48 protein-coding genes and 5 tRNA genes (1 of these 53 running past the window's edge) are annotated in these 57671 nt (G+C 52.9%); 21 read left to right on the top strand and 32 right to left on the bottom strand.

Going from position 1 to position 57671, the window contains the following annotated elements; translation table 11 throughout:
* Both ACSF8W_RS22275 and ACSF8W_RS22270 read right to left on the bottom strand, forming a co-directional pair.
* Window positions 1-2 carry a 2-nt sliver of a class I SAM-dependent methyltransferase gene (locus ACSF8W_RS22275; RefSeq protein WP_500849290.1) on the bottom strand. 637 nt of this gene lie to the left of the window's left edge, so a 2-nt sliver of its 639-nt coding sequence is all that appears in the window; its start codon straddles the left edge of the window (only 2 of its three bases are visible, at window positions 1-2); its stop codon lies beyond the left edge, outside the window.
* Window positions 3-187: 185 nt separating this feature from the next.
* Complete coding sequence (locus tag ACSF8W_RS22270) at window positions 188-805, bottom strand: c-type cytochrome (RefSeq protein WP_500849289.1); 618 nt, start codon at window positions 803-805, stop codon at window positions 188-190.
* A gap of 158 nt (window positions 806-963) precedes the next feature.
* Here ACSF8W_RS22270 and yihA point away from each other — a divergent pair, with 158 nt between their 5' ends.
* Window positions 964-1617 carry a ribosome biogenesis GTP-binding protein YihA/YsxC gene (yihA, locus tag ACSF8W_RS22265; RefSeq protein ID WP_500849288.1) on the top strand — a complete coding sequence of 218 codons (654 nt, stop codon included), beginning with the start codon at window positions 964-966 and terminating at the stop codon, window positions 1615-1617.
* A 743-nt stretch (window positions 1618-2360) separates the two neighbouring features.
* On the opposite strand, the gene spfP is transcribed toward yihA, so the two are convergent.
* The 6 genes from spfP to recQ form a co-directional block, all read right to left on the bottom strand.
* Window positions 2361-2408: a small protein SpfP gene (gene spfP / locus ACSF8W_RS22260; RefSeq protein WP_438616993.1), complete on the bottom strand. Its 48-nt coding sequence runs from the start codon at window positions 2406-2408 to the stop codon at window positions 2361-2363.
* 191 nt (window positions 2409-2599) lie between these two features.
* Complete coding sequence (gene polA, locus ACSF8W_RS22255; protein ID WP_500849287.1) at window positions 2600-5398, bottom strand: DNA polymerase I; 2799 nt, start codon at window positions 5396-5398, stop codon at window positions 2600-2602.
* Between the two features lie 885 nt (window positions 5399-6283).
* Window positions 6284-6730 (bottom strand): GNAT family N-acetyltransferase, encoded by a 447-nt coding sequence (locus ACSF8W_RS22250; protein WP_500849286.1) that lies wholly within the window; start codon window positions 6728-6730, stop codon window positions 6284-6286.
* A gap of 120 nt (window positions 6731-6850) precedes the next feature.
* Window positions 6851-7543 carry a 7-cyano-7-deazaguanine/7-aminomethyl-7-deazaguanine transporter gene (locus ACSF8W_RS22245; protein WP_500849285.1) on the bottom strand — a complete coding sequence of 231 codons (693 nt, stop codon included), beginning with the start codon at window positions 7541-7543 and terminating at the stop codon, window positions 6851-6853.
* Window positions 7544-7650: 107 nt separating this feature from the next.
* On the bottom strand, window positions 7651-7962 hold the full coding sequence (locus ACSF8W_RS22240; RefSeq protein WP_500849284.1) for a DUF3630 family protein: 312 nt from the start codon (window positions 7960-7962) through the stop codon (window positions 7651-7653).
* Window positions 7963-7991: 29 nt separating this feature from the next.
* Window positions 7992-9848 (bottom strand): ATP-dependent DNA helicase RecQ, encoded by a 1857-nt coding sequence (gene recQ, locus ACSF8W_RS22235; protein ID WP_500849283.1) that lies wholly within the window; start codon window positions 9846-9848, stop codon window positions 7992-7994.
* 263 nt (window positions 9849-10111) lie between these two features.
* Here recQ and rarD point away from each other — a divergent pair, with 263 nt between their 5' ends.
* The 4 genes from rarD (at window position 10112) to ggt (ending at window position 14762) form a co-directional block, all read left to right on the top strand.
* The gene (rarD, locus tag ACSF8W_RS22230) at window positions 10112-11035 is read left to right on the top strand and encodes an EamA family transporter RarD (RefSeq protein WP_500849282.1); all 924 of its coding nucleotides are present in this window, start codon (window positions 10112-10114) and stop codon (window positions 11033-11035) included.
* A 141-nt stretch (window positions 11036-11176) separates the two neighbouring features.
* Entirely contained in the window at window positions 11177-11971 is a 795-nt protein-coding gene (locus ACSF8W_RS22225) for a helix-turn-helix domain-containing protein (protein ID WP_500849281.1), read from the top strand.
* Window positions 11972-12163: 192 nt separating this feature from the next.
* Window positions 12164-12823, top strand: a complete 660-nt coding sequence (locus ACSF8W_RS22220) for a LysE family translocator (RefSeq protein WP_500849325.1) — start codon at window positions 12164-12166, stop codon at window positions 12821-12823.
* A 115-nt stretch (window positions 12824-12938) separates the two neighbouring features.
* Entirely contained in the window at window positions 12939-14762 is a 1824-nt protein-coding gene (ggt, locus tag ACSF8W_RS22215) for a gamma-glutamyltransferase (RefSeq protein ID WP_500849280.1), read from the top strand.
* Window positions 14763-14893: 131 nt separating this feature from the next.
* Here the strand turns inward: ggt and uvrD are convergent, their stop codons facing one another.
* Window positions 14894-17065, bottom strand: coding sequence for a DNA helicase II (gene uvrD / locus ACSF8W_RS22210; RefSeq protein WP_500849279.1), 2172 nt, complete (start codon window positions 17063-17065; stop codon window positions 14894-14896).
* A gap of 404 nt (window positions 17066-17469) precedes the next feature.
* Between uvrD and ACSF8W_RS22205 the strand changes: the two genes are divergently transcribed.
* Genes ACSF8W_RS22205 through ACSF8W_RS22190 form a run of 4 tightly spaced genes read left to right on the top strand, consistent with a single transcriptional unit; the run spans window position 17470 to window position 19870 of the window.
* Window positions 17470-17736 carry a BufA1 family periplasmic bufferin-type metallophore gene (locus ACSF8W_RS22205; RefSeq protein WP_500849278.1) on the top strand — a complete coding sequence of 89 codons (267 nt, stop codon included), beginning with the start codon at window positions 17470-17472 and terminating at the stop codon, window positions 17734-17736.
* A 25-nt stretch (window positions 17737-17761) separates the two neighbouring features.
* On the top strand, window positions 17762-18607 hold the full coding sequence (bufB, locus tag ACSF8W_RS22200) for an MNIO family bufferin maturase (protein WP_500849324.1): 846 nt from the start codon (window positions 17762-17764) through the stop codon (window positions 18605-18607).
* Window positions 18588-19412 carry an HvfC/BufC family peptide modification chaperone gene (locus ACSF8W_RS22195; protein ID WP_500849277.1) on the top strand — a complete coding sequence of 275 codons (825 nt, stop codon included), beginning with the start codon at window positions 18588-18590 and terminating at the stop codon, window positions 19410-19412. Before bufB ends, ACSF8W_RS22195 begins: the two co-directional genes overlap by 20 nt.
* 2 nt (window positions 19413-19414) lie before the next feature.
* Window positions 19415-19870, top strand: a complete 456-nt coding sequence (locus ACSF8W_RS22190; protein WP_500849276.1) for a DoxX family protein — start codon at window positions 19415-19417, stop codon at window positions 19868-19870.
* A 77-nt stretch (window positions 19871-19947) separates the two neighbouring features.
* On the opposite strand, the gene ACSF8W_RS22185 is transcribed toward ACSF8W_RS22190, so the two are convergent.
* From ACSF8W_RS22185 to lptM, 6 genes are read right to left on the bottom strand one after another with little or no spacing between them, the layout of a single operon-like run.
* A complete protein-coding gene (locus ACSF8W_RS22185) occupies window positions 19948-20715 on the bottom strand; it encodes an HAD-IA family hydrolase (RefSeq protein ID WP_500849275.1) in 768 nt (255 codons plus the stop codon).
* A gap of 31 nt (window positions 20716-20746) precedes the next feature.
* A complete protein-coding gene (xerC, locus tag ACSF8W_RS22180; RefSeq protein WP_500849274.1) occupies window positions 20747-21658 on the bottom strand; it encodes a tyrosine recombinase XerC in 912 nt (303 codons plus the stop codon).
* The gene (locus ACSF8W_RS22175; RefSeq protein ID WP_500849273.1) at window positions 21655-22350 is read right to left on the bottom strand and encodes a DUF484 family protein; all 696 of its coding nucleotides are present in this window, start codon (window positions 22348-22350) and stop codon (window positions 21655-21657) included. The genes xerC and ACSF8W_RS22175 overlap by 4 nt, the downstream gene beginning before the upstream one ends.
* Window positions 22347-23177, bottom strand: a complete 831-nt coding sequence (dapF, locus tag ACSF8W_RS22170; RefSeq protein ID WP_500849272.1) for a diaminopimelate epimerase — start codon at window positions 23175-23177, stop codon at window positions 22347-22349. Before dapF ends, ACSF8W_RS22175 begins: the two co-directional genes overlap by 4 nt.
* Before the next feature lie 15 nt (window positions 23178-23192).
* Window positions 23193-24446: a diaminopimelate decarboxylase gene (gene lysA, locus ACSF8W_RS22165; RefSeq protein WP_500849271.1), complete on the bottom strand. Its 1254-nt coding sequence runs from the start codon at window positions 24444-24446 to the stop codon at window positions 23193-23195.
* 25 nt (window positions 24447-24471) lie between these two features.
* Window positions 24472-24585, bottom strand: a complete 114-nt coding sequence (lptM, locus tag ACSF8W_RS22160) for an LPS translocon maturation chaperone LptM (RefSeq protein ID WP_428477560.1) — start codon at window positions 24583-24585, stop codon at window positions 24472-24474.
* A gap of 78 nt (window positions 24586-24663) precedes the next feature.
* Between lptM and cyaY the strand changes: the two genes are divergently transcribed.
* Complete coding sequence (cyaY, locus tag ACSF8W_RS22155) at window positions 24664-24975, top strand: iron donor protein CyaY (protein ID WP_500849270.1); 312 nt, start codon at window positions 24664-24666, stop codon at window positions 24973-24975.
* A gap of 104 nt (window positions 24976-25079) precedes the next feature.
* Here the strand turns inward: cyaY and ACSF8W_RS22150 are convergent, their stop codons facing one another.
* Window positions 25080-27638, bottom strand: coding sequence for a class I adenylate cyclase (locus ACSF8W_RS22150; RefSeq protein WP_500849269.1), 2559 nt, complete (start codon window positions 27636-27638; stop codon window positions 25080-25082).
* A 414-nt stretch (window positions 27639-28052) separates the two neighbouring features.
* Between ACSF8W_RS22150 and hemC the strand changes: the two genes are divergently transcribed.
* Genes hemC through ACSF8W_RS22130 form a run of 4 tightly spaced genes read left to right on the top strand, consistent with a single transcriptional unit; the run spans window position 28053 to window position 32122 of the window.
* Window positions 28053-28985 (top strand): hydroxymethylbilane synthase, encoded by a 933-nt coding sequence (gene hemC / locus ACSF8W_RS22145; protein ID WP_500849268.1) that lies wholly within the window; start codon window positions 28053-28055, stop codon window positions 28983-28985.
* Window positions 28985-29752: a uroporphyrinogen-III synthase gene (locus ACSF8W_RS22140; protein WP_500849267.1), complete on the top strand. Its 768-nt coding sequence runs from the start codon at window positions 28985-28987 to the stop codon at window positions 29750-29752. Before hemC ends, ACSF8W_RS22140 begins: the two co-directional genes overlap by 1 nt.
* Window positions 29745-30935 (top strand): uroporphyrinogen-III C-methyltransferase, encoded by a 1191-nt coding sequence (locus ACSF8W_RS22135; protein ID WP_500849266.1) that lies wholly within the window; start codon window positions 29745-29747, stop codon window positions 30933-30935. Before ACSF8W_RS22140 ends, ACSF8W_RS22135 begins: the two co-directional genes overlap by 8 nt.
* Complete coding sequence (locus tag ACSF8W_RS22130; RefSeq protein ID WP_500849265.1) at window positions 30932-32122, top strand: heme biosynthesis HemY N-terminal domain-containing protein; 1191 nt, start codon at window positions 30932-30934, stop codon at window positions 32120-32122. The genes ACSF8W_RS22135 and ACSF8W_RS22130 overlap by 4 nt, the downstream gene beginning before the upstream one ends.
* Before the next feature lie 381 nt (window positions 32123-32503).
* Here ACSF8W_RS22130 and ACSF8W_RS22125 read toward each other — a convergent pair whose 3' ends face one another.
* The 3 genes from ACSF8W_RS22125 to ACSF8W_RS22115 all read right to left on the bottom strand — a co-directional run bounded on the left by ACSF8W_RS22125 (window position 32504) and on the right by ACSF8W_RS22115 (window position 37046).
* A complete protein-coding gene (locus ACSF8W_RS22125) occupies window positions 32504-32968 on the bottom strand; it encodes a hypothetical protein (RefSeq protein ID WP_500849264.1) in 465 nt (154 codons plus the stop codon).
* 97 nt (window positions 32969-33065) lie between these two features.
* The gene (locus ACSF8W_RS22120; protein ID WP_500849263.1) at window positions 33066-33836 is read right to left on the bottom strand and encodes a class I SAM-dependent methyltransferase; all 771 of its coding nucleotides are present in this window, start codon (window positions 33834-33836) and stop codon (window positions 33066-33068) included.
* Window positions 33837-33887: 51 nt separating this feature from the next.
* On the bottom strand, window positions 33888-37046 hold the full coding sequence (locus ACSF8W_RS22115; RefSeq protein WP_500849262.1) for an ABC transporter substrate binding protein: 3159 nt from the start codon (window positions 37044-37046) through the stop codon (window positions 33888-33890).
* A gap of 172 nt (window positions 37047-37218) precedes the next feature.
* Here ACSF8W_RS22115 and asnC point away from each other — a divergent pair, with 172 nt between their 5' ends.
* Window positions 37219-37680 carry a transcriptional regulator AsnC gene (asnC, locus tag ACSF8W_RS22110; protein ID WP_500849261.1) on the top strand — a complete coding sequence of 154 codons (462 nt, stop codon included), beginning with the start codon at window positions 37219-37221 and terminating at the stop codon, window positions 37678-37680.
* 81 nt (window positions 37681-37761) lie between these two features.
* On the opposite strand, the gene hemB is transcribed toward asnC, so the two are convergent.
* The 11 genes from hemB to ACSF8W_RS22055 all read right to left on the bottom strand — a co-directional run bounded on the left by hemB (window position 37762) and on the right by ACSF8W_RS22055 (window position 46514).
* Window positions 37762-38784 (bottom strand): porphobilinogen synthase, encoded by a 1023-nt coding sequence (gene hemB, locus ACSF8W_RS22105; protein WP_500849260.1) that lies wholly within the window; start codon window positions 38782-38784, stop codon window positions 37762-37764.
* A gap of 52 nt (window positions 38785-38836) precedes the next feature.
* On the bottom strand, window positions 38837-39631 hold the full coding sequence (tatD, locus tag ACSF8W_RS22100; RefSeq protein WP_500849259.1) for a 3'-5' ssDNA/RNA exonuclease TatD: 795 nt from the start codon (window positions 39629-39631) through the stop codon (window positions 38837-38839).
* A 121-nt stretch (window positions 39632-39752) separates the two neighbouring features.
* Window positions 39753-40691: an ABC transporter permease gene (locus ACSF8W_RS22095; protein WP_500849258.1), complete on the bottom strand. Its 939-nt coding sequence runs from the start codon at window positions 40689-40691 to the stop codon at window positions 39753-39755.
* A gap of 3 nt (window positions 40692-40694) precedes the next feature.
* Window positions 40695-41672 carry an ABC transporter permease gene (locus ACSF8W_RS22090; protein WP_500849257.1) on the bottom strand — a complete coding sequence of 326 codons (978 nt, stop codon included), beginning with the start codon at window positions 41670-41672 and terminating at the stop codon, window positions 40695-40697.
* Between the two features lie 70 nt (window positions 41673-41742).
* Window positions 41743-43296: an ABC transporter substrate-binding protein gene (locus ACSF8W_RS22085; protein ID WP_500849256.1), complete on the bottom strand. Its 1554-nt coding sequence runs from the start codon at window positions 43294-43296 to the stop codon at window positions 41743-41745.
* Between the two features lie 122 nt (window positions 43297-43418).
* Window positions 43419-45137, bottom strand: a complete 1719-nt coding sequence (locus ACSF8W_RS22080; RefSeq protein ID WP_500849255.1) for a dipeptide ABC transporter ATP-binding protein — start codon at window positions 45135-45137, stop codon at window positions 43419-43421.
* Between the two features lie 851 nt (window positions 45138-45988).
* Window positions 45989-46065, bottom strand: a tRNA-Pro gene (locus ACSF8W_RS22075).
* A 32-nt stretch (window positions 46066-46097) separates the two neighbouring features.
* Window positions 46098-46173 (bottom strand) — tRNA-His (locus ACSF8W_RS22070).
* A gap of 9 nt (window positions 46174-46182) precedes the next feature.
* Window positions 46183-46259: transfer RNA gene (locus ACSF8W_RS22065), tRNA-Pro, on the bottom strand.
* Between the two features lie 62 nt (window positions 46260-46321).
* A tRNA-His gene (locus ACSF8W_RS22060) sits at window positions 46322-46397 on the bottom strand.
* Between the two features lie 40 nt (window positions 46398-46437).
* Window positions 46438-46514, bottom strand: a tRNA-Arg gene (locus ACSF8W_RS22055).
* Between the two features lie 298 nt (window positions 46515-46812).
* Between ACSF8W_RS22055 and ACSF8W_RS22050 the strand changes: the two genes are divergently transcribed.
* Complete coding sequence (locus ACSF8W_RS22050; protein WP_500849254.1) at window positions 46813-47223, top strand: c-type cytochrome; 411 nt, start codon at window positions 46813-46815, stop codon at window positions 47221-47223.
* Window positions 47224-47341: 118 nt separating this feature from the next.
* Here the strand turns inward: ACSF8W_RS22050 and rep are convergent, their stop codons facing one another.
* Entirely contained in the window at window positions 47342-49357 is a 2016-nt protein-coding gene (rep, locus tag ACSF8W_RS22045; RefSeq protein ID WP_500849253.1) for a DNA helicase Rep, read from the bottom strand.
* 177 nt (window positions 49358-49534) lie between these two features.
* Here rep and ACSF8W_RS22040 point away from each other — a divergent pair, with 177 nt between their 5' ends.
* The 4 genes from ACSF8W_RS22040 to ubiK all read left to right on the top strand — a co-directional run bounded on the left by ACSF8W_RS22040 (window position 49535) and on the right by ubiK (window position 54767).
* The gene (locus tag ACSF8W_RS22040) at window positions 49535-50101 is read left to right on the top strand and encodes a TetR/AcrR family transcriptional regulator (RefSeq protein WP_500849252.1); all 567 of its coding nucleotides are present in this window, start codon (window positions 49535-49537) and stop codon (window positions 50099-50101) included.
* A gap of 26 nt (window positions 50102-50127) precedes the next feature.
* Window positions 50128-51234 carry an efflux RND transporter periplasmic adaptor subunit gene (locus ACSF8W_RS22035; protein ID WP_500849251.1) on the top strand — a complete coding sequence of 369 codons (1107 nt, stop codon included), beginning with the start codon at window positions 50128-50130 and terminating at the stop codon, window positions 51232-51234.
* 12 nt (window positions 51235-51246) lie between these two features.
* Window positions 51247-54366, top strand: coding sequence for a multidrug efflux RND transporter permease subunit (locus ACSF8W_RS22030; protein ID WP_500849250.1), 3120 nt, complete (start codon window positions 51247-51249; stop codon window positions 54364-54366).
* 131 nt (window positions 54367-54497) lie between these two features.
* On the top strand, window positions 54498-54767 hold the full coding sequence (gene ubiK / locus ACSF8W_RS22025; RefSeq protein ID WP_500849249.1) for a ubiquinone biosynthesis accessory factor UbiK: 270 nt from the start codon (window positions 54498-54500) through the stop codon (window positions 54765-54767).
* 101 nt (window positions 54768-54868) lie between these two features.
* On the opposite strand, the gene ilvC is transcribed toward ubiK, so the two are convergent.
* Complete coding sequence (ilvC, locus tag ACSF8W_RS22020; protein ID WP_500849248.1) at window positions 54869-56353, bottom strand: ketol-acid reductoisomerase; 1485 nt, start codon at window positions 56351-56353, stop codon at window positions 54869-54871.
* A 137-nt stretch (window positions 56354-56490) separates the two neighbouring features.
* Between ilvC and ilvY the strand changes: the two genes are divergently transcribed.
* Window positions 56491-57375 (top strand): HTH-type transcriptional activator IlvY, encoded by an 885-nt coding sequence (ilvY, locus tag ACSF8W_RS22015; RefSeq protein ID WP_500849247.1) that lies wholly within the window; start codon window positions 56491-56493, stop codon window positions 57373-57375.
* The last annotated feature ends 296 nt before the right edge of the window (window positions 57376-57671 follow it).

The following is a 57671-nucleotide window of genomic DNA, read 5'->3' as shown; positions in this document are numbered from 1 at the left end:
ATGGCAGCTCTCCTGTAAAGGCATTTACCGTGGCAGTACCACGGCATTTTATGAAGCGGCGTATAATAGCAGATTTGATTGAGAAATGTGCACTCCCTGCGCGACGCTAAACCGCGAGGCACAAAAAAAGGCAGCGACGCTGCCTTTTTTCCTCAGACTTGGCTGACCGTTTGGTCATCAAGCGGGATCAGTGCAAGCCGCCCACATACTGTGACAGCGCAGAAATTTCTTTATCTGTCAGCTTCGTAGCAACCGCACGCATCATGGCATTCATGTCGTTGCCACGCTGTCCGTCACGGAATTTTTCCAACTGCAGTTTGACGTACTCGGCATTTTGACCAGAGATTTTCGGGAAGCCGGACAGGCTGGTACCGTTACCGCGCGGACCGTGGCAGGCCGTACAAGCGGTAATACCTCGCTCGGGATCACCGGCACGGTAAAGGGTTTGACCCACTTCGACGGAGGATTCCGGCGTCGTGTTATCGGAAATAGGCAGTGAGGCATAATAAGCCGCCAAATCCGCCATGTCTTGTTCGGTCAATGGCATCGCCATTCCGCCCATGACGGCATCTTGTCGTCCTTGTTGCCCACCCGTTGACATGGCTAGCTTGAAATCTTTCAGCTGTTTTTCTAAATAGCCGGCATGCTGGCCTGCAATTTTCGGATATTGGGCCATAATTCCATTGCCGTCTGCACCATGACAGGCGGCGCATGTTGCTGCTTTCATCTTGCCAGCGTCTGCATCACCCTGAGCCCAGGCTGAGCAACTGGCCAGAAGGGTCAATATCAGTGCTAATCTCTTCATGACATTCCATTTATAATTATTGAGCTTCCAGTACCACAAGTAATGCTCAGTGACATGGTATACAATGCGACCACTAACCGAGCTCGGTTTTCTTATATTTTACACAATTTCACATAAAAGTAATCAGTCGACTACATGAAGACTTGACGGAGTTAACAGTGAATCAACCTCTCAACTATAGAAACACCAAATTTATCACAAGTGCGCCCTCAATCCGTCAACTTCCGACGGACGCAGGCGTTGAGATTGCATTTGCTGGCCGCTCCAACGCAGGTAAGTCAAGCGCGTTAAACCGTATTACCGATCAAAAAAACCTGGCACGTACCTCAAAAACACCGGGTCGTACCCAGCTGATCAACATGTTTGAAGTGGTACCGGGCTGTAACCTGATCGACTTACCAGGCTATGGCTTTGCGCAGGTTCCATTGGAAATGAAGCTAAAGTGGCAGGAGTCACTGGGTGAATACCTGCAAAAGCGTGAGTGTTTGCAGGGCTTAGTGGTATTGATGGACATCCGTCATCCACTGAAAGATTTGGATCAGCAGATGATCATGTGGGCGATTGAGAGCCGCCTGTCTGTGCTTGTTCTACTGACCAAAGCCGACAAATTAAAGAGCGGTGCACGCAAGCAACAGTTGATGAAAGTGCGTGAAACCGTGGCCACCTTCGGCGGTGATGTTCAGGCAGAAGTCTTCTCGTCACTGAAAGGTATCGGTGTGGATCAAGTGCGCCGCCAGCTCGATGCATGGTGTGCCCCTGAGCTAGAGCGCCAGCGTGCCATCATGGAAGAAGATGACGGTGACGACGCGTAATTAACCGCGTTTCATCCCCCAAACACCTTAAAAGGCGCCGCAAGGCGCCTTTTTTCTGTCTCGAATTTGGCGCGTTCTCCCCCTCGTATGCGGGGCATAAAAATACCCCACCAGTATCGTGGGGCAATGGGAGAGAAATAGGAGTTTTTTAGTTTTTGTGTGGAAAGCATCATGGATTTACCCGCCTAAATCAAGCGCTTTATCCCGTTTGACTTCACCTTTTACAACATAAAAACCGAGCAATCATAACCTTCCATCAACCTTCAGGCTGACTTTTAGCGGTTTCATCGGGCTTTTACCGTGAAGTTGTTTTTTTCAGAAAAATAAGAGGAAGAGAACAGCGAAGCATGACAGCTTGAGTGGAATAAAATTACATTTCACCATCAACAGGCGAAAAAAAAGCCACCGTCAATGTGAGGGTGGCCATTTCATGGATGTGTTGGCTAGCCGGCAAATAGCCCGCTACCAAAAACAAATATGAACAAGAAGCGACCGTCATTATACCCGTCCCATGTTCAACATTAAAGTAAATGCTCTAATTTTAATGCCAAATAAAGGAAAGATCGACGCGCGGTGTCTGACGCCAATAAAAACGGCATACGATAAGAGAATAGTGGAAAAAAAAGGCAATCAGTCACGGGATCGCAGGGGGATTCAAACGTATGAAGGGAGAAATGTGTCAGAAAGGCCGTTTGGGTTAGCACAATAAAAAACGCCCTGGCCAAATGGCCAGGGCGGCTGAATCAGCCAAATCCAATAACGTGAAACAAAAGGTCTGAAAGATAGAACATCTTACCTCTGTACCCTACGTCATTAACTGTATATCAATTGCTCAGAGTTGGAAAGCGCTTTTGTAGTTTTTTTTCAACAATTCGTAAGTAATTTCTACAATCAGTAACTTTTTTGTATGTTTATTTTTTATAAAAAAATAGTCAGCAAAAGCTGACTATTCTCTCAACAATTGGGGTGATATCGCTGTTTTTTAGTGCGCCTGATCCCAGTTATCGCCCATACCGGCTTCTGCAATCAAAGGCACATCAAGCGCTGCCGCCGATGCCATGAGACGCTGAACCTCGGCAGAAACGTTCTCTACTTCCGACTCTTGTACTTCAAATACAAGTTCATCGTGTACTTGCATTAATAGACGTACTCGATCGGCGGGTTGCTCCGCAATCCATGTGTCCACCAGCAACATGGCTTTCTTGATAATATCCGCCGCGGTGCCCTGCATCGGGGCATTGATCGCAGCACGTTCGGCGGCTTTACGGCGCATACCGTTACGCGATTGAATTTCGGGCAAGTAAAGACGACGGCCAAAGATAGTTTCAACATACCCTTGTGCCGACGCGGCACTGCGGGTGTCTTCCATGTACTGCATCACACCGGGATAACGCTCAAAGTAGGTATCCATGTACACCTGCGCTTCGCCCCGTGGAATGCCAAGTTGCTTGGCCAAACCAAACGCACTCATGCCGTAAATCAACCCAAAGTTAACGGCTTTAGCACGACGGCGTTGCTCGCTAGAGACGTGTTCAATGTCGACGCCCATGATTTCAGCCGCGGTGGCAGCGTGAATGTCTTTGCCGTGACGGAACGCATCCAATAGCGCTTGGTCACCGGAAAGGTGCGCCATAATACGCAATTCAATTTGCGAGTAATCGACCGCGAGGATCTTATAGCCCGCCGGTGCGACGAAAGCTTGGCGAATACGACGTCCTTCTTCGTTACGCACAGGGATGTTCTGCAAGTTTGGATCGGTGGATGACAAACGCCCTGTGGCAGTGACCCCTTGATGATAAGACGTATGCACGCGGCCCGTTGATGGGTTGATCATCTTCGGTAGTTTGTCGGTGTAGGTCGATTTCAGTTTCGCCAGACCACGGTATTCCAAAATCAGCTTCGGTAACGGGTAGTCCAGCGCCAATTCTTGCAACACTTCTTCATTGGTCGACGGGGTGCCTGATGGGGTCTTCTTGATCACCGGCAGCGCCATTTTTTCAAACAGGATCGCTTGCAGCTGTTTCGGCGAATTCATGTTGAATTCTTGCTCAGCGATCTCGTAGGCTTGCTGCTCAAGCGCTTCAAGACGCGCGGCAATTTCAACCGACTGCGCGCTCAGCTTCATGTCATCAATCAGCACACCAGTACGTTCAATACGCGATAGTACCGGCACAAGCGGCATTTCAATGTTCTCGTACACAGATTTGAGTTTTTCATCTTGCTCAATGTACGTCGACAAACGGTTGTGTAGACGCAACGTGACGTCCGCATCTTCTGCCGCATAAGGCGCCGCTTGCTCCAGATCGATCTGGTTAAAGGTCAGTTGATTTTTGCCTTTCCCGGCAATTTGCTCAAACGAAATGCAGCTATGTTGCAGGAAGCGCAAGGCCAAGCTGTCCATGTCGTGTTTACCGCCGACACTGTTGTACACGTAAGACGCCAGCATGGTGTCATGCTTAATGCCTTTCATTTCGATGCCGTAACGGGCCAACACAGAGGCATCGTATTTCAGGTTCTGACCCACTTTCGCCTGCGCATCATCTTCTAAAATCGGCTTCAGTTGTGCCAAGACCCAATCACGGTCTAGCTGCTCAGGGGCATCCAGATAGTCGTGCGCCACGGGCACATAAGCCGCCACGCCTTCTTCGGTCGCAAATGACACGCCGACCAGGTTAGCGACCATGTAATCCAAGCTGTCCGTTTCCGTATCAAACGCAAACAGCTCAGCCGCTTTTAACTTGTCGAGCCACACGTTGAACGTGGCTTCATCCAATATCGTTTCGTATTGGCTGCGGTCAATGTTCACCGCCGAGGTATCGATCTCAGTCTGCGCCGCTGTAGACGCTGACGCACCGCGAGCTGAACCGGTTGATTCATCCGCTTCCACCACACCAGTGCCCCCTTCAAGCAAATCGTTCAGCCACGATTTGAAGGTCAGCTGTCCAAACAGTTTAACCAGTGCATCAATGCTTGGCTCTGTTTTCAGAAGTGACGCTGGCGTTTCTTCCAGCTCAACATCCAGTTTGATGGTCGCCAACTCATACGACAGCATGGCGTTGTCTTTATTATCAATCAGCTTCTTCGCCATGGTTTTCGAACCACGGAAGCCCAGCGCGGCAATGTCATCGAGATTGTCGTACAGTGCGGACAAGCCGCCGATCCCTTGCAGCAAGGCGGTGGCCGTTTTTTCACCCACGCCCGGCACGCCAGGAATGTTATCCACTTTATCGCCCATCAAGGCTAAATAGTCGATGATCAGTTCTGGTGGGATACCAAACTTCTCAATCACACCCTCGCGATCCATCACCACATTCGTCATGGTATTGATCAAGGTAACGTTATCATCAACCAGCTGCGCCATGTCTTTATCGCCGGTACTGATCAAAACAGGCATGCCTTGTTGTGAGGCTTGGTACGCCAACGTACCAATGACGTCATCCGCTTCTACGCCCGGGATACAGATCAAAGGCAGCCCCATCGCACGAATCACGTTATGCAGCGGTTCAATTTGGCAACGAAGATCATCCGGCATCGGTGGGCGGTTCGCCTTATAGTCCGGATACATATCGTCACGAAAGGTTTTACCCTTCGCATCAAACACCACTGCGATACGATCAGACGCAAATTGACGCATCATACTGCGCAACATGTTCACGACACCATAAACGGCGTTGGTCGGGATCTCACCGTTGCTCATGGTACCTGGGTAAGCATGAAAAGCGCGGTACAGATAAGAGGATCCATCAATCAAAATGAGGGGATTTTCAGGGATAGTCGCCATAAAGAGATTCTTATATCCGGGGGATGAAAGAGATAGTTCACTAGGATGCCATGACTACCGGCAACTGTTAACTGCTGATTTCCCTTCCTCGTCAGTCATCTGTGGATAAGTTTGTTAGTATTTCAATTTAACCCATTGATCAATTTTTCAAAAAAACTTAAGTTTTTTATAAAAACAACCAAAAAACAACAAGATAAAACATAACCATCAAAAGGATCTTCGATCGTGTGATGATCATCTCTTGTGGAAAAAGTTAACAGACCGATCAGAAATATGCTAAATCACGCGGAAAACCCAGCGATTCTGAACATAAAGGGAGCCATTATGAAAAAGATCGCTGCCATTTTGAGCGGTTCAGCCCTCTTTAACGGCACGGAACCCCATGATACCACCTTGTTACGCTAGGCCCTTGAGCAAGCAGGCGCTCGCTAGCCCGGTTTTATGCCGACGATCTTCCCCATCTCTGTTATTTCCCCTCGCACAGAAGGAAAAAGGGCAGACACACGGCCTATTTTGATCGAAGCCGCACACGAAAGCGCGATCAGTAAGGATCCTGACACCGGATAGACCGCCTGAGGGGTCGATCAAAAACAGCATGGCAATGGCTGAAGAAAGAAAGAAAGAAAGAAGGCAAGCAGAAAGCGACAAAGATAAACAGGCAGAAAAGAAAAAAGCGGCGCTACATTCTCGCGAATAGGACGGAGACGGTAGCTGCCGCTTAGCATAAGAGGTTGCCATTTTTAGCCCTACACTAAAAAACTAACCCTAGCTAAAGTACACTGGAAGCAATGTGAGCAATGTCGTGCCTTCAGACGAGCAGTGTTGTGTTTCCCTCCTCGCTGAGTGCAAGTTAATAATAACCATTCTCATTTGAGATGCAAGCACTTATTGAGAATTATTTTCATTTAATTGCTTTACAAAGTGCAGCCGGAAGTCCTGGATCCCCTCTTTCTTCTCCATGTCTTCAATCTGGTAGCCGTTCCGTAACAGCAGGCGCAGCATGGCCGCAAAGCGATTACGCGACTTCACACGCAGCGTGTCATAGCCCTGCGCAATCGCCCACGCTTCTTGCGCATCTAATAAGGCTTGTGCCACCCCTTGCTGGCGCCCCGCCGGAGCCACGCCGCCGAGCCAACTATAAAAACACTGCGATGATAAGGGGTAACCGATCTTCACACCAACCGCCTCACCGGCCACTTCAGCAATCAAAATCAGGGTACCCGATGCAGGCAAACGGGCCGTTAACGCGGCGGCATCCGCAGGATGCGCAAACTCTTCAATGCGGCACAACACGGCAACCGCTTCGGCAATACTGGCTTCTCGAATATGCATGTCTTTTCCTTTTCTCTGCCCACGCGCCGTCACCCCCAGTGACGAGGCCGGGATATAAAAAAGGCCAGCAAACGCTGACCTCAAATAAAACTCACAAGTTGATTGCCCCACGCAACAGATCTACATCTGCAGCGTTTTGGCCTCATCGTTGCCAGACTGACGAGCCGGTGACAAGGTGGTCAGATGCTTGATCAGCATATTGAGTAACACCCCGTACATCGGCACAAACAAGCCCAAACTGATGATCAACTTAAAGCTGTAATCCACTAACGCGATCTCTATCCAGTTCGCCGCCATGAACGGATCCGGGCTGTTGTAGAACGCGATAGTGAAAAATGCGAGCGTATCCAGCGCATTCCCAAGCAATGTGGAGCACGTCGGTGCCACCCACCATTGTTGGGTTTGACGTAAACGATTGAAGACCGAGACATCCATGATCTGACCTAACAGGTACGCCATGAAACTCGCCATCGAAATACGTGCGACAAACAGATTAAACTCCCCCAGATGGGACAGCCCCTGATATTCCCCTTGATAGAACAGGACCGACAAGCCATAGGAAATCGCCAGCGCGGGCACCATTACCCGTAAGATGATCTTACGCGCCATGCCCGCCCCGAAGATCCGTACGGTCAGATCGGTAGCCAGAAAAATAAAGGGAAACGTAAAGGCACCCCAAGTGGTATGAAAACCGAACACGGTAAACGGTAACTGCACAAGGTAGTTACTCGATGCGATGATCAGTAAATGGAATAACACAAGGAATGAAAGGGCTTTGCGCTGCTGCGCAGGAGAAAATTGAGACGTCGTCATTTAAGACCTTTTTGTCATTGGGGGAGAGGGAACCCAAAACACTGCCGCCGATCTCACTCGGTAGCAGCAACCGAAGGCGGCGATTATACAGAAACCGCAGCGGTTGCCTAGCAGATCATCACTTCGGCTAATTGTGAGGCTAAAAACACCAATGTTTCCTCACTGTCGGCCAGACCTTCCAACCATAATTGGCCGCTGTAATGTTCCCCTTTCAGCAGTAGCTGACAGCCTTCAAAATCCACCAGCCACACATGCAGATCGGCATTCACCTCTTGCTGCATCACGGTCATGCCCAACAGCGTCACCAACGGGGCGGCGACCGTGGCAAAGTTATCAAAATCAAACGCGGGCGCGTCAATCTCCACCACGCGCCCCACAAGATCAACCCGTCGACACCCATATTCCATACGTACTGCCATGTTGTTTTCTCCCTTGAGCGTTCTCACGCTTAATACCCGTTGTCGTCACCGGCTGTCAGGTGGTTTTCAATCACCGATAAAAACACGTTGCCGTATTTTTCCAGCTTACGTTGCCCCACGCCGTTCACGGCCAGCATTTCACCGGCAGACGTCGGTAACCGCTCCGCCATTTCCATCAAACTGGCATCATTGAACACCACATATGGCGGTAAATCTTCTTCATCCGCAATGGCTTTACGCACTTTACGCAGTTTGGCAAACAGCTTTTTGTCATACTGACGGTTCGCCAATTTATCGCTTTTAGCACTGCGGGCGGCAATGTCTAAACGCGGCACCGCCAACGACAATGTGACCTCACTGCGCAACACCGCTCGGGCTTTTTCCGTCAACTGCAAGGTCGAACTGCGCAACATGTTCTGCACCAAAAAGCCGCGGTGTATCAGCTGACGCAAAATGCTGACCCAAAACTCATGGCTGTGCTCACGGCCGATCCCATAGGTACTGATTTTCTCGTGGCCGTGCTCGCGGATCCGCTGGTTTTGCATACCACGCAGCACTTCCACCACATGATTAATACCAAAACTTTGGTTCACACGGTACACACAAGAGAGGGCTTTTTGCGCCACTTCCCGTGCATCAAAATGCTTGGGCGGATCCAGACAAATATCGCAGTTGCCACACGGTGTTTCGCGTTCTTCCCCAAAATAGTTCAGCAACACCTGACGGCGGCAGGTTTGCGCTTCCGCAAAGGCGCCCATGGCATTGAGCTTGTGGCTTTCCACCAGCTTTTGCGCGCCCTCGGGTTTGTCATCCACACAGCGGCGTAACCACGTCAAATCGGACGGATCATAGAACATCACCGCTTCTGCAGGGAGGCCATCACGGCCGGCGCGACCGGTTTCCTGATAGTAAGATTCAATGTTACGCGGAATGTCATAGTGCACCACGAAGCGAACGTTGGGTTTGTTGATCCCCATCCCGAACGCAACCGTCGCCACCACCACCTGCAAATCATCACGCTGAAACGCATCTTGTACCCGCACCCGCTCATCGTGTTCTAAACCGGCATGGTAAGCGGCCACGCGCAGTCCTTGATCACGCAACTTGTCGCTGATCTGCTCCACCCGTTTACGGCTGTTGCAGTAGATGATCCCACTTTGCCCGCGAACATCCGCCAAATAACGCGTCAACTGCGCCATCGGCTTGTACTTTTCTTGCAAGGTATAGCGAATATTGGGGCGGTCAAAACTGCCCAGATAGATATGGGGATCCTGCAGGGCCAAGCGCGCTAGAATGTCTTGGCGTGTGGCTTCGTCAGCCGTGGCGGTCAACGCCATCACCGGTAAGGCAGGAAAGCACTGACGCACCCGACCTAGCTCGGCGTATTCCGGCCGGAAGTCATGCCCCCACTGAGAAATACAGTGCGCTTCATCCACCGCCAGCAACGACAACGGCATGGCCTGTAAACGTTCCATAAACTCACGGCTCAGCATCCGCTCAGGGGCGACATACACCAGCTTGAGTTCCCCGTTTTCCATCGCACGAAACGTCGCTTGCATCGCCTCGCGAGATTGGGTGGAGTTAATGCAGGCGGCCGCTACGCCGTTAGCCTGTAGCTGGTCGACCTGATCTTTCATCAAAGAAATCAACGGGGAAATCACCACCGTTAACCCGTCGAGTAGCAAGGCAGGGATTTGATAACACAACGATTTACCGCCACCGGTGGGCATAATCACCACACTGTCTTGACCGGCGAGCGCGGCGTCAATCACGGCCTGCTGACCGGCACGGAAGGTTTGGTAGCCAAACACCGCTTGCAAAACATGTTCACTGGATGCGGGGCTGTCGGTCTGATAAGCCAGATTGGATGACAGGTTTAATGACATAATTCCACTCGTTGCGGGTGATCGTTGTGCATGTCATCGCCGCCTCGTTTGACGCGTCGATAACCCATAAGACCGGCTATTCTATACCATTCAGATCGGCGATGGGAGCAAGGCACCCAAAAGCCCGTGTCACCACAGCGCACTCGCACGCAGAGTATTAACATAGTATTGCCCTGAGACTCGCTTTATACTGCCCTCCATTCGACCACTCAGACGGATCTGATGGCATTGCCCCCCGCTCTGACTCACTGTGTTAGGACACCATGGACGCGCAGCAAAACACAACCCAACGCGGGATCCTCCTTGCGTTAGCCGCTTATACCATGTGGGGGATAGCCCCCATTTATTTCAAATCATTACACCATGTCGGGGCGCTGGAAATTCTCAGCCACCGCGTGATTTGGTCGGTACTCTTTCTCGCCGGATTGTTAGCCGTCAGTCGCGGCTGGCACCGTGTTCGCGCCCTGTTGCAACAACCCAAGCAACTGCTCATGTTAACCGTCACCGCGTTATTCATCGGCACCAACTGGCTGATTTTCATCTGGGCGGTCAACAACAATTACATGCTCAACGCCAGCTTAGGCTATTACATCAACCCGCTGATCAATGTGGTGTTGGGGATGGTGTTTCTGGGGGAACGGTTACGGCCTTTGCAATGGTTCGCCGTGGCGCTGGCAGGCGGCGGGGTCATGGTACAGTTGATCCAATTTGGCTCCTTACCGTGGATCGCCTTGGCACTGGCCACCAGCTTTGGCTGCTATGGCCTGCTGCGCAAAAAAATCAATGTTGATGCTGCTACGGGCCTGTTTCTGGAAACCATCATCTTGCTGCCGTTGGCGTTGTTTTATGTGCTGGTTGTCGCTGATAGCCCCACGGCAGACTGGGGCGACAATCCCCTGTCGACCAATCTGCTGTTGGTCGCGGCGGGTATTGTGACCACCTTGCCGTTGTTGTGCTTTACGGGCGCGGCGACCAAACTGAAACTCTCGACACTGGGTTTTTTCCAGTACATTGGCCCAAGCTTGATGTTTTTACTCGCCATCAACCTGTACGGGGAGCAGTTTACTGCCGATAAAGGCTACACTTTTGCCTTCATCTGGGGCGCTCTGCTGGTGTTCATTGCCGATGCCCTGCGCCATCATCGCCGTGTCGGGCGTGGGCAAACAACGCCGCCCCCTGCCGCCTAACGGCACGGGCACCGTGAAATGCCGATGTAAAACCCCGAGGCCGCATATTTTTTACAAGCGGCCTCGTCATGTTTATGGTGTACTGCAACGTCACGCGTCAGTACAAACCTCTGGCTATCACACATCGACAGGAACGGGGCCATGAATACAATCCGTCATCGCAAAAGCCCCATTGCTGACATTAACCTCATCGATGCCCATTACCACGACTTTGCGTTTAAGCGTCACTACCACCTGGATTACCACGTGGGGCTGATCACGCAAGGGCAGCAGCAATATTTCTACAAAGGCAGCAAGCACCTCGCGGGCGCCGGGCAATTGGTGATCATGCCCCCGGACGAAATCCACGACGGGCAGCCGAAAGAAGCCTCCGGTTATCAGGTGAAGGTGTTTAGCATTGCGCCCGATTGGCTTAGTCAACAGGCCGACGCCGTGGCGGGGAAAAACCATTTCGGCTTCCCCCAACACAATATCGCCGATCAGCGGCTGTTCCAGCAGTTAGCGCAGCTGCATCAACACCTTGATGATCCGCAGATCTCACAACTCGCCAAAGACAGCTTACCGATAGAGACCTTTTCTTATCTCTTGACCCATTACGGCCAGGTCAAAGCCCCCATTGTTCCGCCGTTAGGCAGCAAGGATTTGCACCAATTGCGCGATTTCGTCATGGCCCATTTGGATCAAAAAATCGGCTTAGACCAATTGGCCATCTTGTGCGATCTCAGCCCGTCCCAACTGTTACGGCAATTCAAAAAAGCCACCGCCATGACCCCCTATGCCTGGTTGGCGCGGTTACGGTTGGAGCAGGCCATGGCGTTACTCAAAGCCGGATACAGCAGCACCGACGTAACCTACTTGGTGGGGTTTTATGATCAGGCCCATTTTGCCCGGGCATTCAAACACACCTTCGGCGTCGCCCCTTCCCACATCAAATAACCCGCGTCCTTCACGCCCTCTCACACCACCAACGCACAATACAAACAACACCGACGAACAACATCGACGAACAACACCGAAAAGTGATGCACCGCGTGTCACTTTTTTACAAGCATCCCATCCGTAACTGCGGCATCCTACGCCTCGCTGGGCATGTCGCCCTGCGGTTTACAGGATGCACGACACACCATGATCAACGAAGCTACTACCCTCGCCACCCTTGTCACCGTCCACATTGTGGCCTTAATGAGCCCGGGGCCTGACTTTGCCCTTGTAGTACAAAATGCCGGCCGCTATGGCCGCCAAACCGGCGTGATGATCGCGCTGGGATTATCACTGGGCATTTTGCTCCACTCGCTGCTCAGTCTGACGGGGGCCAGTTTGCTGATCCACCAACACCCGATGCTGTTTAACGCCTTGCAAGGGGCAGGCGGCGCTTACCTGTTATGGCTAGGCTATGGCGCCCTAAAAGCCACATGGCAACATTGGCAGCACCGCCATGATCACAGCGTGACAACAGCCAGCACGACGCCAACGCGCGTGATCACCAACCGTCGTCAGGCATTGGCCAAAGGGTTCACCACCAGCATTTTAAACCCGAAAGCCTTGGTGTTTTTCCTGAGCTTGCTCTCGACCTTGGTACCGGCAGACATGTCGTGGATGGGCAAAACTACCGCGTTAGGCCTGTTGTGGTTCACCTCCTTTTTATGGTTTGGCGTACTGGCGTGGTTACTGACCGGCGCGCGTTTACAACAAAAACTGCAACACTGGACCCCGATCATTGATGGGATCTGTGGCCTGCTGTTTGCCGTGATCGGTAGCCTGATCTGGCTGAATTTGCTACTGGACTAACGGCAAACGTCCCCACCGTTGACCCACAGCACAAAACCCTCCCCTGCACATAGACAACCCCCTTACTCACCTTTAGGCTTTTGACCATGCCGCAATGTGAGTAAGGATTCCTCCCATGACTTGGACCGCCCGTGATGTGCTTGGCAGTACGTTGACTGCCGCTATGTTGTTACTCGCTTCACCGATCAATGCCACGCCGTCGTCACAAGCCACGGATCACCATGCGCCGGAAGCGGCCACGTCCACACCCTCGGCACCGCCGCCGAACAACAGTGAGATGCCCGCCACCGTACAAACAGGGAAAGACTGGATGGTCGCTACGGCGAATCCGTACGCCAGTGATGCCGGGGCCGCGATATTGCGCCAAGGCGGCAATGCGATAGATGCAATGATTGCCACTCAGCTTGTCCTCGGTCTGACTGAGCCGCAATCATCCGGGATCGGCGGCGGCGCATTCTTAGTGTATTGGGATGACGAAGAAGAGACGTTACGCACGTTTGATGGCCGAGAAACCGCGCCATTAGCCGTCACGCCCGTCTTATTTCAGGATAAACACGGCCAACCGTTAACCTTCATGGATGCGGTGGTGGGCGGACGTTCGGTCGGCACGCCGGGCACAGTCAAGTTGCTGTGGTATACCCATCAGCGACACGGCAAACTCGCGTGGCACAAACTGTTTAAACCGGCCGTCGACTTGGCCCGTAAAGGCTTTGTTGTCAGCCCGCGCTTAGCGGCTCTGATCCGTCACAATGCCGAATCACTCCAGCGCTTTGACGCCACCCGCGCGTATTTTTTTGATGCCGATGGCCAGCCGTTAGCCGCCGGCAGCACACGGACCAACCCCGAGTATGCCAAGACCCTGACCCACATCGCAGAGCGCGGCGCCAGTGCGTTTTACACCGGCGCCATAGCCAAAGACATCATCCACACGGTGCGTGAAGGGTCGGATAATCCCGGCGTACTCAGTGCGATGGATTTGGCCACTTACCAAGTGAAAGAGCGTGAGCCGTTGTGCGCTCCGTACCGTCAGTTTGAGCTGTGTGGCATGGGGCCGCCGAGCTCCGGCGCCCTGACATTGGGACAAATCATGGGGATGGTGAGTCACTACCCCTTAACCACATGGGGGGCGGATAACCCGCATAGCTGGCGGGTACTGGGGGATGCCTCGCGCTTGGCCTTTGCCGATCGGGGGCGCTACATGGCTGACAGCGATTACGTGCCGATGCCCACTCAAGGCCTGTTAGCAAATGATTACGTGCAACAACGCGCCGCCTTGCTCAACCGCGACACGGCACTGACTGACGTGACAGCCGGCACACCGCCATGGGATCACGCCCAACACTACGCCATGGATACATCGCTGGAGCTGCCGTCCACCAGCCACTTTGCTATTGTCGATAAAGACCGCAACGTGGTGTCGATGACCTCCACCATTGAGAACGGCTTTGGATCCCGCCTGATGGTGCGCGGATTTCTGCTCAACAATGAACTGACCGACTTTTCCTTCCGTAGCCACAATGAGGGTCAGCCGATCGCTAACCGCGTCGAACCGGGCAAACGCCCACGCTCTTCCATGGCCCCGACCATCGTGATGAAAGACGGTGAACCCTATTTGGCCATTGGCTCGCCGGGCGGCAGCCAGATCATCGGCTATGTGGCCAAAACCCTGATTGGACACCTCGATTGGAAGATGGATATTCAACAAGCCATCAATCTGCCGAACATGAATAACCGCTTTGGCCCATTTGAACTTGAACAAGGCACCGCCGCCGAGCAATGGGCACCTACGCTGGAAAAACTGGGATTTGAGACTCAAATCAAACCGTTGACCTCGGGGGTACAGGCGATCCAACTAATGCCTCGCCAATTGATCGGCGCCGCCGATCCGCGCCGGGAAGGCACGGTGATCAGCGATACCTCAACCACAACCGCTCGCTAGTTCATTCCGTACCCGTTAATGTCTGCACGCCACACCAAATAACAGACAAATAAAAAGCCCGTCAGTAAACACTGACGGGCTTTTCGGTCTAGCTAATCATTCAGCACGGTGTCGAGCCGATCACCATTGCCTTACATCGGGTCAAGCTTGGCGTACTGCGTTACCAGCCACTTGATCCCTTCACCATTAAAGGCCACCTGCACACGACTTTGCGCGCCGCTGCCTTCAAAGTTGATGATGGTACCTTCCCCAAAGGTCGGGTGGCGTACTCGCTGACCCAAACTGAAACCGGTCTGATTAAAGTTGTCATTCACCTGTGTTTGGCTGAAACGGCCACTGCTGGCCGGACGCGACACTTTTGCCTTCATGCGCACTTCTTCAATGTGCACTTCTGGGATCTCGCGAATAAAACGCGACGGCTTGTGGAAGTTATCCTTGCCATACAAACGGCGCATCTCGGCATAGGAGATGTACAACTTCTGCATCGCACGGGTCATCCCCACGTAGCACAAGCGACGCTCTTCCTCGAGACGACCCACTTCTTCCGTGGTGCGCGAACTCGGGAACATGCCTTCTTCGACCCCGACCATAAAGACCACCGGGAACTCCAAGCCTTTGGCACTGTGCATGGTCATCAGCTGAACCGCATCATCAAACTCGTCCGCCTGCCCTTCACCCGCTTCCAAGGCCGCGTGGGACAAAAACGCCGACAACGGGCTCATGGCTTCCGCTTCTTCCGGCACTTCAAACTGACGGGTTGCGGTGACCAATTCTTCCAAGTTTTCAATACGGGCTTGGGCTTTCTCGCCTTTCTCTTGCTCGTACATCACGCGCAAACCGGAATTACGGATCACCTCATCGGTCTGCTGGTACAACGGCAACTCACGGGTGTCGTCTTCCAGCGCGTTAATCAACTCAATGAAGCGGCGCAAGGCATTGGCCGAACGGCCCGCCAGCACTTGCTCTTCCAGCAGCGCAATACTGGCCTGCCACATTGTGGCACCGCGATCACGCGCCGCCATACGGATGGTTTCCAACGTGCGATCCCCTAACCCACGGGTCGGGGTATTCACCACACGTTCAAACGAGGCATCGTCGTGGCGGTTCGCCATCAAACGCAAATACGCCAACGTATCTTTGATCTCTTGGCGCTCGAAGAAACGCATGCCGCCATAGATGCGGTACGGCATCCCCGCTTGGATCAAGGCTTCTTCCAACACACGCGATTGGGCATTGCTACGGTACAGCATGGCCGTATCTTGCAAGGCACCGCCAGCGTGCTGCCACTCTTTGATTTTGCCGACCACAAAGCGGGCTTCATCCAATTCATTGAATGCGGCATACACAGAGATCAATTCGCCTTCAGCGCCATCGGTCCACAGGTTTTTGCCCATACGTTCATTGTTGTTGGCGATCAGCTCATTGGCCGCCTTCAAAATGTTCCCGGTCGAACGGTAGTTCTGCTCAAGGAAAATCGAACTCGCGTTCTTAAAATCATTCAAGAAACGTTGAATATTCTCAACCTTGGCACCACGCCAGCCGTAAATAGACTGATCATCATCACCAACAATCATCACGTTACAGTCAGGCCCAGCCATCAAACGTAACCAGGCAAACTGGATGTTGTTGGTATCTTGGAATTCGTCGACCAGAATGTGCTTAAAGCGTGCCTGATAGTGCTCACGGATGTGCTTACTGCGCTTGAGCAACTCAAACGCGCGCAACAACAGTTCCGCAAAGTCGACCAAGCCCGCGCGATCACACGCTTCCTGATAGGCCTGATACAGGCGCTGCCAGGTTTGTTCCACAGGATCACTAAAGGTTTCAATGTGATGCGGACGTAAGCCTTCGTCTTTCTTACCGTTGATGTACCATGCAGCCTGACGTGCCGGCCACTGCTTCTCATCCAGGTTCTGGGCTTTGATCAAACGGCGCAACAGGCGCATCTGATCGTCAGAATCGAGAATATTGAAATCTTCCGGCAGGTTGGCGTCCAGATAATGGGCGCGCAACATACGGTGACACAAGCCGTGGAACGTACCGTTCCACATGCCCGCTGACGAGCCGTGCATCAATTCATTAATACGGCCGCGCATTTCTGCCGCCGCTTTATTGGTGAAGGTCACCGACATAATGGAATACGGTGACGCTTGCTCAATCGTCATCAACCATGCAATGCGATGGACCAGCACCCGCGTTTTGCCACTGCCGGCGCCCGCCAGCACCAAGTGATTCCCTAGCGGCGCGGCCACCGCCTCGCGTTGCTTGTCATTCAGGCCATCTAACAGAAGTGATACGTCCATCGCTTTCTACTGGTTATTTATACAATGGTGATGATTATAACCGCAAAGTCGACCAAGATGCGAGCAGCCCCCTCCCCGGTAAACCACGCCACCGTTCACGCCATCAATCACGCGATTCACCGCAGGCCAAGGCCGTACGCGGCGGCTTTTTCCCTCCGCGCTTTTCCGGATTTTTCCTGCGCCGATCTTTTTCTGCGCCCCTTGAACGAGCACTTTTGTTCTATGCTTGGAAATGTCGCCGGTTAACACCATGTTAAAAAAACGGAAAATAAGTGAAATAAAATCGGGGCTCGCCCTTTCTTATGTTCCGAGAGCGCCAAGCCGGCGTCCACGATAACAAGAGAATCCAATCAAAAGGAACGTTGCGCCCATTGCAACTGTCAGCTAACCGAAGAGGAATGACCATGAAGAAGACCACAAATATCGCCCTAGCATCTGCAGTGACTGGCCTACTTGCGCTAGCAGGCACCGCAATGACCACCACCACAGCCGTGGCGGCAGAAGGGAAAGAAAAGTGCTACGGCGTGGTAAAAGCCGGAAAAAATGACTGTGCCACCAAGACCAGTTCGTGTGCCGGCACCTCCAAAGTCGACGGCCAGAAAGATGCCTTCGTGATGGTGCCAAAAGGCCTGTGTGACCGCTTAGTGGGCGGCGACAAAGAGGCGAAGTAATGTGGCTGGATTAACGCCAGAAACAATGGTCGGGGTGGGGCTTCGCTCCCCCCACATGACCACCGTGTTAACCACCCGCCCACCCGTCGGCTGGTTGGAAATCCACAGCGAAAATTACTTTCAGCCGCACGCCCCCGCCCGTCAGCAATTGCGTGAAATCGCTCAGCATTACCCCATCAGTTGCCACGGGATCGGGCTCTCTTTAGGCTCAGCCGATCCGTTAAACCCCGCGCATCTGGCCCAGTTGAAACATTTGGTGGATGAGCTGGAACCCCTTGCCGTGTCGGATCATCTCAGTTGGAGTTCGGTCGACGGCCAGTTTTTTAATGATTTACTGCCCTTGCCGTACACCGAAGAAGCCCTGCGTCTCTTTTGTCAAAAAGTGGCACAGGTGCAGGACTACCTCGGGCGCCCCTTACTGATTGAAAACCCATCCAGTTACTTGGCGTTTCGTCATTCCACCATCCCGGAGTGGGAATTTCTCAACCACGTGCAGCAACAAACCGGCTGTGGGTTACTGCTGGATCTGAATAACATCTATGTCAGCGCGTTTAACCACGGCTTTGATTGCCAGCAGTATCTGAACGGCATTGATCCAGCCACCGTGAAAGAAATTCACTTGGCGGGGTTTACCGTGAAAACGGTTGATGAAGGCGAAATTTGGATTGATACCCACAGTCGTCCGGTCAGTGAGCCGGTCTGGCAGTTGTATCGCCAATGGGTGCGCCAGCACCGCGCAGAGCACGGACTCGTACCAACCCTTATCGAGTGGGATCTCGATATTCCGGATTTTGCGGTGTTACAGGCTGAAGCCGATAAAGCCACACACATCATCGCGCAGGAGGCGAACCATGGATTCATCGTCACCTAAGGCCCCCTTACACCAGGTAGCCCCGCCCACGTTACAGGCGTTGCAACAGGCCTTTTCACAGTCTCTGCATTATCACACCAGTGATGTGACTGAACTGGTACAGGGCGGCGATTTCACGCCCGAACAACGCATTCAGCTCTATCGCAATAACTTCATCATCAGTTTGTCAGACGTATTGAGTGCCACTTATCCGTGTACCTCCGCGGTCGTCGGCGAGGACTGCTTTGCCCAGTTGGCACGCCAACATGTGCTGAGTGCGCCGTTAACTCACGGAGATGTCAGTGACTATGGCGAAGGGTTTGCCGATACCCTGACCGCGATCTTGGCCGAGCAGCCCGCATTCGCCGAGGCCGTGCCGTATCTGCCCGACTTAGCCCGTTTGGAATGGCTGATCGATATGGCCCGTCAACACGCCCCGGTGACACCCGCTTTTCCGTTTGAGCAACTTGGCCACATCAACGATGCCAATATCGGACGCCTGCGGTTTGAACCAGCGCCCAGCACAGTCTGCCTTGATACGGACTATCCGGTCGCCACACTGTGGCAGATGATCCAAGACGATGACATACAACCGCTGGATCTGACGCAGGCGGAGTCAGTCGTTCTGCAACACCGCGCTGACGGGATCTGGCTGCTACCGACCACGCCGGATGCGACTGCCTTAGTGGCACTGTGCCTGCAAACCTTGCCACTCAGTACCGCCTCTGCCGCCATGCTCGACATGCTGGGTCCGTTGATCCAACACCATGTTTTCACCGCGATACACGGCTTAACCGAGCGCCATGACTTACCAAACGGAGGGTAACTATGCTGCACTTTTTCAAACATCTCGATGCCACCGCGCAGCGCATCACCGATCCTCTCATCCCCTTGTTACTGCTGTTTACGCGGCTCTGGGTGGCGTGGATTTTCTTTCAGTCCGGCATGATCAAGTACTCCACGTGGGACAGCACCTTGTATTTGTTTGAATATGAATATCAGGTTCCGGTATTACCCTGGTTATGGGCCGCTTATCTCGGCACTGCCGCCGAATTGATCCTGCCGGTGTTCTTGGCGTTGGGATTGTTCACCCGTCCGATGGCACTGATCCTGTTTCTCTTCAACATCATGGCCGTGGTGTCGTACCCCTTACTGTGGGAGAAGGGCTTTTTCGACCATCAACTGTGGGGCATGATGATGGTGGTGAATATCTTCTGGGGCGCCGGGGCCATTTCGCTCGACAAGCTGTTCAGCGAGCCGCGCAAGCAACCGATTATTCAGTAAATGCAGACATTCCAAAAACAAAAAACGGGCCGCAGTCGGCCCGTTTTTTCGTGTAATAAAGACAATCATGGCGCGATTTAATCTGCCAGATCGTGCTCATCCGAACGATGGTCACCCGAGCTGTACCCGTCGATCACGGTCAGCAACTGCGACAACTGGGTAATCTCGACTTCAGGCATCCCTTGCGCCCGCGGATCATCGCCCCATTGACGGGCCTGATCGTTAAACCAGCAGGCACGAAAACCGTTCTGCTGCGCCCCGCCCACATCGGTGACCGGATGATCGCCAACGTGGAGAATCGCCTCGGGTGCCAGCGCCAAATGGCGGGCGGCTTGCACAAACAAATCGGGCTCAGGTTTGGCCAGCCCATCACGCCCCGCCATAAACACCGCCGAGAAATACGGCGCCAGACCGATCTTTTCGACATCCACATTGCCATTGGTGATCGCCACCAGTGGCATACGTTGCGACAACGCCGTCAGCACGCGGTGCGTGTCTGCGGGCACTGCCACTTGATTGCGTACCGCCAACACATGCGCCACGCCGTCCTGCGCGGCCTGCTCTGCTTTCGCCAACGGATAACCAAACTGCATCAGCCCGATTTTCAGGTACTCAAACCGCCATTGCGTCACATCGTGGCGCAATATCGGATCGACCTCTGCGATGGCCAGCTTCAACGCCTGCCAACGATCAGGGCCCATACCGTTCGTCACGGGGTGCTCGCTGGCGAGCCAATCATACATGGCCTGCTCTGCTCGACGGATCACCGGACGGTTATCATACAGGGTGTCATCAAGATCAAACGTGAGGGCCCTCGGGGCCGAAAACGGACGGTTAAACTGCATCAGTGCCTACTTATTGATACGGAACTCAGGGTTAGCCTTTGGTGCGTTTCGCACGGGGGTGGGCTTCATCGTACACCTTGGCCAGATGTTGGAAGTCCAAGTGGGTATAGATCTGGGTGGTGGTCAGGTTGGCGTGCCCCAACAATTCTTGTACCGCACGCAGATCCCCGGAGGATTCCAGCATGTGAGTCGCAAAACTGTGGCGTAACTTGTGCGGGTTAATGTGGCTCGACACGGCTTGCTTCTGTCCCCATTCCATCATGCGCTTTTGCACATTCCGGTTAGAGATCCGCGAGCCCAGTTTCGACACAAACAACCCCGGCTCATCCACCGCGGCGATCTCACTGCGCACCTGCAGCCAATGGCCGACCCACTCTTTGGCTAAACCGGCAAACGGGACAATACGTTCTTTGTCCCCTTTACCGATCACGCGTAAGTCGCCTTTACGCAAGCTGATGTCTTTGACATCGAGTGACACCAACTCAGACAAACGCAAGCCGGCACCGTACATCAATTCCATCATTGCCCGATCACGGATCGACAACGGATCATCCCCATCCACACTGAGCAGCTGATCCATTTCATCCACATCAAGGTTTTTCGGTAACGGACGCGCTTTACGCGGTGCCGACACCCCTTTGGCCGGATTGGCCGGCAATACCCCTTGTGAGACTAAATAATCAAAGAAACTGCGCAACGCAGACAAGCGCATCGCCAAACTGCTGGCCTTCAGGCCATCACGCATGCCTTTACTGGCCAACTGACGCACCCAGCCCGCATCCACGGTTTGCCAGTCAGTGACCCCTAAGGCCACCAACTGCTCCGCCAAGGTCGTGAGCTGACGTTTGTAATTGTGCTGGGTATGCAAGCTAAGTCCACGCTCGCTGCGTACATACTCATAAAACCGCAGGAGCGGTTTTTCCAGCGAATCAGGCAAACTCATTCGATAACCTCGCGGGTGTATTCCCAATGGTGGATCAAACGGGCCAACACCATCGCCAACTGTTCCACAAACAAGGTATCCATCGCCGGCTGGAAGTGACCACCATCGGCACTGGCAAATGCCAAAACGCCCATCGGTCGTTCCTGCCCAAACGGCATCACCAAAAACGAGCCGAGCTGTGGTGCATCATCAAAAAATAAGGTGCGTTCCTGCTGACGCAGACGCCCGAGGTACACGGAGCGTGACATCAAATGGGAACGACGAAATTCATCAAATGCCTGACGCGGCATAAAGATGGCCTCGTCTAAGCTATCAAACAGCCGTACCGTGACATCCAGATGAAGGCGTTCAGCCAACACCGTAAGCACGCTGATCGCCTGATAAATATGGTGTGACTGGAACAACTGTTGCTGCGCGCGGGCAAACTCTTCAAACAGCGCACTGTTCTGACTGGCAACGCTGATCAAATCGGCGATTTTCTCTTCCAGCTCCCCCACCTGACGGCGCAGTCGCTCCAATTGAACATCCACCAGCGACACCACCCCGCGATCGGGATGGTGCACTTGGATCCGGGTCAGCAAATCGGGCTGACGAATGAAAAAGTCCGGGTTCGCTTGTAAAAAATCCGTCACGTCCTGCTCGGTTAACCTGGCAGGCGTGCTCGGTCGCTCAAGCGACGAAACATCGGTCATAGTACGATTTGTCCATCATAAACATGCGCAGCCGGCCCCGTCATATAGAGCGGCTTGCCTTCACCTTGCCAGTGAATGTACAAATCACCGCCCGGCAAAGACACTTTCACCTCGTCATCCAGCAACCCTTGCTGACGACCAATCGCGACCGCGGCACACGCACCGCTGCCACACGCCTGTGTTTCCCCGGCGCCACGTTCATACACCCGCAACTTCACCGTATTACGGTCGATCACCTGCATAAAGCCGGCGTTCACACGTTCAGGAAAACGCTCATGGGATTCCAATAACGGCCCCAGCGTCTCCACATCGGCGGTGTCGACATCATCCACGATGGTCACACAATGGGGATTCCCCATGCTGACTGCGCCACAGAACAGCGTTGCTTCGCCAGCACGTAAAATGTAGGTTTTTTCGCTTTGCTTGGCCTTAAACGGGATCTTCCCCGGCTCAAAGTTGGGCACACCCATGTTCACCGTGACTTGGTTGTCGTTTTCCAACTTGAGCACCATTTTGCCGGCTTTGGTGCTGACCGCGATATGGTATTTATTGGTCAGCCCCTTCATCCACACAAAACGGGCAAAACAGCGAGCACCGTTGCCACACTGCTCAACTTCACTGCCATCGGCATTGAAGATACGGTAGTGGAAATCACTTTCCGGATCGTAAGGCGGCTCCACCACGAGCAGTTGATCAAACCCTACGCCACGATGGCGATCGGCCAAGCGCCGGATGCAATCCGGCGAGAAGAAGACGTTCTGAGTAACACAATCGACCACCATAAAGTCGTTACCCAGCCCATGCATTTTTGCAAAATTAACCTGCATGATGTTCCTTATCCGTTATTCGGGCAGCCGATGTTCTAACTGCCACAGTTGCGCTAATGCTTCACGCTCACGCACCACGTGCGTCTGCTGGCCGTCGACCATGATCTCTGCTGCTCGAACACGGGAGTTATAGTTTGATGCCATCACGAAGCCATAAGCACCGGCTGAGCGTACCGCCAGTAAATCGCCCGGCGCCAGACATAAAGCACGATCTTTACCGATGAAATCACCGGTTTCACAAATCGGGCCGACAAAATCGTACATCACCGCCTCACCCTCACGCGGGCTCACGGGCACAATGGCCTGCCATGCTTGGTACAAGGTTGGGCGGATCAGATCGTTCATCGCCGCATCAACAATGGCAAAATTCTTGTGTTCGGTATGCTTGAGGTATTCCACCCGCGTCAGCATCACGCCAGCATTGGCGGCAATCGCACGCCCCGGCTCAAAGATCAGCTCAAGCTCAGGGTAATCCGTCAAACGGGACATCAGCACTTTGGCGTATTCTGACGGCTCGGGCGGACGCTCATCATTGTAAGTGACCCCCAAGCCGCCGCCGACATCCAAATGATGGATGGTAATGCCTTCGGCTTTAAGCGTTTCAATCAACGCCAGCAGACGATCAGTCGCATCCACAAACGGCGCCAAGGCCGTCAGCTGTGAGCCGATGTGACAGTCCATGCCCACCACCTGTAAGTGTGGCAGTTGATGCGCCAAACGGTACACGTCCGGCGCACGATCAAACGCGATACCGAACTTGTTATCACGCAGGCCCGTCGAAATGTACGGGTGAGTTTGTGCATCGACATCCGGATTAATGCGCAGGGAAACCGGTGCAATCACGCCCATTTCGCCAGCCACCTGATTCAGGCGTTCCAGTTCCGGTTCGGATTCCACATTGAAGCATTTGATCCCCAGCGCTAATGCCCGTTGCATCTCTGCCGCGGTTTTCCCCACGCCCGAGAAGACGACTTTACGCGGATCACCACCGGCGGCGATCACGCGCTCCAGCTCACCGCCAGACACAATGTCAAAGCCGGAGCCTAAGCGGGCCAATACGTTCAGTACCCCTAAGTTAGAGTTCGCTTTCACCGCGTAACAGATCAGGTGCGGGTGATCGGCCACCGCCTGATCAAACGCATGCCAATGGCGCTCCAAGGTGGCGCGTGAATACACGTACAGCGGCGTGCCAAAGCGCGCGGCTAACTCGGTCAGTGGTACCTCTTCGGCCCAGAGCTGGCCATCTTGCTGGTAGTTAAAATAATCCAATGTCGTCTCTTCCCTGTCTGTCTTGTTATGAGTCTTGCGGCTGCTCGGTGTCGTCAGGCATGTACAACGGTCCACTCTGGCCACAGCCAGTCAGTGCCAGTACACCCAGAAGTAAAATTGCTAATAAACCTTTACGCATTTGTCAAAGCCAGTGATTATCATTTCATTGCCCTCTATAATCGCACCCATACTAGGAAAAGCAATAGGATGAACCGGGATGAATGATACAGAATTCCATAAGTTGGCCGATGACGTGCTAATGCGCATTGAAGAAGGCATCGAGGAATCCGGTGTGGACATTGAATTCGAGACCATGGGCAACGTCCTGACGCTGGAATTTGAAAACCGCAGCCAGATCGTGATCAACCGCCAAGAGCCTTTACATGAAATTTGGTTGGCGTCGAAATCCGGCGGCTACCATTTCACATACCAAGACGGTGAGTGGCACTGTACCCGCAGTGGCGCAGAATTGATCGCATTGGTGAAGCAAGAATGCACCGTGCATGCGGGCGAAGCGGTCGACTGGTAAACCAACATGGTAAGCCCGATGCGCACACCGCTGTCCACAACGCAAAAACGAGAGCCTAAGCTCTCGTTTTTTGTTTATGCCGACCGCAGAACGTGCGATGCCGATCAGCGAGAGGCAACGTTCAACACGGCACTCACAGATGGCGTCACCGGACAACGCGGCGGTTGTTGCCCGCTTTTAAACGGCAGCACCTGTGGATCACCTTTGTCGTTACGCACAATGTCGTAGAACTGCGGCAAATTAAAGTTGATGAAGTTGGCGCTGTAGCAGAAACGATCTTGCGCCGAGGTGTAAAAACTGTTCACCCCATGCACCATTTCATCTTTGTTACCGCTGCACTGGCGATACACTTCAATGCGGTTCGCTTCATCCAAAATATAGATGTTGAAGCCGTCATCACAGTCTTCAAAGAAGAACTGGATCAGACCTTCACTGGCGTACGCATCGACGATTTCTGGCGGATGTGGCTCATCGGTTTTACCCATCACCAAGTTTGCCGCGCCCATCAACTTGTTGGTGGAAATACAGCTGTAGAAATCCACCGAGTTTTCCAGTTTCTGCACGGACACGCCACGGCGTTCAAAGAACAAACCATGGGTCTGCTGACCGATACGGATCGCTTTAAAGCGGCGGCGTTTTTCCTGCTCAACCGGTTTTAAACGCATCTCGATACATTCGGCCACCAACTGATACACCAAGTTACGGATCAGGCCGCGCATGTGCTTGCTGTAACAGAATACGTCGACCGACTCCGGTGGCAACGCATCCTGGTGCATTTTACCGAGCACGGTTTTCAATGCATCCAGCATGGCATTTTCGCCGGTGAAGTTCAGCGTTCGCACTTCGTTCCACGAATTGCGGTACACCAAATCCACACTGCCCACCAAGCATTGTTGTTCTGGGCCGTAGCTGAAAATATCAGTATTTTTGAAATCAAACCGTACCGAGCGATTTTTCAGCGCGGTGGTCGGATCGTTTTCTAAATTGATAAACAACCCCAACTGGCGGATCTCACACGGACTCGACAGCGCCTGCAAACTCGGTTGCGGGCGACGGATCGGGAAGGTGTTGCGAATATCGCTGACCAATTGGTAGAGCTTGTCGATGTCCAACGCCGAGTCACGCACCACGGTGTGCAAACAGGTCGATTCGGTCAACAAGCCATTAAAATACGCCCACGCCACCAGCTTACTCAGGTAGCGGTTATGCTCCAGCGCCGGACGGCCCATGATGGCAATCGGATCCAGCGGCTGTTTATACAAGTACCATCCCGCCGTATTCTTGCGACCGGCCGGCACTTGGATCAGGGTTAAATCTTGTTCGTGCAGATCCGGTGACAACTGCGGATTAAGCAGCGTCACTTTACCCGGCAACACCTCAAACGCCGCGTAGAGCTTACGCGCCAGAATACTGATGTCTTCCGGACTGATGGCAGAGGTAATGTTATTGCGACGGGCAAACCGGATCAGGTTACGGTAGCTGAGCATCAACGCGTCCAGCAGGCCGTTGTGGGCGCTTTTCACCAGCTCCACTTTCCAATCACGGCGATTATCGAGTTCGTGTAACACGTCGTACGACCAGCCCCATGATGTGGTCAGATCTTCCAACACCTTGCGGCGCCACGGCACCGAACCCAAACCGGGCTTGCGGGTCAACTTTTCATGGGTTTTGAGGTAGAAGCAACGGCGGACCAAATCTAAACGGCGGTGATCGCTGATGCGCTCAAGGTAACGGGTCACCTTCTCTAGCATCAGGAAGTACGCATCCATACAGAATTCGGTACGGTCGATAGCGAAGAAACGGCGCTTACCGTCCACACTCAATAACTGGGTGTACGGGTATTCCCACGAATACGCTTCCAGCAAAATGGCTTTCAGCACAGACTTGTATGGGGAGTCGATACTCTTGTACAGCTGCCATAAACTTGAGCCAAAGTATTCTTCGGCCGGAATACGGGATAGCCCACCAAAATCGATCCACTCATCACGACGGATAAACCCGCCTTTGACTAAGTAGCAGACATAGTCGTCGTAACACTCTTCCATTTCCGGTGGGACCATAAACCATAATAACGGTTGGCCACCCAGACACACGGCAGAACGGTAAAACTCATCCAGCAGCAACAAGTGCTGGCTAGAGCCACAGTTTTCACCGGTCATTTGTTCGGAAAAGTTATCGCGGAAACGATTTTCGTCAATCAGGAAGAAGTTGGCTTCTACGCCTTGGGTCATGGCCCATTCAGAGACAAGGGCACATTTGGCATCGAGCGCTTGGCGCGCATCGGCCGGCATATCGGTGCGAACACAGACCCAGATATCAAGATCACTGGTCAGGCTTTGCCCCAATGAGGCCGTACTGCCCATGGCATACAGGCCCAAAATAGGCAGGCGTTCACCCGTTGGTGGGGCAAGAGTAGCAGAAACAGCCAAACAGCAGTCATCTATGAACTGCTGCTGAGGTTCGGTCGTCAAAAACGACGCGATCCCGACCGATACCGCCTGATCAAGGTAACCAGGGATCGCCGGGTGATTGTAATGAAGCAAGACAGGCAAGATGTCAAAAACTTGCACCGATTGGGCGCTCATCGCGGCACGTGCTCGTGTAAGACGAAGCTCGTTTAGCTGATCCTGTCTGCTTTTTAGCGTTTCGATATAGTTCTGCAAATTACTCTTCCAAGAGCTGCCAGCTTCAGAGCGGCCCAAATCTTGTCACTAATGCGGTAGAGAGAACTCTGCCCAGGAGTAAAAACGTGATCAATCTAACAGTTTTTGCATTAACCGTAAAGATAATAACGTTTTGTGACAAAATATGAATGCGCTGTCATTTCGCTGGCTTGACCCATCCGTAGCCTGCCCCTCATGAAGCTAGTACACCCGGACAAAATCGCTACTTTGCGGGTCTGGCTCATGTTTTTGCATGAGGGTTCCGTGAGAGGAGTCACATTAATTCCTCCTCAGTTCAAGACAATACTGCGTCGACGCACTGACAGCAACACACGAATTACCATCCCTGCTCAGTAATGGTAGGATTAGACTATAAATCAATGCTATTGCTAACGAGAACTGTGGAATCACTGTATGACTGAGACCCCTATCCGCATTGCCACCCGCAAAAGCCCGCTGGCGATGTGGCAAGCTGAATTTGTGAAAGACGCCCTTGAACAAGCCCACCCTGGCTTAGTCGTCGAGTTGGTCCCGATGGTCACCAAAGGTGACATCATTCTGGACACGCCATTAGCCAAAGTTGGCGGTAAAGGATTATTTGTCAAAGAGCTGGAAGTCGCGATGCTGGAAGGCCGCGCTGACATCGCCGTGCACTCAATGAAAGATGTGCCGGTCGAGTTCCCTGAAGGACTAGGTTTGGTCACCATTTGTGAGCGCGAAGATCCGCGTGATGCCTTTGTCTCTAACCACTATGACAGCATTGAGCAATTGCCCGCTGGCGCCGTTGTCGGCACATCTAGCTTGCGTCGTCAGTGCCAGTTGCGCGCTCAGCGTCCGGATCTGATCGTGAAAGATTTGCGTGGTAACGTAAATACCCGTTTGAGCAAGCTCGATAACGGTGAATACGATGCCATTATTCTGGCCTGCGCCGGTTTGATGCGTTTGAATATGCACGACCGTATTCGCGGTGCTATTGCCCCTGAAGTCAGCCTACCCGCCGTGGGTCAAGGCGCCGTGGGCATTGAGTGCCGTTTGGATGATGATCGCGTACGTCGATTGTTGACCGCCCTCAGCCATGCCGACACCACCACCCGCGTGCTGTGTGAGCGTGCCATGAACAACCGTCTGCAAGGCGGCTGTCAGGTGCCAATTGGTAGCTATGCGGAACTGGAAGGGGATCAAATTTGGTTACGTGCACTGGTCGGTGAACCGGACGGCAGCCAAATTGTCGCCGGCGAGATCCGTGGCGCACAAGCCGATGCCGAAGCGCTCGGTATCCAACTGGCCGATCAGCTATTGGCTGACGGTGCCAAGCAGATCCTTGATACGCTTTACGGCAACCACTAATGACCGTACTGATCACCCGCCCAGCCCCTGACGGCCCTGAGCTTGCTCAGCAGCTCAATGCTGCGGGGATCAGTGCCCTTGCCCAGCCCCTGCTGCATATTCAGCCGGGGCATGAACTCTCTGCTCTCCCGACCTGCCTGCACACCTTACAATCTGACGATTTTCTGATTGTAATCAGTGCTCACGCCGCCGACTTTGCGCACAATTACTTGCTGTCGGTAGGTGTCAGTTGGCCAAAAAACGTGCATTATATAGCCGTTGGCCATAAAACCGCCGCAACGATGAAACGCCACACAAACCAGCCCGTTCATTGTCCTGAAACAGACTGTGACAGTGAGGGGGTATTGCGTTTACCGATCCTCGATCAGGTGAAGGGAAAACGCGTGGTGATCCTGCGTGGCAACGGCGGTCGAGAGACGATGTATCAACACCTGCTACAACGTGGTGCCGAGGTACGCTATTGCGAAACCTACCGCCGCGAGTGGCTACCGCTTGATGGTCAACTCCTGTGCCAGCAATGGCTATGTGCAGGCATGGATGCCCTGGTAGTAACCAGTGGTGAACAACTGGCGTTCTTGACCCAACTGGTTCCAGACAGCGCCAAGGCTTGGTTTCTTCAATGCCAGCTTTTCGTACCAAGCCAGCGAATCGCCGATCAAGCCACCCGGCTTGGTTATCGTTTTATTTCCAATGTGGGCAGTGCGGCCAACGGCCCGCTATTCACCACCCTAAGCAAGAAAGGCACAATGGGAAAATCGGATGACTGATAAAAAAACCAATAAAGATAACGCTGCTGAACCATCACAGTCCGCAGCGAAAGCCGCCTCTCCGCAGGCAGCAAATAAGGCACAAACGGACAAGCCTGCATCAAGCACCCCATCCGCTGCGTCCGCCAATGCCCCGACCGCCCCTGCAGAAAAAGCAAGCGGCAGCAAAACAGGCTTGGTGGCAATCGCCCTTGTGATCGCACTCGGTGCCGGTTTGTATTACCACGGCCACCAGCAAACACTGGCGCAAAATGCGCAAATGACAGCATTGCAGCAAGAGATCACCTCGCTGCAGTCTTCACTGCAAGCCTCGCTGAAAACGTCACAGCAAGCGACCCAGAAACAAGTCACGGGTGCCTTGCAACAAACCGAAGTGGCCCTCTCTCAGCAAGAAAACTCCATCACCAGCCTGCAAATGGCACTGGCTGAAGTCAAAGGTCGTCGTCCGAATGACTGGCTACTGGCTGAAGCGGATTACTTGGTGAAAATGGCCGGCCGCAAGCTGAACTTGGAACACGATACCGTCAGCGCGATCATTTTGCTGGAATCGGCAGACCACCGCATTGCGGAGCTAAACGATCCTAGCCTGACTCCACTTCGCCGCGCGATGCGCTCGGATATCACCACGTTAAAAGCCATTCCGCGTATTGACCGTGATGTCATCGTGCTGAGCTTAGATACCCTGCAAGAAAAGATTCCAACCCTGCCGCTGGCCAACGCCATCATTCCTGAGGCAGAGGTCACTGAAAAAGCCGAAGTGTCGAACTCTGTGGATGACTGGAAAACCAACCTGATGACGTCACTGAAAAGCTTCAGTGAACACTTTGTCACTTACCGTACCCGTGATGGCAGCGTGATCCCACTGTTGTCACCGAAGCAGGATTTCTACTTGCAGGAAAACATCAAGTGGAAGCTGACCACCGCCATTACCGCGGTCTACCGTGAACAAGAAGCCGTGTATCGCTCGTCACTGGAAACCGCTAAAGCGTGGGCTGAGCAGTTCTACAACATGGATGATCCGAAGGTGCAAGCCTTTATCTCCGAACTCGACAAGCTGGCACAGCAAAAGATTGATGTGGATTACCCGGAAAAGCTGGAATCCGCAGCCCCAATCACCGACGCCGTCCGTGATCGCCTGCGCCAGCAAGTGACACCACTGAACGCAGAGGAGAACCCAGCATGATCCGACTTTTACTGCTGGTTGTCGCCCTGATCGCAGGGGTGGTTGCCGGTCCGATGCTCGCGGGTAACCAAGGGTATGTGTTAATTTCGGCGGCAAACCAGACGCTGGAAATGAGCCTGACCACGCTGATTTTGCTGGTTGTGGTGCTGTTTGGTGCCTTCTTCCTGCTCGAAACCTTGTTAAAGCGCCTGTTCTCACTGAGCAGCAGCACCCGTGGTTGGTTCTCTGGCCGTAAAGCACGCAAAGCCCGCCAACAAACCTCTGTCGGTTTGATGAAGGTGATTGAAGGCGACTGGAAACATGCCGAAAAGCTGGTTGTGAAATCGGCCAAGTACAGCGACACGCCGTTGCTGAACTATTTGGCTGCCGCCGAAGCGGCACAAGGCCAAGGCAATGCCAGCCAACGTGACGAGTACCTGAAACTGGCCGCTGATATCGACGGTCAAAGCCTGGCTGTCGCGCTAACCCGTGCCAAGCTGCAATTCCGTCAGCAACAGTACGAGCAAGCCGTCGCAACCTTGCAAGATATTCAGCACGATCACAGCCGCAACCCGGTACTGCTTAGCCTGCTCAAAGAGTGCTACATCAAGCTGGAAGACTGGAAGCCGTTGTTAGCCAGCCTGCCACAACTTGAAAAAGCGGGCGTGCTGACGGCGGAAGCAGCGTTTGAGCTGGCACTGAAAGCCGAATGCGGCATCATGCACCATATGGCCAAACACCAAGGCACCGAAGGCCTGATGGGCTACTGGAACAGCCTGAGCCGCAAAGAGAAGCAACGCCCCGAGCTGATTGCCTGCTTTGTGCGCCTGATGAGCCAGCACCACGCCGACAACGAAGCCTATACGGTGTTGCGTGATGCATTGAAGAAAAACTCCGATGAAAGCCTGATCGCATTGGTACCGGCGTTGAACCTGCCGGATAACCATCCTGCCATTGTGCGCCTGCAAGAGCTATTGCGTTATGACAGCAGCAACCCAAGCACGCACAGTGCGCTGGGTCAGTTGTTTATGCGTGAAGGCAAGTGGGAAGACGCTAAGCAGCATTTGGAGAAGGCGATTGCCCTGCGTCCGAATGTGATCGACTACGGTTACCTGATCGAGGTTCTGGATAAGTTGGAAGACACCCAAGGCGCAGCGACCCTGTCGCGTGAAGCGTTAACACTGGCGTTACCCAACAAGTCAGCCTAAGCGTTACTGAGCGGCCACCCGCCCAGACAAAACTGTCACATTTCTTCATCAAAAAGCACCCGAATGGGTGCTTTTTTATTCCCTATAAAAATATGAATATTAATAACTTACCATTACTGTTTCTAAGTGTTAACAGACGTTTCAGCCTGTATCTAAAGTATTGATAACAAAATGTAAACATCATCTAATAGGGGTTCTTATTGCTCTACAGATGGATAACTAACTATGGATATGCTTCCTTGGTTAATCGTATCTGGGATCATTGTTGCTGTGATCACCTGCCTCATGACGGCAGTACTGATCAAAGAGTCATAATCCCATTATAAAAAAACCTCCGTCAGGAGGTTTTTTTTATGTCCGCTATTTCGCTAGGCTGCTGCGCTACCGCGCCAAGGCCGTTTTCACCTTACCCAGTACCTTCTCATAGCGCTTCACGGCCTTGGCCGCTTTCTTCAGCATCTTGCGTTTCTTTTTCGCCAGCTTCGTCAGCTTTTTGATGTGCTTACGCGATGCGTGACTCGACAGCGTCTCTGCCACGGCCGACTCGGCTGTCGTCACCTGATTGTCATCGTGTGACGCGACCGCCTCATGCACGGCGCTGGCGACCGATGCCGCCTCACTCACGGCAGGCGTCAGCACTGGTAACGTGGCCGGTGATACCACGGGCGTCGACGGCGCAAGCACGGCGGCGCGCGGTAATGCACTTGGCTTACACAGGTAGACTTTTTTCGATGCCACCCGGGCACAACTGCTGCACATATAATTCGGCACACTGACTATCTGGCTGATCGCATCAAACTGATCCGCCAGCTCAATCCGCCGGTATTTACACAATGACTTCGCCATGCCTGTTCTCCCGCTTACCGTACCGATGGCCTCTCCGCCTATCCCGTACGTACTGCCATCATTTCACCATGATAATATCGCCCCGCGTCAGCGAAGGCTACTTCATCGCGGCTTTGACATAGACATCAAAACGGTTTTTCTTGGTTTCAATCACTGCCGACGGGGTGTGATCCGCCAAGCACTCGGCATAATCCGGCCGTTTGACGACCACACGTTTGGTCGCTAATTGCAGCGCCGGTGCCAATAAGGCATCCGCGTCATTATCGGCTCCGACCAAGGTCTGGAACACGCGCATTTCTTTTTTCACCAACGCCGATTTTTTCTTGTGCGGGTACATCGGATCCAAATACACCACATCCGGTGCCACGAAGTTAGGATCGGCCGCCAATTGCGCGAGAGCATCATGGCTGGACGCGTGCAACAAGCTCAAACGCTCGCTGATCCAACCGCCAATTTCACGGTCGGCTTTGGCGCGTGCCAAGCCGTCATCCAATAACGCCGCCACCACCGGATGACGCTCTACCATTTGCACCTTGCAGCCTAACGAGGCCAATACAAAGGCATCACGTCCCAAGCCTGCCGTCGCATCCACCACGGTCGGAGAGACGCCCCCTTTCAGGCCGACCGCTTTCGCAATGGCCTGGCCACGCCCCCCACCAAATTTACGACGGTGTGCAGCTGCCCCACTCACTAAATCCACATAGACCGCGCCCAACTTGGGTTCGTCACGTTTGTGCAGCTCTAAACGCTCGTCAGTCAGCACCAAGGCAAATGCGCAGTCAGGATCATGGCTCAGCCCCCAACGTGCAGCGAGTTGGTCCAGATCAGGTTGGCGTTCAGGGTTTTCACAAATAAGGGCTAGTTGCACAAGGCTCTCCAATCAATACGGTTTCCTGCCGTCGCAGGAGATGGGGGCGGATTATACCACCTCTTGGCGGCGGCTCAATTGCGCAACCAGTGCGTCTAACGGTTGCGGCCGCCCAAACAGATACCCTTGCGCGTAATCGACCCCAATCGTCTCCAGACATGCCAGAATCGCGTCATCCTCGACAAATTCCGCCACCGTCTGTTTCCCCATCGTCTTCGCCAATTCATTGATGGCTTTCACCATGGCGAAATCCATCTCATCGTTGGCCATATCACGCACAAACATGCCATCAATCTTTATGATATCGACCGGCATGCGTTTCAGGTAACCGAACGACGATAAGCCCGAACCAAAATCATCCAGTGAAATTCGGCAGCCCAATGCCCGCAGTTGACCAAACAGACGAATGGCTTCACTCAAGTTACTGATCGCCGCCGTTTCGGTGATTTCCAGACACAGCTTGTGGGTCGGCAGACCCGACTGGCTGATCTGCGCCAGTAAAAATTGCACAAAATCCCGATCCCCCATCGACTGTCCCGACAGGTTAATCGCACACATGTCGAGGGATGCCACCGCGTCAGGGTGCGCGCGCAACCAGGTCACGACCTCGGTCACCACATAACGATCAATACGGTGGGCTAAATTATAGCGCTCTGCCGCCGGCATGAAGATCGCGGGCGAGACAATCTCACCGTTTTCATCGCGGATCCGCACCAAGATTTCATAGTGCTGACGGCCATCATCCCCCTGCAACGGCGCGATCTGTTGGGCGTAGATCTCCAATCGTCGATCGGCCAAGGCACGACGGATCAAGCTGACGCACTCCATCTCCAACTCTCGGCGGCGCAACTCTTCATCGTCAGGGTGATACACATGCAGGCGATTACGCCCTTCATCTTTGGCGGCATAACAAGCCGTATCCGCCTGAGCATGCACCTGCTGTGCTGAGCCCGCGGTCTCATCAATCATCCGCAAACCAATCGAGCCACTGAAACTAAAACGGGTGTTTTTCCAATAAAACTCGGACGCTTCCAACACCCTCAAGACTTCTCGCCCAAAGGCGTCCGCCTCCGCCAAGTTGCAATCGAGCAGGATCACGGCGAATTCATCGCCCCCCAACCGCGCCAATGTTGCCGAGGTCGGCGTGATATCCTGCAACAATAACGCCACTTGCTTAAGGGCTTCATCCCCCGCCTCATGGCCTGCGGTGTCATTGATGATTTTGAATTGATCCAAATCGATGTACAGCATCGCGTGCTGTGCCCCGTTGTCACGCGCGGCCAGCGATGCCTGCTCCAAGTGTTGTTCAAAGTGGCTGCGGTTATACAGATCGGTCAAATCATCATGGCAGGCTTGGTAGGCCAAACGGGCTTCCAGTGCATACGTAGCGGTAATGTCTTCCCCCACCACCAGAACCTGACGATGCTGTCCCTGACGAATGGTTTCGCGCACCCAAACTTGACGGCCATCGGCACAACAATAACGCAGTTGACGCCGCCATACTCGCTGGTTGGCGCCCTCACTCGGCGTGGCAAGGAATTGCTGCGGAAGGGTGTCTTCTTCGCCATAAAAACTGCTGATCTTGTGGCCCAGCAGTTCTCGCTTGCTGTACCCCAGCAAATCCGCGGCAAACTGGTTTACCGACTGGATACGCGATTGGTGATCCACCGTCAGCAGCATCACCGGTTGCTGTTCATACAACAGACGGTAGCTGATCTCGCGCTCACGTAAGGTTTCTTCCATCTGATGGCGGGTCGTCACATCCCGCGCTTCAAACAAAAACTGCACACCGCTGTGCGTGGTTTCTGGGAGCCGTTTGATCCCGACATCCAACATACGATGACCGTCTTCGTCACTTTGAATTTCCAGTTCCAGCCGCATCGCCTGTTCTGACGTTACGGCCGAAAACGCTTGATTCAAGGCCACCATAGCCTGCGTATTCCAGCAATACCAACGCCACATTGGTCGATCGTATTTCAGTACCGCGCGCCCGACCAATTCTTGCAGTGCCACGTTACCCGAGACCAATTGGCCATCAGCATCCAAAATGCCGATAAACTGAAAGCTCTGATCGAAGACCCCTTCAAACAGCGCATGACTTTGTTGCAGTTGCTGCTCCCCTTTGCGCAAGCGACGGATCACCAGCATGAGCATCACAATGATGCCGCCCATGATGCCGGAAGCCAGCCCCAGCACTTTCAGCTCACGCTGGTAACGCTGGAACCACGGCAATAAAGGGGATATTTGGGTTGCAGAACGTTCAAGGTGGGAGATATCTAGCTGCCAACGGGTCAACATCGGGGTGCTGAACATCGCCTTGCCGGTAGAATGGATATAGCAGGGGAAACGGGTGATGTCCCCGTCCAGCACACGCGTCAGTGCTTGACCGGCCACAAAACCTTTATCATAACCGCTGGTCATGACACCACCGACCGCGCCATCTTCCAACATATAGTTGAACGACGCGTACACGGGCGCATTGGCTTCGGCGGTGAGCTTGGCCAGGAACTCGCCACTTTCAAGGAAGGCACCATCACTGTCGTGATAATAGGAAATAAAAATGATCGCGCTGTTTTTCGGCACGTTGGCCATCTGCGTAAAGATATCGGCAAAACGGCCTTGGTCAATACGGATCACTTCCACCGTAGAGGCATGGCTGGCCTGATAATCAGCCACGCCCGCCCACAATGCGGCACCGGTGGTAGTGTGATCAGCAATGATGTATATGCGCTCGAGCTGCGGTTGCAGCGACTGGGCCAGCGCAATGTTATCAGAAGGATCGGTCTGCTCCAGAACCCCTACCACTTGGTTCAGGCGGGCATGTTGGGCCGGCGTATAGTCATTGACCCCAACAAAAATCACCGGCGTGTTCCCCAGCAAATCAGCCAGTGCATTGAGCAACCACAGGGCGTGGTTATCGACCGCGACAATGGCCTTAAAACACTCCGTGTTGAGTTTGGCGCGGTAGATCTCAACCAGCGCCTGTAGATAGGCTGGCGACTGGTAACGTTTGGTGTCCATGTAGTTCACATGGAGATCAATCTCAGATTGGGCGATGCCCTGCACCAACCCGGTTTGCAGCGAGTCAGTCCAATGCATACCACGGTGGTAAGAATGAAGCACCAGCGCATCATGGCACTCACTGGCCGCCTCCGCCGGTGGCGCCACACTGAGCCACCCAGCTACCAAAAGAGAAATAAGAAACCCCACCCTGCCACCTTGATCCTGTCTGAAATACCCCACCCCGGTTGATGACACGGTCAATTTACTCCCTCCGTGCGACCACCAGAGCAGCGAAACCCGTGAATTTGTTTTAAGATAACCGGGAGAGACGCAGTATAAGACACTATAAAATCAACACAAACAAAGGATTGCATCAACCGTGAACACACCAATCCGAATCGACGACTTAGATCGCGAGATCCTCAACGCCTTGATGAACGATGCGCGTACCCCGTACGCGGAAATGGCCAAACGCTTCAATGTCAGCCCGGCGACCGTGCATGTGCGCGTCGAAAAAATGCGGGCTGCCGCAATCATTACCGGCACCGAAGTGATCGTGAACCACAAATTGCTTGGCTATGACGTGTGCTGCTTTATCGGCATCAACCTGAACGCCGCGCGCGATTACCATTCTGCGCTGGCCAAGCTCAATGCGCTGGATGAAGTGGTCGAGGCGTACTACACCACCGGCGCCTACAACATTTTCGTCAAGCTGATGTGTAAATCGATTGAAGAACTGCAATATGTCCTGATCGACAAGTTGCAGGCCATTGATGAAGTGCAGTCCACAGAGACGCTGATCTCATTGCAAAACCCGATCAATCGTAATGTGAAGCCGTGAGACGCACACAAAAAAGCCGAGGTGACGAAGAATCACATCGGCTTTTTTATTGATTGCCGCGCAATCAAATGAGGCAACGCATTAGTTGCGCTTCGCGTCTTCCGCCAGCCACTCAGCGACCACTTTGGCAAAGTACGTCAGTACGCCATCGGCGCCCGCGCGCTTGAAGCACAACAACGATTCCATCACGGTTTCACGCTCTTTCAGCCAACCGTTTTGGATTGCTGCCATGTGCATCGCGTATTCACCCGACACTTGATACGCAAAGGTCGGTACCTGTAGTTCGGTTTTCACGCGGCGTACCACGTCTAGGTACGGCATGCCCGGCTTCACCATCACCATGTCCGCGCCTTCATTGATGTCCATCGCCACTTCGTGCAAGGCTTCATCGCTGTTCGCCGGATCCATCTGGTAGGTTTTCTTGTCGCCGCCTTTGAGGTTCGACGCTGAGCCGACCGCATCACGGAACGGACCGTAGTAGTTCGATGCGTACTTCGCGGAATACGCCATGATTTGGGTATGGATATGACCCGCAGCTTCCAACGCTTCACGGATCGCGCCAATACGGCCATCCATCATGTCAGACGGTGCCACCACATCCACGCCGGCTTCTGCGTGAGACAGGGCTTGCTTGATCAAGATCTCAGTGGTGATGTCATTCACCACATAACCGTCTTCATCGATGATGCCATCCTGACCGTGTACCGTGTACGGGTCTAATGCCACATCCGTGATCACACCCAGCTCAGGCACGGCGGCTTTCAACGCACGTACCGCACGCTGTACCAGACCTTCCGGATTGTACGCCTCTTCTGCCAGCACGGTTTTCACATCTTGTGATACCACCGGGAACAGCGCAATCGCCGGAATACCCAGTTTCGCTAGGTATGCCGCTTCTTCCAGCAGCAAATCTACCGACAGACGTTCGATACCCGGCATGGAATCCACCGTTTCACGACGGTTTTCCCCTTCCAAAATAAACATCGGGTAGATCAGATCATTCACAGAGATCTGGTTCTCAGCCATTAAACGGCGGCTGAAATCATGCTTGCGCATGCGACGCATGCGGCGAGCTGGAAACGCGCCCTGAATAGAAACAGACACGGCATACTCCTTAGTTGGGATTAATCGCTTTTTCCCGATCATACCACTCCCGTTACAGGGCGGGCGATCCGATTTGAAAAAAAGCCTGTGTGGTGGTGTAAGACGCGGCGTTCACGGCATCTGCGGTTTGGCCCCGGCACAGCGCGATCTCGTTGGCAATGTGTGGCAGGTACTGCGGCTCGTTACGGCTGGATTTCGGTTTCGGGCGCAAATTACGCGGCAGCAAATACGGGCAATCGGTCTCAATCATCAAGCGGTCATCCGGGATAAGGCCGACAATCTCACGCAATTCGGTCCCTCGACGTTCATCGCATACCCAACCGGTAATACCGATGTGCAAATCCAACGCCAGACAATCACGCAGTTCCTTTTCAGTGCCGGTAAAACAATGCAGAACGGCCGCTGGCAACTTATCACGCCACGGCGCGAGGATTGCCATAAAGCGTTCATGGGCATCGCGGCAATGCATAAACACCGGCAGGTTTAACTCGGCGGCCAATGCCAGTTGCGCCTCAAAGACGGCTTCTTGTTGAGGGCGAGGCGAGAAATCGCGGTTAAAGTCGAGCCCGCACTCACCAATGGCGATCACTTCAGGGTGGGCGGCCAAGGCACGGATCGCCGGCAACGTTAAGTCATCGACCGACTTGGCATCATGCGGGTGCACACCGGCGGTGCTATAACAATAGCCCGGCCACTGCTGGGCCATCGCCAACGCCTGCTGGCTTTCTTCAATGCTGGTACCGGTCAGGATCATGCCGTGTACGCCGGCCGCTTGGGCCCGTTCAATCACCGCGTCGCGATCTTTATCAAAGCGGCTATTTGTGAGGTTAACCCCGATATCAATCATAGTGTGGCCTTATGGTCATTCCATTCATCTGACGCACACAGTAATCAACGCGGGGGCATTTGGCTAGCCCTGCCACGCCGCACAACACGGGCGAGGCAGGGGATTGAGGAGAGACGTAAAATTAGCCTTTGTAGATTTTCGGGTTAAACACATCGCGCAACCAGTCACCCAGCAGGTTGATCACCAACACCAAGGTCACCAGCACCAGCCCCGGAAACGCCGTGATCCACCATGAGCCCGAGAAGATGTAGTTAAAGCCAATACTGATCAGCGAGCCCAGCGACGGCTGATCCACCGGCAGCCCCAACCCGAGGAATGACAAGGCCGCTTCCGACATGATGGCGTTGGCCACCTGCACGGTCGAGATCACCAAAATCGGCGATAAACAGTTCGGCAAAATATGGCGGAACATAATGCGCGGGGCTTTAAAGCCCATCACCCGTGCCGCTTCGACATACTCTTTTTTCTTCTCCGCCAGCACCGAGGCCCGCACCGTTCGGGCATACTGCGGCCATTCGGCCACCCCGATGATCACCACCAGCATAACCACCGCATATTGGGCGAACATTTCCGCCCCTAACGCGGTGCGGAAAATCGCCGAGACAATGATTGCCACCATCATGGTCGAAAATGACAATTGCACATCGGCAAAGCGCATCAGGAAGCTGTCGATCCGGCCTCCGAAATAGCCAGCACTGAGGCCAATGACGACCCCGAGCACCAACTGCAGGCTAACGGCCAGTAAACCAATGGTCAGTGACAGGCGCGAGCCGTACAAAATGGTCGAGAAGATATCTCGCCCCTGATCGTCGGTACCCAGCCAGAAACGGCTGTCGCCGTCTTCCATCCACGACGGCGGCAGCTCAGAATCCATGATATCAATGGCGGACAAGTCATACGGGTTGGTCGGGGCAAGCGCGGGCGCAAATAACGCGCTGAGCACAAACACCAAAAATACCGCAAAGCTGGTCATCGCCACTTTGTCTTTCAAAAAGTAGTACAGAAAATCCGATTGTTTAAAACGCGCCCAACGGCTTGGGGCTGTCATTGTGTTATCCATGCCTTACTCTCCCTTGCCCGTCAGGTTCACGGTGGGGTTCACCAAGCCATACAGCAAATCGACCACCGTATTGGTGACGACAAACACCAGACCGACAAAAATCACGTACGCGGTGATCAGCGGGGTATCCACCCGATTGATCGCCTCGAGGAACAAAAAGCCCGTGCCCGGCCACTGAAAAACGGTCTCGGTCAAAATGGTGTAGGCCACCATGGTGCCGATCTGTACCCCGCCCACGGTCAGCACCGGCAGCAGGGTATTTTTCAGAGCGTGCTGATAATAGATTTTATTCATCGCCAGCCCTTTGGCCTTGGCAAATTTGATGTATTCCGAACTCAACACTTCCAGCATCTCAGCCCGCACCAAACGAATAAACAGCGGTAACATGATCGACGCCAGCGCGATACACGGCAGCACCAAGTGACGCAATCCATCTACCGTGAAGAAGCCCGATTCCCACCCCAGCACATTGGCGGTTTCTCCGCGGCCATAAGACGGCAGCCACCCCAATTCAATGGAAAACACATACATCAGCATGATGGCGGTCAAAAACACCGGGATCGATATCCCGATACTGCTCAACGCCATCACGGTTTTGGTAAAGAAACTGTGGGGATGAATGGCGGAATAGACCCCAAGCGGGATCGACACCAGCACAATAATGAGGCTGGCACCGAACACCAGCTCTAACGTAGCCACCAGCTTGTCGAGGATCACCTCGGTCGCGGGGCGTTTAAAGAAATACGAGGTACCCAGATCCCCTTGCAGCGCATTGGCCACAAAACGCTGGTATTTGGTGATAAACGGATCGTTCAAACCCAGTTCATCGCGAAGTGCTTGACGTTCAGCTTCTGAGACCGACTGCCCCACCAACTCACGCAGTGGATCACCCAGATTATCCTGAATGGCAAACGCCACCAGACTGATCACAAACATCACTATCAGTGCCTGAAACAGGCGCTTGACCAGAAACGTAAACATTCCCTGCCCCTTTAATCTGTCCGTAAAACGTGCCAGCCTGACCTAGCAGACCGGCACGCTATTGCTTTACTTAATCGACCACCAAGTCACCGAAGTACGGCATCACCATCGGGTTCACAATCTCGGCCGCATGGACGTTCGATTTCGCGCCCCATGCTTCACTTTGCCAATGCAAAGGCACAAACGCCGCATCGTCATACAGAATACGTTCGACGTTTTTCAGCATTTGCGCACGCTTAGCCGGATCGGTTTCCTTATTGGACAACTCAACCAATTCGTCCACTTTCGGGTTTGAGTAGTAACCGCAGTTGTATTGGCCTTTGCCTGTCTTCGCATCACGGGTCATGGTCAAGAACTCGGTCAAGTTCGCGGAATCTTCGGTGTCAGAATGCCAACCAATCATCAGCATGTCGGCCGCACACACATCAAACTCCGGCCAGTATTGGGCTTTTGGCAGGGTTTTCAGATCCACCTTGATGCCGATTTTCGACAGCATCGCGGCAGTGGCCTGTGCCACTTTGGCATCATTCACGTAGCGGTTGTTCGGCGCCAACATGGTCAGCTTAAAGCCGTTCTCATAACCCGCTTCTTTCATCAGTTGCTTGGCTTTTTTCACGTCATAACGCGGTACTAACGTTTCGTCATACCCCGCATAGCCCGCCGGGCCTTGCTGACCTGCGGTCGTGGCAAACCCCTTCATGATTTTCTTCACAATGCCTTCGTTATTAACGGCATGCACAATGGCCTGACGCACACGCACATCTTTTAACGCTTCATTGGAGGTCTGGTTCATTTGGAAGGTGATCAGACGGGTGCCCGGTAGCGTCACCAAATCAATGCCTTTGGCTTCAAGCACACGTTTGTGATCGTTTGGCGCCACGGGATGGATCATGTCGACGCCACCAGACAACAATGCCGCCACGCGGGTCGCGTTTTCTTTGATTGGCACCAAGGTCAGCTTATCCACGTTCCCTTTTGAGTCTTTGTCCCAGTAATCCGCGAAGCGTTCAAATTCCACTTTTACACCTTGCTCACGCTCGGTGACGATAAATGGCCCGGTACCCGAGATATTCGTCGAGGCAAACGAGTTACCGTGCTTCACCAACTCCGCTTTGTCTTTACCATCGGCCGTTTTACCACTGTAGAACTTGCTGTCCATCGGGAAAATGTAGGTCGCGGTTTGCAACACCAACGGGTACGGGTACTTGGAGATCAGCTCAACCGTGAAATCATCCACCTTCTTCAATTCAGAGTAGGGTTCAAAAATGGCTTTGAAGTCCGGCGACAATTTCAAACGGTTAAAAGTCCACACCACGTCATCGGCGGTCATCGGGTTGCCCGAATGGAATGTCACACCTTGGCGCAGCGTAAAACGGTAGGTCGTGTCGTTGACGCGCTCCCAGCTTGTTGCCAAGCGCGGTTCAAAATCCAAGGCTTGGGTATAACGCACCAGGGGATCCATCACCATGTGTGACAGTTGTAGCGTACCACCAGACAATTGCTCATGCGGGTCTAGCGAGACAGGATCGGCATCATACGCGACCTTGATATCCGCCGCCGCTGCACTCATGCTCAGGCCGATCGCCATCATGGCAATGGCCAGCTTGGTCTTGAGGGTTTTCATTTTGCATAGCTCCTTTATGCGGGGGAGGAAACTCCCTTGCTGTTGTATTTGCTTATGGTTTTTGTATTTACTTATGGTTGTTATGTGTCGCCACGCACTGCCTGCATGGCGACAAGAAGGGATTAAGCTAACTTCAATCCTTGCTGGCTCATGCCTTTGAACTCAGGCATCAACGCAATGAGTTGCTGGCTATAAGCATGACGCGGGGCCGTGAATAGCTGCTCGGTCTGGGCCACTTCCAACAGTGTGCCGTGCTGCATCACCCCGATGCGATCACACATCTGGCGGATCACCGGTAAATCATGACTGATGAACAGCATGGTAAGATTGAGTTCGTCTTGCAGATCTTTGAGCAGATTGAGGATTTGCGCCTGCACCGAAACGTCGAGGGCCGACGTCGGTTCATCACAAATCAATAAACGTGGGCGAGTCGCCAATGCACGGGCAATGGAAATACGCTGGCGCTGACCGCCAGAGAATTCATGAGGGTATTTTAGCCCCGCCGCACTACCCAACCCCACATGGTTGAGTAAATCACTCACGATTTGGCGGGTTTGACTTTCGTTTTCCGTCAGACGGTGAAAACGGATCGGCTCGGCGATAATATCCATCACCTTCATACGTGGGTTCATGGAGGTGTACGGATTCTGGAACACCATCTGCATTTGCCGACGCAGAGGACGACGCTGCGCTTCGTTTTTCAGCGCGGTCAGATCGATCCCTTCAAACACCACCCGTCCCGAATTCGGCGGGTACAACCCCGCAATGACACGGGCAATGGTCGATTTACCGGATCCCGACTCCCCAACCAGGCCGAAGGTTTCCCCTTCTTTGATCGAAAAGCTGACATTATTGGACGCCTGTACGTATTCACGACGGCTTTCAAAGAAAGAATCTTTGGTGATAAAGCGGAGGTTAACGTTTTCCACCTCCAGTAAGGCCCCGCTGTAACTGCGCTGATCTTCTCGCTGCCCCAGCCAATGGGTTTTGACATCCAGCGGGGAAGTGGCTTCAGCCTCTTCGATATAACTCACCAGCGGAAAACGCTTGAGTTTAATGTCAGAGCGCGGCACGGCAGAGATCAAGCTCTGGGTATAGGGGTGATTCGGCTGACCTAACACTTGCTCAGTGGTGCCTAATTCGACCAAATCACCGCGATACATCACGGCCACACGGTCGGTGACATTGGACACCACACCCATGTCGTGGGTCACCAGCATACAGCCGACATTTTTCGTGATACACAGATCGCGGATCAGGGTGAGGATTTGATCTTGGATCGACACATCCAGGGCCGTTGTCGGCTCATCGGCGATGATCAGATCCGGCTCACCAGCCAGAGCAATCGCAATCACCACCCGCTGGCGCATCCCGCCAGAGAACTGATGCGGGTACTGCTTGATGCGCAATTCCGGTTGTGGGATCCCCACTTGTGTCATCAGGGTTAGCGCCCGCTTGAGGGCCTCGCTCTGACTGACTCGTAAATTCGTCACGATGGTTTCGGTTAACTGCTGCTCCACCGTAAACAGCGGGTTAAGTGACGTCATCGGGTCTTGAAAAATAAACCCGATCTTTGAGCCGCGAACCGTCCGCATCTGCGCGGGAGTCAGCCCTGAGATCATCTTGCCATCCAGATACACCTCACCACTGGCCACGTGCCCTGGCGGGCTGAGCAGATCGATGATCCCGTTACCCACGGTGGATTTGCCGGCGCCGGACTCACCGACCACACCGACAATTTCGCCCCGTTCAATGGAAAACGAGAGCGATTTCACTGCCGCATGCACCCCGTGACGAGACGGGTATTCAATGCGTAAGTTTTTTACTTCCAATAAAGCCATGACCAGACCCCAACTACGTGGCAGCATCCTGCCCTGTCTGAAAAACGAATCCCTTCAATCAGCATAACGCGCTGACTATGTGCCAGAGGCATAATCTGGCAAACATTTTACATAAAAGCAACAACTCACCGGTAAAAACTGACTTTTTGCATAGACGCAGAATAAATAGTCACATTACTTCGCATAGGGTTAAAAATAAAAGCGAGAGCCCAATAAGCACCTTGTCGTACAGCACAGGTAATACGCAGTGAATAACGCTATAAAAGTGGTTATATGTTATTACTTAAAAATGCCACACTTGCATAAACACGCAAAGCACGAAATGTGAAAGTTAACAACTTTAAAACAACACACTGCTTTTTATGGTTTTTTACTGTTTATATGGCGAAGGTGTGACAGATCGCGCACATTAAGACTGCTTGATTTCTACTTTGCGGAAGATCACACTTTTTCATTGTGCAAAAAAGCGACAAATACCGTTTTTTTTGATGGGCAGCGCACGATCGAAGGCAACATTGATATGCAACAAGTCTTCTTTTTTATTGTCCCCTCCTGTACACCCAATAATCCGCTCAGAAAATAACGACACGCCGACGCCATTATGACAGTGACAACACCACGCCCTCTTTCTGAAATGAACACGCGAACAAGACGCAGAAATGAAAAAGCCCCAGTCTTTCGACTGGGGCTGATAAACGTAATCGTTGAAGATAATAAAGAGGAATGCGCTGCGAGTGGGCAGCCACCGAACTGGCGTTTCAGGGAGGGCGGCCTTCCAGACCCGAGGCTTTCGCAATGCGAAACGACAGAAATGAAAAAAGCCCCAGTCTTTCGACTGAGGCTTCTAAAAGTGGTCGGTGAAGAGGGATTCGAACCCCCGACCCTCTGGTCCCAAACCAGATGCGCTACCAAACTGCGCTATTCACCGACGTTGCTTCAGCGTACTGAAGACTTTAATAATGGGGTGGCTAACGGGATTCGAACCCGCGACAACTGGAATCACAATCCAGGACTCTACCAACTGAGCTATAGCCACCATTGTAAGTGGTCGGTGAAGAGGGATTCGAACCCCCGACCCTCTGGTCCCAAACCAGATGCGCTACCAAACTGCGCTATTCACCGACTTAATTCTGTTGAGGTCTTTCACCTCTGACTACTGATGATAGCATCAATACTCTTTAATATGGGGTGGCTAACGGGATTCGAACCCGCGACAACTGGAATCACAATCCAGGACTCTACCAACTGAGCTATAGCCACCAATGTTTTCTTTTTGCCAATACGTCCATTTTATCCGGAATGGCGCACCCGAAAGGATTCGAACCTTCGACCTTTGGCTCCGGAGGCCAACGCTCTATCCAGCTGAGCTACGGGCGCATACCCTATCGGCGGAGGTGAATATTACGGATCCGACCCTAATTCGTAAAGTGTTTTTTTTGATTTTTTTTCCGTTCGCTGCAAATGTAAGCAAATAACTGTTGATTCGTATCATACAAACACAGCAGCCAGGTTTATCAAGGGGGAAACTGCAGGTATAATTACGAGGATTTTACAATTTAAACATTATCTCAATAATCACAGCCTTGTTTCAACAGTTTCATCATACCCCATGACAAAACGGACAAGACGACTGTGACAACGCACAAAAACAATCTGGAAGTGTAAGGTGAGCTCAATGGAATTATCTCTTCGACAACTCATGATAGCGGCTGTCGCCACCCTGACGCTGGCGGGCAGTGCCATTGCCGCCGATATGTCAGACGATGCTATCGCACAGCGTATCAAACCGGTGGGCTCGGTGTATCTTGAAGGGGATGCCCCTGCCATGCCCGTGGTTGCCGCTGACCCCCGTACCGGTGATGCCGTCTATGGCACCTTCTGTGCCGCCTGTCACGGCACTGGCATTATGGGCGCACCGAAAAAAGGCGTCGCTGGTGACTGGGATGCACGTCTTGCCAAAGGTAACGAGACGTTGGCCAGCAATGCCATCAACGGCTTTAACGCCATGCCAGCCAAAGGCTCCTGTATGGACTGTAGCGATGATGAAATCATTGCCGCCATTGACCACATGATTGAAGGGCTATAAGCGCCCTCTGTCGCTAAGGCACGCGCTCTGTGGGCAACAAAGTCTGACAACGACCCACAAAAAAGGGGTGAACAACGATCACCCCTTTTGCTTTATCGCCCCGTTTGCTAACGAAACGCTACTTCTTAAACATCGCCCGAATGTTGGCAATGTGTGCTTGCCCCTTGTGCATCCGCTCTTGGGCCGTCACCGGTTTTTTATCCGCCGCCCACTCCAAATCATCTTGGGGCAATTCGTACAAGAAACGGCTCGGCTCTGGCTTGAGCAGTTCACCGTACTGGCGACGTTCTTTGCACAAGGTAAACGTCAGCTCTTTCTGTGCACGGGTGATCCCCACATACATCAAGCGGCGCTCCTCTTCGACATTGTCTTCATCAATGCTGCTTTGGTGCGGCAAAATCCCCTCTTCGCTACCAATCAGGTACACATACGGGAACTCCAAGCCTTTGGAGGCGTGCAAGGTCATCAACTGCATCTGATCGGCCTCATCGTCATCTTCGCCCCGTTCCATCATGTCACGCAGGGTCAAACGCTGAACCACTTCTTTCAAGGTTTTCACTTCCTGATCGTAGTTATCGCCTTCCAAGTCCGCCGTGATCCAGCTGTAGAGATCCGAGACGTTCTTCATGCGCATTTCCGCCGCCTTAGGGCTGGCAGAAGTTTCATACAACCAATCTTCGTAGTGAATATCACGCACCAACTGGCGCACCGCCGCAACGGTATCACCGCGCTCGGCATTATCGGCCAGTTCGACCACCCAACGGGTAAAGCGTTGCAAAGACTCAAGCCCACGCCCTGACAGGTGTTGCTCTAGCCCCAACTCAAAACTGGCGGCAAACAGGCTCTTACCGCGCATGTTGGCATACGTACCCAGCTTTTCCAGTGTCACCGGGCCAATCTCACGGCGTGGCGTGTTCACAATACGCAAGAAGGCATTGTCATCATCTTGGTTGGTCAACAAGCGCAGATACGCCATGATGTCTTTGATTTCGACCCGCGAGAAAAACGACGTACCGCCGGAAATCTTGTACGGGATCCGGTTTTGCAGCAGGGCTTTTTCAAACAGGCGCGACTGGTGATTACCGCGATAAAGAATGGCGTAATCTTTATATTGGGTGTTATTCATAAAGCGGTGGGCAATCATCTCACCGACCACTTTCTCCGCCTCATGCTCTTCATTTTTCGCCGTGATCACTTTCAGCATTTCACCGTCTGGGATTTCGGAAAACAGCGCTTTTTCAAACAGGTGCGGGTTGTTGGCAATCAAGATATTCGCGGTACGCAAAATCCGGCTGGTTGAGCGGTAATTCTGCTCCAGCTTAATCACACGAAGGCTAGGGAAGTCTTTGTTTAGTAATGCTAAATTTTCTGGTTGCGCCCCGCGCCAGGAATAAATCGACTGATCATCATCACCGACCACGGTAAAACGTGAGCGCTCACCCACCAGCAATTTCACGAAGCTATATTGGCTGGTGTTGGTATCCTGATATTCATCCACCAGCAAGTAGCGGATCTTGTTCTGCCAGCGTTCACGCACCTCTCGGTTATCACGCAATAGCAGCACTGGCATCAGGATCAAGTCATCAAAATCCAAGGCGTTGTACGCCTTCATCTGACGCTGGTACATCTCATAACAATGGGCAAACAGCTGATCGCGCTCGCTGCTGGCGTGTGCCATGGCATCAGCGGGCCCCACCATGTCGTTCTTCCAGTTAGAGATGCTCGACAGCAACATTTTGAGCAAGTCTTTATCGCCGTCCAGTTCATCTTCGGTCAGCTCTTTGAGCAATGCCATCTGATCTTGATCGTCAAATAGCGAGAAACTGGCCTTCAACCCCAGGTGCTTATATTCACGACGAATGATATTCAGCCCCAAGGTGTGGAACGTCGAGACCATCAAACCCTTGGCTTCCTGCTTACCCAGCGTTTGACCAACACGCTCTTTCATTTCGCGCGCCGCCTTGTTGGTAAAGGTCAGTGCCGCGATATTGCGCGCCTTATAGTCGCAATGCTGAACCAAGTAAGCGATTTTATTGGTAATGACTCGAGTCTTTCCCGAGCCTGCGCCCGCGAGGACGAGACAAGGGCCGGCAATATATTTTACCGCTTCGTTTTGCCTTGGGTTCAGTTTCATGCGCGTATCCTGTGTAGTTCTGGGGCCTGCAGCCGCATTGTAGCGGGTTATTCCACATTGTCTATGTACCGTGCTTAACCGCCAGTAAGCCTTTGAGGAATAAAAAGTCTTGCACTCACTATATGACACTTTAGAATAATGAATGAACGTTCATTCACCATTTTTACAGAACCTGTTATGAGTGACAAAAAGACACGTATTTTAGACGCGACCGAAAAACTGCTCGCTAAATACGGATTTCATGGCATTTCGATGCAAATGGTAGCAAAAGAGGCCGGTGTGGCAGCGGGGACGATTTATCGTTATTTCGACGACAAAAATGATCTGATGTACCAGCTGCATCATCATATTTTGGCGTATGTCGCGAATAAAATCAGTCAAAACGTGTCGGATGACATGCCGCTGAAATGTCGGTTTCGCACGATGTGGCTCAACCTGTGGGACATGGCCACACAGGAAGGGGCGCCACTGCTCACGCGTGGACAGTTTGAGAACCTCCCTCGCGGCGACAGCCCAGAACAACGACAACAAGAAAAGCACCTTTTCGCTAAGGTCGATCGTTTATTTGATGAAGGCAAAGCCCTTGGGCTGTTCAAGCCATTAGATAACGACATCCTCAGCGTTTTGAGCTTAGAGCCGAGCGCCTGCTTGGCTCGAAAGCATGTGAACGGCATCTACACGATCACCGATGACGCCCTTGAGGCGGCCATTGATGCGTGCTGGGACGCCATTCTTCAGCATTAATATTAAAAAACGGAGCATACCCATCGATGAAAAAATGGATTGTGATGCTACTTATCGCGCTACTGCTATTTGGTAGTGTGGTAGGTTTCAATTTTTTCAAACAACAGAAAATCGCCGAGTACATGGCGAACATGCCTGAGCCCGAATTTCCGGTCACGGTAACGAAGGCGCAATCAACCAACTGGATCCCGGCGATTGAAGCGATCGGCTTTATCGAACCGAACCAAGGGGTGACCATCACCACGGAAGTCTCCGGTGTGGTAAAAACCATCGACTTTGATTCAGGCACCACGGTGAAAGCCGGCCAAGAGCTCTTGTCACTCGACTCTGACGTCGAACAAGCCAACTTACGCAGTGCACAGGCACGCTTACCGGCGGCAAAAGCCAAGTATGAGCGTTACCGTGGCCTGTTTAAGAAAGGGTCTATCTCAAAAGAAGCGTACGATGATGCGGAAGCCTCTTACTACTCTCTGTCTGCCGATATCGAAAGCTTAAAAGCGACCATTGCGCGTCGTACCATCAAAGCCCCTTTCAATGGTGTGGTGGGCCTGCGTAACGTGTTCTTGGGTCAATACATCCAACCGGGCACCGATGTGGTTCGCTTGGAAGACACGACCCTGATGAAGCTGCGCTTTACCGTTCCGCAAACCGACATCACGGAGATCCGTTTGGGTCAGGATGTGGAAATCTTTGTGGATGCCTACCCTGAAACGCCGTTCAGCGGCAAGATCAGTGCCATTGAGCCGGCCGTGAGCTACCAAAGTGGTCTGGTACAGGTACAAGCCGACATCCCGAACAATGATGGTCAGCTACGTAGCGGTATGTTTGCCCGTGCACATATCATTTTGCCGACGCTGGACGATCAGATCATCCTGCCGCAAACGGCGATCACCTACACCCTGTACGGCGACAATGTTTACATCACTTATCACGATGAAGACGGCAACCTGCGCGTGAAACAGTCTGTGATCAAAGTCGGCGAGCGAAAAGGAAGCGATGCACACATCCTAAGCGGTGTGAAAGCGGGTGATACCGTGGTGACGGCCGGGCAAGTGCGCCTGAGCAACCACGCCAAAGTGAAAGTGGTAGAAAGCGATACGCTGAATGCCCCCGCTGAAACCCCAATGCTATAACTCGGAGGAGAGATGCGCTTTACTGATGTGTTCATCAAGCGTCCTGTTCTGGCAATCTCGATCAGCTTTCTGATCGCGCTCCTCGGCCTGCAAGCCATTTTCAAAATGCAGGTACGAGAATACCCAGACATGACCAACACCGTTGTGACGGTGACAACCAGCTACTACGGTGCCAGTGCCGATTTGATCCAGGGCTTCATTACGCAGCCACTGGAACAAGCGATCGCACAGGCTGACAATATCGACTTCATGACGTCGTCGTCGGTACTGGGTTCATCGACCATTACGGTCACCATGAAACTCAATACCGATCCAAATGCCGCCTTGGCCGATATTCTGGCCAAAACCAACTCGGTGCGTTCTCAGCTGCCTAAAGAAGCGGAAGATCCCACGGTAACCATGTCGACCGGCTCCACCACAGCGGTCATGTACATCGGCTTTACCAGTGACGAATTGGCTTCAAGCCAGATCACCGATTACCTTGAGCGTGTGATTAACCCACAGCTGTTCACGGTCAACGGGGTATCCAAAGTCGATCTGTATGGCGGCATGAAATACGCCCTGCGCGTGTGGTTAGACCCGGCCAAAATGGCGGCGTATAACCTCATGGCGATGGATGTCATGAACGTGTTGAACGTCAACAACTACCAGTCAGCGACCGGTCAGGCGACAGGCGAGTTTGTAGTGTACAACGGCACGGCAGACACGCAGGTCACCAATACCGATGAGCTTGAGAAGTTGGTGGTGTCGACGCAAAAAGGCCAAGTGATCCGCTTGGGTGACATTGCTAAAGTGACGCTGGAAAAGAGTCACGATGTATACCGTGCCTCTGCCAACGGTCAGGAAGCTGTGGTTGCTGCCATCAATGCCGCGCCAAGTGCCAACCCGATCAACATCGCGGCCGATGTGTACACGCTGTTGCCGGAGTTGGAACGCAACCTGCCAAGCAACATCAAAATGAACATCATGTATGACTCCACGATTGCGATCAACGAGTCCATCCATGAAGTGATCAAGACCATCGCCGAAGCGGCCATCATCGTATTGGTGGTGATCACCCTGTTCTTGGGGTCGTTCCGTGCCGTGATCATTCCGATTGTGACGATTCCTTTGTCATTGATCGGGGTGGCCATGGTGATGCAGGTGTTCGGTTTCTCGTGGAACCTAATGACCTTACTGGCGATGGTACTGGCCATCGGCTTGGTGGTCGATGATGCGATCGTGGTACTGGAAAACGTCGACCGTCACCTGAAAGAAGGGGAATCCCCTTTCCGTGCCGCCATTATCGGTACCCGTGAAATCGCGGTACCAGTTATTGCCATGACCCTGACACTGGGCGCGGTATACGCCCCTATCGCGATGATGGGCGGCATTACCGGCTCCTTGTTCAAGGAATTTGCGCTGACACTGGCCGGTGCCGTGTTTGTATCGGGGATCATCGCCCTGACACTTTCACCGATGATGTGTTCAAAAATGCTCAAGGCCAACGAAAAGCCAAGCAAATTTGAAACCGCCGTGCACAACTTCCTCGACCGCATGACCAACCGCTATGAAAAAATGCTGGGTGGCGTGATGACGATGCGTCCGGTGGTGATTGTGTTTGCCATCATCGTTTTCGGTACGTTGCCTTTACTGTTCAAGTTCATTCCAAGTGAATTGGCACCGTCGGAAGATAAGGGCGTATTGGTACTGATGGGGACCGCACCGTCCAACGCCAACCTCGATTACATCGAGAACACCATGGAGAAGGTGAATGGCATGCTGGCGGCTCAACCGGAAGTTGCTTTTGCTCAGGTATTCTCTGGGGTACCAAGCTCTAACCAAGCCTTTGGTATTGCCTCAATGGTACCGTGGAGCGAGCGTGAAGCAAGCCAGGCGGACGTGGTTAAACGTGTGACGGGGTTGGTGAAGGACGTGCCAGAAATGGCCGTGACAGCCTTCCAGATGCCAGAGCTGCCAGGTGCGGGTTCAGGCTTGCCGATCCAGTTTGTGATCACCACGCCAAACAGCTTCGAAAGCCTGTTCCAGATCAGTAGCGATATTTTGGCCAAAGTGAAAAACAATGGCATGTTCGTCTACTCTGATCTCGATCTGAACTACGATTCGGCAACGATGAAAATCAAGATCGACAAGGACAAGGCGGGCGCCTACGGCGTGACGATGCAGGACATCGGTATCACCTTGAGCACCATGATGGCGGACGGTTACGTTAACCGTATCGACTTAAATGGCCGCTCTTACGAGGTGATCCCACAGGTAGAACGTAAGTACCGCCTGAATCCTGAATCCCTGAAAGGCTACTATGTGCGTGCGGCTAACGGCAATGCGATCCCGCTGGGCAGTCTGGTGACGATTGATGTGGTGTCTGAGCCTCGTGCTCTGCCACACTTTAATCAGCTTAACTCAGCGACCGTGGGTGCCGTTCCTGCACCGGGTATCGCAATGGGTGATGCCATCAACTGGTTCCAGACAGAAGCGGTCAGCATGCTGCCATCGGGGTACCAGTACGACTTCATGGGCGCATCACGTCAGTTCGTGACCGAAGGTAACGCGCTGTATACCACCTTTGCCTTGGCATTGGCGATCATCTTCTTGGTCCTGGCGATTCAGTTTGAATCACTGCGTGACCCATTGGTGATCTTGGTGTCAGTACCGCTGGCTATCTGTGGTGCGTTGATTGCGCTGGCATGGGGTGCCGCGACCATGAACATCTATTCGCAGGTCGGCCTGATCACCCTGATTGGTTTGATCACCAAGCACGGTATCTTGATTTGTGAGGTGGCGAAGGAAGAGCAGCTGCTGCACAAGAAAGATCGCATGGCAGCGGTGATGGAAGCCGCGAAGATCCGTCTTCGCCCAATCCTGATGACCACCGCTGCAATGATTGCCGGCCTGATCCCGCTGCTTTACGCAACCGGTGCCGGTGCCGCACAGCGTTTCAGTATCGGTATTGTTATCGTGGCCGGTCTGGCGATCGGTACCCTCTTTACCTTGTTCGTACTGCCAGTGATCTACACCTATCTGGCGAGCATCCACAAACCCCTTCCGGTTTTTGTGGAAGATAAAGATCTGGAAAAGCTGAAGCGCGCCGATGAAGCACGCCACGCTTTGAAAGAGGCCCGCGAACACTGAGTGTTGAAAGACGAATCTAAGAGGCCGCCCTGTGCGGCCTCTTTTTTTTGGTATAATCTTCAACGACAATACGGATATCTTTGAATAAAATAACGGCAACAATAAGATGCCGCTACGGAGTTAACAATACGATGTTTGATCCAAAAAAATTAGAGCAGGTTGCCAAGCAGATCCACGATGCGATGCCGCAGCCCGTGAAAGAGCTCGGCAATGATGTTGAGCAGAAAGTCCGCCAAGTGATCCAAGCCCAACTGGGTAAAATGGACGTGGTCAGCCGTGAAGAGTTTGATGTACAAACGCAGGTCCTTTTACGCACACGCCAGAAACTGACGGCCCTTGAGCAAAAAATGGAGGCGTTAGAAAGCCGCCTGAACACGCAAGCGACCGACAAGCAAGACTGATCGCGTCTCGGTCTCGCTACGCTAGCCAACAAAAAAGCCCAGAACGAATTCTGGGCTTTTTTTATTTTTGACCGTTTCTAACAATCAAACGGAGGGCATCATTACCCGCCAACAGCGATGCGCTTCATGTCCGTCATGTAGCCTCGCAATTCATGGCCGATCCACTCAACCGGGTGATTACGCACGGCTTCATTCACTTCAATCAGCTTCTGGTTATCAACAAAGTTAGAGGTTTCACCCAAACCTTTACCGATCACATCTGTGCCGACTTTTGGCATGAACTGCTCACGCAATAGTGGCGTGGCCACATTGGCAAACAGATAGTTACCGTATTCAGCGGTGTCTGAAATCACCACGTTCATCTCGTACAGACGCTTACGGGCAATGGTGTTGGCAATCAATGGCAGTTCGTGCAGCGATTCATAGTACGCTGACTCTTCGATAATGCCTGAAGCTGTCATTGCTTCAAACGCCAGTTCAACCCCCGCACGCACCATCGCAACCATCACAATACCGTTATCAAAGTAGTCTTGCTCTGAGATCTGAATATCGCTGTCTGGGTAGTTCTCAAACGCCGTTTCCGCCGTCTCGCCACGCCAGCCAAGAAGGTTAGAATCATCATTCGCCCAATCCGCCATCATAGTACGCGAGAACTCGCCTTCAATGATGTCATCCATGTGTTTGTTGTACAGCGGACGCATCAGATCTTTTAGCTCTTCAGACAGATCAAACGCTTTGATTTTTGCTGGGTTAGACAGGCGATCCATCATGTGGGTGATACCACCGAATTTCAGCGCTTCAGTAATCGTTTCCCAACCAAACTGCAGCAATTTGCCCGCATAAGCTGGCTCAATGCCGTCTGCAATCATCTTCTCATAACAAACAATGGAACCCGCTTGTAGCATGCCGCACAAAATGGTCTGTTCGCCCATAAGATCGGACTTCACTTCGGCCACGAAAGAAGACTCAAGCACGCCCGCACGGTGACCACCGGTCGCAGCCGCCCACGCTTTCGCAATTTCAAGGCCATCGCCCTGAGGATCATTTTCTGGGTGTACCGCAATCAATGTCGGCACACCAAAGCCACGTTTGTACTCTTCACGCACTTCAGTACCCGGGCACTTCGGCGCCACCATCACAACCGTCAGATCAGGACGTACCTGCATACCTTCTTCAACGATATTGAAACCGTGTGAATAGCCCAACGCAGCGCCTTGCTTCATCAGCGGCATGACCGTCTGTACCACATTGGTGTGCTGCTTATCGGGTGTCAGGTTCACCACCAAATCCGCCTGCGGGATCAAGGTTTCATAGCTGCCGACTTCAAACCCGTTCTCTTTGGCATTCTTGTACGACTGACGCTGTTCATCAATCGCAGCCTGACGCAGTGCATACGCCACATCCAGGCCCGAGTCGCGCATGTTCAAACCTTGGTTCAAGCCTTGTGCACCACAACCAACAATGACCACCTTCTTACCTTTAAGGTAATCCGCTTCGTTAGCGAATTCTGCTTTATCCATAAAACGACAGCGACCTAATTGATCTAACTGCTGGCGAAGGTTTAGGGTATTGAAATAATTAGCCATAACAACAAACTCCGTGAATTCTGTTCCTTGAACGACATGACTTGTCGAATACCCTGATACTAATTCACCCGATTTGTTGCGCAAAGTGATATATTCACAACAAGTAATTGCGCTTTTTGCAACATGGAAGGGATACCGTGAACACCAAGTACTTGCAGCAGTTTATTCATCTTTGCGACAGTCGAAACTTCGCGAAAACCGCGACGGCGATGCACCTGAGTCCTTCAGCACTCAGCCGGCAGATCCAAAAGCTGGAACAAGAAGTGGGACAGCAACTGCTCATACGCGACAACCGCAGTGTTGAACTCACCCCAGCAGGACGAGCATTGTTACCTGTCGCCCTCAATATCCTCGCAGAATGGCAGCAATACCAAGATCTGTTCAATGGCTCGAACAACGAACTCAGTGGCGAGTTACGCCTATTCTGCTCCGTCACCGCCAGCTATAGCCACCTCCCCGATCTCTTATCTGAGTTTCGCCTCCGACACCCTCGTATTGAACTGAAAGTCTCGACGGGTGATCCAGCTCAGGCGATCCATACTGTCACTTGCGATGAGGCCGATATCGCGATCTCCGCCCTGCCCGAGCACTTACCCGCCAAAGTCGCCTTTGAACCCATCAGCGATATACCACTTTCCGTGATTGCTCCCACCGCCCCCGGCGCCTTCACCGAAGAGTTGCACAGCAACAACCCCAATTGGTCGACGATCCCGTTCATCGTACCGGCAGCAGGTACGGCACGAGAGCGAGCCAATACGTGGTTCAAACAGATGAAAATCAAACCACCGATTTACGCGCAGGTGTCCGGCCATGAAGCCATTGTCAGTATGGTGGCGTTGGGCTGTGGCGTCGGTATTGCCCCTGATGTGGTGATCGATAACAGCCCGGTACGGGATAAGATTGAGCGTCTGAAAGTCGCTCCAATCAAACCTTTTGAGCTTGGCCTGTGCTGCCTGCGGCATCAACTCGATAACCCGTTGGTCAAAGCCCTGTGGGAAGTAGCAGAAGGCGTATGGGTATAGAATCCCATATCCAATGTGAGGCAGGCGTAAAAAAAGCCCAAGTCTTTCGACTGGGCTTAGTATAGTGGAGAAGCGGACGGGGCTTTAACCTTGAGAGCAACACGTCCCCCTGCGTGACAGGCCGCCACCTTCAAGGTGAATAAGCTAACCCACTGAACTATAGCAGCAACAGGACTAACAATATTGGTGATGATATTGCGCCGGAAAAATGTTCATAGCAAGGCGGCTATTGCGGGGACTAGTGGGCTAATTTCAAAATAGCCAACGTGGCGATGGACATTTTTAACAAGCAACAG

It is taken from the genome of Photobacterium sp. 270122K, from assembly GCF_059941365.1.
Note: the sequence above shows the minus strand (reverse complement) of the source record. Positions and strands in the feature narration are given on the sequence as shown.

What these genes read in the sequence shown, in the direction of transcription:
- ACSF8W_RS22270 (WP_500849289.1), bottom strand. Translation starts at nt 805, where the DNA reads ATGAAGAGATTAGCACTGATATTGACCCTTCTGGCCAGTTGCTCAGCC.
- polA (WP_500849287.1), bottom strand. Translation starts at nt 5,398, where the DNA reads ATGGCGACTATCCCTGAAAATCCCCTCATTTTGATTGATGGATCCTCT.
- ACSF8W_RS22250 (WP_500849286.1), bottom strand. Translation starts at nt 6,730, where the DNA reads ATGCATATTCGAGAAGCCAGTATTGCCGAAGCGGTTGCCGTGTTGTGC.
- ACSF8W_RS22245 (WP_500849285.1), bottom strand. Translation starts at nt 7,543, where the DNA reads ATGACGACGTCTCAATTTTCTCCTGCGCAGCAGCGCAAAGCCCTTTCA.
- ACSF8W_RS22240 (WP_500849284.1), bottom strand. Translation starts at nt 7,962, where the DNA reads ATGGCAGTACGTATGGAATATGGGTGTCGACGGGTTGATCTTGTGGGG.
- recQ (WP_500849283.1), bottom strand. Translation starts at nt 9,848, where the DNA reads ATGTCATTAAACCTGTCATCCAATCTGGCTTATCAGACCGACAGCCCC.
- rarD (WP_500849282.1), top strand. Translation starts at nt 10,112, where the DNA reads ATGGACGCGCAGCAAAACACAACCCAACGCGGGATCCTCCTTGCGTTA.
- ACSF8W_RS22225 (WP_500849281.1), top strand. Translation starts at nt 11,177, where the DNA reads ATGAATACAATCCGTCATCGCAAAAGCCCCATTGCTGACATTAACCTC.
- ggt (WP_500849280.1), top strand. Translation starts at nt 12,939, where the DNA reads ATGACTTGGACCGCCCGTGATGTGCTTGGCAGTACGTTGACTGCCGCT.
- uvrD (WP_500849279.1), bottom strand. Translation starts at nt 17,065, where the DNA reads ATGGACGTATCACTTCTGTTAGATGGCCTGAATGACAAGCAACGCGAG.
- ACSF8W_RS22205 (WP_500849278.1), top strand. Translation starts at nt 17,470, where the DNA reads ATGAAGAAGACCACAAATATCGCCCTAGCATCTGCAGTGACTGGCCTA.
- bufB (WP_500849324.1), top strand. Translation starts at nt 17,762, where the DNA reads ATGGTCGGGGTGGGGCTTCGCTCCCCCCACATGACCACCGTGTTAACC.
- ACSF8W_RS22195 (WP_500849277.1), top strand. Translation starts at nt 18,588, where the DNA reads ATGGATTCATCGTCACCTAAGGCCCCCTTACACCAGGTAGCCCCGCCC.
- ACSF8W_RS22190 (WP_500849276.1), top strand. Translation starts at nt 19,415, where the DNA reads ATGCTGCACTTTTTCAAACATCTCGATGCCACCGCGCAGCGCATCACC.
- ACSF8W_RS22185 (WP_500849275.1), bottom strand. Translation starts at nt 20,715, where the DNA reads ATGCAGTTTAACCGTCCGTTTTCGGCCCCGAGGGCCCTCACGTTTGAT.
- xerC (WP_500849274.1), bottom strand. Translation starts at nt 21,658, where the DNA reads ATGAGTTTGCCTGATTCGCTGGAAAAACCGCTCCTGCGGTTTTATGAG.
- ACSF8W_RS22175 (WP_500849273.1), bottom strand. Translation starts at nt 22,350, where the DNA reads ATGACCGATGTTTCGTCGCTTGAGCGACCGAGCACGCCTGCCAGGTTA.
- dapF (WP_500849272.1), bottom strand. Translation starts at nt 23,177, where the DNA reads ATGCAGGTTAATTTTGCAAAAATGCATGGGCTGGGTAACGACTTTATG.
- lptM (WP_428477560.1), bottom strand. Translation starts at nt 24,585, where the DNA reads ATGCGTAAAGGTTTATTAGCAATTTTACTTCTGGGTGTACTGGCACTG.
- cyaY (WP_500849270.1), top strand. Translation starts at nt 24,664, where the DNA reads ATGAATGATACAGAATTCCATAAGTTGGCCGATGACGTGCTAATGCGC.
- hemC (WP_500849268.1), top strand. Translation starts at nt 28,053, where the DNA reads ATGACTGAGACCCCTATCCGCATTGCCACCCGCAAAAGCCCGCTGGCG.
- ACSF8W_RS22140 (WP_500849267.1), top strand. Translation starts at nt 28,985, where the DNA reads ATGACCGTACTGATCACCCGCCCAGCCCCTGACGGCCCTGAGCTTGCT.
- ACSF8W_RS22135 (WP_500849266.1), top strand. Translation starts at nt 29,745, where the DNA reads ATGACTGATAAAAAAACCAATAAAGATAACGCTGCTGAACCATCACAG.
- ACSF8W_RS22130 (WP_500849265.1), top strand. Translation starts at nt 30,932, where the DNA reads ATGATCCGACTTTTACTGCTGGTTGTCGCCCTGATCGCAGGGGTGGTT.
- ACSF8W_RS22125 (WP_500849264.1), bottom strand. Translation starts at nt 32,968, where the DNA reads ATGGCGAAGTCATTGTGTAAATACCGGCGGATTGAGCTGGCGGATCAG.
- tatD (WP_500849259.1), bottom strand. Translation starts at nt 39,631, where the DNA reads ATGATTGATATCGGGGTTAACCTCACAAATAGCCGCTTTGATAAAGAT.
- ACSF8W_RS22095 (WP_500849258.1), bottom strand. Translation starts at nt 40,691, where the DNA reads ATGGATAACACAATGACAGCCCCAAGCCGTTGGGCGCGTTTTAAACAA.
- ACSF8W_RS22090 (WP_500849257.1), bottom strand. Translation starts at nt 41,672, where the DNA reads ATGTTTACGTTTCTGGTCAAGCGCCTGTTTCAGGCACTGATAGTGATG.
- ACSF8W_RS22085 (WP_500849256.1), bottom strand. Translation starts at nt 43,296, where the DNA reads ATGAAAACCCTCAAGACCAAGCTGGCCATTGCCATGATGGCGATCGGC.
- ACSF8W_RS22080 (WP_500849255.1), bottom strand. Translation starts at nt 45,137, where the DNA reads ATGGCTTTATTGGAAGTAAAAAACTTACGCATTGAATACCCGTCTCGT.
- ACSF8W_RS22050 (WP_500849254.1), top strand. Translation starts at nt 46,813, where the DNA reads ATGGAATTATCTCTTCGACAACTCATGATAGCGGCTGTCGCCACCCTG.
- rep (WP_500849253.1), bottom strand. Translation starts at nt 49,357, where the DNA reads ATGAAACTGAACCCAAGGCAAAACGAAGCGGTAAAATATATTGCCGGC.
- ACSF8W_RS22040 (WP_500849252.1), top strand. Translation starts at nt 49,535, where the DNA reads ATGAGTGACAAAAAGACACGTATTTTAGACGCGACCGAAAAACTGCTC.
- ACSF8W_RS22035 (WP_500849251.1), top strand. Translation starts at nt 50,128, where the DNA reads ATGAAAAAATGGATTGTGATGCTACTTATCGCGCTACTGCTATTTGGT.
- ACSF8W_RS22030 (WP_500849250.1), top strand. Translation starts at nt 51,247, where the DNA reads ATGCGCTTTACTGATGTGTTCATCAAGCGTCCTGTTCTGGCAATCTCG.
- ubiK (WP_500849249.1), top strand. Translation starts at nt 54,498, where the DNA reads ATGTTTGATCCAAAAAAATTAGAGCAGGTTGCCAAGCAGATCCACGAT.
- ilvC (WP_500849248.1), bottom strand. Translation starts at nt 56,353, where the DNA reads ATGGCTAATTATTTCAATACCCTAAACCTTCGCCAGCAGTTAGATCAA.